Source organism: Okibacterium sp. HSC-33S16 (assembly GCF_024171565.1).
GTDB lineage: Bacteria > Actinomycetota > Actinomycetes > Actinomycetales > Microbacteriaceae > Mycetocola_A.
Map to the genome: position 1 here is coordinate 1 of NZ_JALJZZ010000007.1, position 57,527 is coordinate 57,527.

General features: G+C 65.0%; 51 protein-coding genes (1 of these 51 running past the window's edge). 22 read left to right on the top strand and 29 right to left on the bottom strand.

Annotation, left to right across the window (positions count from 1 at the left end; genetic code table 11):
* Positions 1–420 precede the first annotated feature (420 nt).
* The gene (locus L1277_RS14490; protein ID WP_253377419.1) at positions 421–1,434 is read right to left on the bottom strand and encodes a LacI family DNA-binding transcriptional regulator; all 1,014 of its coding nucleotides are present in this window, start codon (positions 1,432–1,434) and stop codon (positions 421–423) included.
* Between the two features lie 231 nt (positions 1,435–1,665).
* Between L1277_RS14490 and L1277_RS14495 the strand changes: the two genes are divergently transcribed.
* The 3 genes from L1277_RS14495 (at position 1,666) to rhaI (ending at position 4,721) form a co-directional block, all read left to right on the top strand.
* Positions 1,666–1,995: an L-rhamnose mutarotase gene (locus L1277_RS14495; RefSeq protein ID WP_253377421.1), complete on the top strand. Its 330-nt coding sequence runs from the start codon at positions 1,666–1,668 to the stop codon at positions 1,993–1,995.
* A gap of 89 nt (positions 1,996–2,084) precedes the next feature.
* Positions 2,085–3,404 carry an MFS transporter gene (locus L1277_RS14500; protein WP_253377423.1) on the top strand — a complete coding sequence of 440 codons (1,320 nt, stop codon included), beginning with the start codon at positions 2,085–2,087 and terminating at the stop codon, positions 3,402–3,404.
* Positions 3,405–3,554: 150 nt separating this feature from the next.
* A complete protein-coding gene (rhaI, locus tag L1277_RS14505) occupies positions 3,555–4,721 on the top strand; it encodes an L-rhamnose isomerase (protein WP_253377424.1) in 1,167 nt (388 codons plus the stop codon).
* Between the two features lie 69 nt (positions 4,722–4,790).
* Here rhaI and L1277_RS14510 read toward each other — a convergent pair whose 3' ends face one another.
* The 6 genes from L1277_RS14510 to L1277_RS14535 form a co-directional block, all read right to left on the bottom strand.
* A complete protein-coding gene (locus tag L1277_RS14510) occupies positions 4,791–5,369 on the bottom strand; it encodes a dienelactone hydrolase family protein (protein WP_253377425.1) in 579 nt (192 codons plus the stop codon).
* Between the two features lie 82 nt (positions 5,370–5,451).
* Positions 5,452–6,540, bottom strand: coding sequence for an ABC transporter permease (locus L1277_RS14515; protein WP_253377426.1), 1,089 nt, complete (start codon positions 6,538–6,540; stop codon positions 5,452–5,454).
* Positions 6,537–7,547, bottom strand: a complete 1,011-nt coding sequence (locus L1277_RS14520; RefSeq protein ID WP_253377427.1) for an ABC transporter permease — start codon at positions 7,545–7,547, stop codon at positions 6,537–6,539. Before L1277_RS14520 ends, L1277_RS14515 begins: the two co-directional genes overlap by 4 nt.
* The gene (locus L1277_RS14525) at positions 7,544–9,082 is read right to left on the bottom strand and encodes a sugar ABC transporter ATP-binding protein (RefSeq protein ID WP_253377428.1); all 1,539 of its coding nucleotides are present in this window, start codon (positions 9,080–9,082) and stop codon (positions 7,544–7,546) included. Before L1277_RS14525 ends, L1277_RS14520 begins: the two co-directional genes overlap by 4 nt.
* A 67-nt stretch (positions 9,083–9,149) precedes the next feature.
* Positions 9,150–10,187 carry an autoinducer 2 ABC transporter substrate-binding protein gene (locus L1277_RS14530; RefSeq protein WP_253377429.1) on the bottom strand — a complete coding sequence of 346 codons (1,038 nt, stop codon included), beginning with the start codon at positions 10,185–10,187 and terminating at the stop codon, positions 9,150–9,152.
* Between the two features lie 97 nt (positions 10,188–10,284).
* A complete protein-coding gene (locus L1277_RS14535; RefSeq protein ID WP_253377430.1) occupies positions 10,285–11,097 on the bottom strand; it encodes a DeoR/GlpR family DNA-binding transcription regulator in 813 nt (270 codons plus the stop codon).
* Positions 11,098–11,266: 169 nt separating this feature from the next.
* Here L1277_RS14535 and L1277_RS14540 point away from each other — a divergent pair, with 169 nt between their 5' ends.
* The 3 genes from L1277_RS14540 (at position 11,267) to L1277_RS14550 (ending at position 15,600) form a co-directional block, all read left to right on the top strand.
* Entirely contained in the window at positions 11,267–12,028 is a 762-nt protein-coding gene (locus tag L1277_RS14540; RefSeq protein WP_253377432.1) for a DeoR/GlpR family DNA-binding transcription regulator, read from the top strand.
* An 82-nt stretch (positions 12,029–12,110) separates the two neighbouring features.
* The gene (locus L1277_RS14545; protein WP_253377434.1) at positions 12,111–14,147 is read left to right on the top strand and encodes a bifunctional aldolase/short-chain dehydrogenase; all 2,037 of its coding nucleotides are present in this window, start codon (positions 12,111–12,113) and stop codon (positions 14,145–14,147) included.
* Positions 14,148–14,181: 34 nt separating this feature from the next.
* Entirely contained in the window at positions 14,182–15,600 is a 1,419-nt protein-coding gene (locus L1277_RS14550) for a rhamnulokinase family protein (RefSeq protein WP_308215111.1), read from the top strand.
* Between the two features lie 30 nt (positions 15,601–15,630).
* Here the strand turns inward: L1277_RS14550 and L1277_RS14555 are convergent, their stop codons facing one another.
* The gene (locus L1277_RS14555; protein WP_253377436.1) at positions 15,631–15,849 is read right to left on the bottom strand and encodes an SCO4848 family membrane protein; all 219 of its coding nucleotides are present in this window, start codon (positions 15,847–15,849) and stop codon (positions 15,631–15,633) included.
* A gap of 70 nt (positions 15,850–15,919) precedes the next feature.
* Between L1277_RS14555 and L1277_RS14560 the strand changes: the two genes are divergently transcribed.
* From L1277_RS14560 to L1277_RS14570, 3 genes are all read left to right on the top strand, one after another.
* The gene (locus tag L1277_RS14560) at positions 15,920–16,840 is read left to right on the top strand and encodes a 2-hydroxyacid dehydrogenase (RefSeq protein ID WP_253377438.1); all 921 of its coding nucleotides are present in this window, start codon (positions 15,920–15,922) and stop codon (positions 16,838–16,840) included.
* A 116-nt stretch (positions 16,841–16,956) separates the two neighbouring features.
* The gene (locus tag L1277_RS14565; RefSeq protein WP_308215113.1) at positions 16,957–17,685 is read left to right on the top strand and encodes an FCD domain-containing protein; all 729 of its coding nucleotides are present in this window, start codon (positions 16,957–16,959) and stop codon (positions 17,683–17,685) included.
* An 89-nt stretch (positions 17,686–17,774) separates the two neighbouring features.
* Positions 17,775–19,040, top strand: coding sequence for an alpha-hydroxy acid oxidase (locus L1277_RS14570; RefSeq protein ID WP_253377440.1), 1,266 nt, complete (start codon positions 17,775–17,777; stop codon positions 19,038–19,040).
* A gap of 84 nt (positions 19,041–19,124) precedes the next feature.
* Here L1277_RS14570 and L1277_RS14575 read toward each other — a convergent pair whose 3' ends face one another.
* The 4 genes from L1277_RS14575 to ddaH form a co-directional block, all read right to left on the bottom strand.
* Complete coding sequence (locus L1277_RS14575) at positions 19,125–19,862, bottom strand: polyprenol monophosphomannose synthase (RefSeq protein ID WP_253377442.1); 738 nt, start codon at positions 19,860–19,862, stop codon at positions 19,125–19,127.
* Between the two features lie 71 nt (positions 19,863–19,933).
* Positions 19,934–21,400, bottom strand: coding sequence for a peptide MFS transporter (locus tag L1277_RS14580; RefSeq protein ID WP_253377444.1), 1,467 nt, complete (start codon positions 21,398–21,400; stop codon positions 19,934–19,936).
* Positions 21,401–21,452: 52 nt separating this feature from the next.
* Positions 21,453–22,670 (bottom strand): ornithine--oxo-acid transaminase, encoded by a 1,218-nt coding sequence (rocD, locus tag L1277_RS14585; RefSeq protein WP_253377699.1) that lies wholly within the window; start codon positions 22,668–22,670, stop codon positions 21,453–21,455.
* A gap of 26 nt (positions 22,671–22,696) precedes the next feature.
* A complete protein-coding gene (gene ddaH, locus L1277_RS14590) occupies positions 22,697–23,560 on the bottom strand; it encodes a dimethylargininase (RefSeq protein ID WP_253377446.1) in 864 nt (287 codons plus the stop codon).
* Between the two features lie 183 nt (positions 23,561–23,743).
* Here ddaH and L1277_RS14595 point away from each other — a divergent pair, with 183 nt between their 5' ends.
* Positions 23,744–24,181, top strand: a complete 438-nt coding sequence (locus L1277_RS14595) for an Lrp/AsnC family transcriptional regulator (protein WP_253377448.1) — start codon at positions 23,744–23,746, stop codon at positions 24,179–24,181.
* A 359-nt stretch (positions 24,182–24,540) separates the two neighbouring features.
* Here the strand turns inward: L1277_RS14595 and L1277_RS14600 are convergent, their stop codons facing one another.
* Positions 24,541–24,705, bottom strand: coding sequence for a hypothetical protein (locus tag L1277_RS14600; protein WP_253377450.1), 165 nt, complete (start codon positions 24,703–24,705; stop codon positions 24,541–24,543).
* A gap of 131 nt (positions 24,706–24,836) precedes the next feature.
* On the opposite strand from L1277_RS14600, the gene L1277_RS14605 reads away from it, so the two are divergent.
* Entirely contained in the window at positions 24,837–25,175 is a 339-nt protein-coding gene (locus L1277_RS14605) for a cupin domain-containing protein (RefSeq protein WP_253377452.1), read from the top strand.
* Between the two features lie 37 nt (positions 25,176–25,212).
* Here L1277_RS14605 and L1277_RS14610 read toward each other — a convergent pair whose 3' ends face one another.
* Positions 25,213–26,046, bottom strand: a complete 834-nt coding sequence (locus L1277_RS14610) for an alpha/beta fold hydrolase (RefSeq protein ID WP_253377453.1) — start codon at positions 26,044–26,046, stop codon at positions 25,213–25,215.
* A 104-nt stretch (positions 26,047–26,150) separates the two neighbouring features.
* On the opposite strand from L1277_RS14610, the gene L1277_RS14615 reads away from it, so the two are divergent.
* Entirely contained in the window at positions 26,151–26,669 is a 519-nt protein-coding gene (locus tag L1277_RS14615; RefSeq protein ID WP_253377454.1) for a CGNR zinc finger domain-containing protein, read from the top strand.
* A 79-nt stretch (positions 26,670–26,748) separates the two neighbouring features.
* A complete protein-coding gene (locus L1277_RS14620) occupies positions 26,749–27,492 on the top strand; it encodes a GTP pyrophosphokinase family protein (protein ID WP_253377455.1) in 744 nt (247 codons plus the stop codon).
* 90 nt (positions 27,493–27,582) lie between these two features.
* On the opposite strand, the gene L1277_RS14625 is transcribed toward L1277_RS14620, so the two are convergent.
* Positions 27,583–28,470: a virginiamycin B lyase gene (locus tag L1277_RS14625; RefSeq protein WP_253377456.1), complete on the bottom strand. Its 888-nt coding sequence runs from the start codon at positions 28,468–28,470 to the stop codon at positions 27,583–27,585.
* Between the two features lie 115 nt (positions 28,471–28,585).
* Between L1277_RS14625 and L1277_RS14630 the strand changes: the two genes are divergently transcribed.
* Positions 28,586–28,954: a GntR family transcriptional regulator gene (locus L1277_RS14630; RefSeq protein WP_253377457.1), complete on the top strand. Its 369-nt coding sequence runs from the start codon at positions 28,586–28,588 to the stop codon at positions 28,952–28,954.
* A gap of 2 nt (positions 28,955–28,956) precedes the next feature.
* Here L1277_RS14630 and L1277_RS14635 read toward each other — a convergent pair whose 3' ends face one another.
* Both L1277_RS14635 and L1277_RS14640 read right to left on the bottom strand, forming a co-directional pair.
* Entirely contained in the window at positions 28,957–30,348 is a 1,392-nt protein-coding gene (locus L1277_RS14635) for an MFS transporter (RefSeq protein WP_253377459.1), read from the bottom strand.
* 69 nt (positions 30,349–30,417) lie between these two features.
* Complete coding sequence (locus L1277_RS14640; protein WP_253377460.1) at positions 30,418–34,095, bottom strand: bifunctional proline dehydrogenase/L-glutamate gamma-semialdehyde dehydrogenase; 3,678 nt, start codon at positions 34,093–34,095, stop codon at positions 30,418–30,420.
* Positions 34,096–34,248: 153 nt separating this feature from the next.
* On the opposite strand from L1277_RS14640, the gene L1277_RS14645 reads away from it, so the two are divergent.
* From L1277_RS14645 to L1277_RS14660, 4 genes are all read left to right on the top strand, one after another.
* Positions 34,249–35,160, top strand: coding sequence for a LysR substrate-binding domain-containing protein (locus L1277_RS14645; protein ID WP_253377461.1), 912 nt, complete (start codon positions 34,249–34,251; stop codon positions 35,158–35,160).
* Positions 35,161–35,252: 92 nt separating this feature from the next.
* Positions 35,253–36,926, top strand: a complete 1,674-nt coding sequence (locus L1277_RS14650; RefSeq protein ID WP_253377462.1) for an NAD(P)/FAD-dependent oxidoreductase — start codon at positions 35,253–35,255, stop codon at positions 36,924–36,926.
* Positions 36,927–37,644: 718 nt separating this feature from the next.
* Complete coding sequence (locus tag L1277_RS14655) at positions 37,645–39,672, top strand: sensor domain-containing diguanylate cyclase (RefSeq protein WP_253377463.1); 2,028 nt, start codon at positions 37,645–37,647, stop codon at positions 39,670–39,672.
* 133 nt (positions 39,673–39,805) lie between these two features.
* Positions 39,806–42,481, top strand: coding sequence for a CARDB domain-containing protein (locus L1277_RS14660; RefSeq protein WP_253377464.1), 2,676 nt, complete (start codon positions 39,806–39,808; stop codon positions 42,479–42,481).
* Positions 42,482–42,506: 25 nt separating this feature from the next.
* Here L1277_RS14660 and L1277_RS14665 read toward each other — a convergent pair whose 3' ends face one another.
* On the bottom strand, positions 42,507–43,454 hold the full coding sequence (locus tag L1277_RS14665) for a DNA-3-methyladenine glycosylase (RefSeq protein WP_253377465.1): 948 nt from the start codon (positions 43,452–43,454) through the stop codon (positions 42,507–42,509).
* A gap of 189 nt (positions 43,455–43,643) precedes the next feature.
* On the opposite strand from L1277_RS14665, the gene L1277_RS14670 reads away from it, so the two are divergent.
* Together L1277_RS14670 and L1277_RS14675 are read left to right on the top strand one after the other, a co-directional pair.
* On the top strand, positions 43,644–44,009 hold the full coding sequence (locus L1277_RS14670; protein WP_253377467.1) for an ATP-dependent DNA ligase: 366 nt from the start codon (positions 43,644–43,646) through the stop codon (positions 44,007–44,009).
* A gap of 71 nt (positions 44,010–44,080) precedes the next feature.
* Complete coding sequence (locus tag L1277_RS14675) at positions 44,081–45,460, top strand: FAD-binding oxidoreductase (protein ID WP_253377469.1); 1,380 nt, start codon at positions 44,081–44,083, stop codon at positions 45,458–45,460.
* Between the two features lie 79 nt (positions 45,461–45,539).
* Here the strand turns inward: L1277_RS14675 and L1277_RS14680 are convergent, their stop codons facing one another.
* From L1277_RS14680 to L1277_RS14725, 10 genes are all read right to left on the bottom strand, one after another.
* Positions 45,540–46,649, bottom strand: coding sequence for a bifunctional 2-methylcitrate synthase/citrate synthase (locus L1277_RS14680; RefSeq protein WP_253377470.1), 1,110 nt, complete (start codon positions 46,647–46,649; stop codon positions 45,540–45,542).
* 43 nt (positions 46,650–46,692) lie between these two features.
* Complete coding sequence (locus tag L1277_RS14685) at positions 46,693–47,214, bottom strand: hypothetical protein (RefSeq protein WP_253377471.1); 522 nt, start codon at positions 47,212–47,214, stop codon at positions 46,693–46,695.
* 4 nt (positions 47,215–47,218) lie between these two features.
* The gene (gene prpB / locus L1277_RS14690) at positions 47,219–48,118 is read right to left on the bottom strand and encodes a methylisocitrate lyase (RefSeq protein WP_253377472.1); all 900 of its coding nucleotides are present in this window, start codon (positions 48,116–48,118) and stop codon (positions 47,219–47,221) included.
* The gene (locus L1277_RS14695) at positions 48,119–49,642 is read right to left on the bottom strand and encodes an MmgE/PrpD family protein (protein WP_253377473.1); all 1,524 of its coding nucleotides are present in this window, start codon (positions 49,640–49,642) and stop codon (positions 48,119–48,121) included.
* Positions 49,639–50,307: a GntR family transcriptional regulator gene (locus L1277_RS14700; RefSeq protein WP_253377474.1), complete on the bottom strand. Its 669-nt coding sequence runs from the start codon at positions 50,305–50,307 to the stop codon at positions 49,639–49,641. The genes L1277_RS14695 and L1277_RS14700 overlap by 4 nt, the downstream gene beginning before the upstream one ends.
* Before the next feature lie 92 nt (positions 50,308–50,399).
* Positions 50,400–51,434, bottom strand: a complete 1,035-nt coding sequence (locus L1277_RS14705; protein WP_253377475.1) for an enoyl-CoA hydratase/isomerase family protein — start codon at positions 51,432–51,434, stop codon at positions 50,400–50,402.
* A gap of 56 nt (positions 51,435–51,490) precedes the next feature.
* Positions 51,491–52,318, bottom strand: a complete 828-nt coding sequence (locus tag L1277_RS14710) for an NAD(P)-dependent oxidoreductase (RefSeq protein ID WP_253377476.1) — start codon at positions 52,316–52,318, stop codon at positions 51,491–51,493.
* A 41-nt stretch (positions 52,319–52,359) separates the two neighbouring features.
* On the bottom strand, positions 52,360–53,133 hold the full coding sequence (locus L1277_RS14715; protein WP_253377477.1) for an enoyl-CoA hydratase/isomerase family protein: 774 nt from the start codon (positions 53,131–53,133) through the stop codon (positions 52,360–52,362).
* Between the two features lie 58 nt (positions 53,134–53,191).
* Positions 53,192–53,956, bottom strand: a complete 765-nt coding sequence (locus L1277_RS14720; RefSeq protein ID WP_253377478.1) for a 3-hydroxyacyl-CoA dehydrogenase — start codon at positions 53,954–53,956, stop codon at positions 53,192–53,194.
* Positions 53,957–54,094: 138 nt separating this feature from the next.
* On the bottom strand, positions 54,095–55,288 hold the full coding sequence (locus tag L1277_RS14725; RefSeq protein WP_253377479.1) for a thiolase family protein: 1,194 nt from the start codon (positions 55,286–55,288) through the stop codon (positions 54,095–54,097).
* 131 nt (positions 55,289–55,419) lie between these two features.
* On the opposite strand from L1277_RS14725, the gene L1277_RS14730 reads away from it, so the two are divergent.
* Entirely contained in the window at positions 55,420–55,986 is a 567-nt protein-coding gene (locus L1277_RS14730) for a dihydrofolate reductase family protein (protein ID WP_253377482.1), read from the top strand.
* 18 nt (positions 55,987–56,004) lie between these two features.
* On the opposite strand, the gene L1277_RS14735 is transcribed toward L1277_RS14730, so the two are convergent.
* Entirely contained in the window at positions 56,005–56,790 is a 786-nt protein-coding gene (locus L1277_RS14735; RefSeq protein WP_253377483.1) for an HpcH/HpaI aldolase/citrate lyase family protein, read from the bottom strand.
* Between the two features lie 147 nt (positions 56,791–56,937).
* On the opposite strand from L1277_RS14735, the gene L1277_RS14740 reads away from it, so the two are divergent.
* Positions 56,938–57,527 carry the 5' portion of a rhodanese-related sulfurtransferase gene (locus L1277_RS14740; protein WP_253377485.1) on the top strand. The gene runs 325 nt beyond the window's last position, so 590 of the gene's 915 nt are visible here — the first part of the coding sequence; it begins with the start codon at positions 56,938–56,940; its stop codon lies off the right edge, out of view.

Sequence of the window (57,527 nt, forward strand, 5' to 3'; positions counted from 1 at the left end):
TTTGGCATTTGACATTGTGCACGCTGTTGAGTTCTCAAGGATCGGATGCTCCCGCTTTTCACCCCTCAGGGCTGCTCCGCAGGGCAACTTCTCTAGCCTACCACATGAATCAGCTGTGTAAAACAGCCGGTTCCCGCGATATCCAGCTCAGCCGGACATCACAAAACGACCAAATTTCTTCGGTTGCTCGTGGGAGGGTTTATATCCTAAACCGAAAGAATGCAGACGCTCAAGAGCATCTATCTTTTGGTGAGGATTTGGTCCCGCATGAGGCCGGCGAGCGAAGCTCAGCCGCACCTTTGGGGTGACGTGTAGATACTTTACGTTTGAGAAGGATCTGCTCGCAAATCTAGCGTGCAGCCCGGGCGTGTCGTGCCCGAGGGGCGCGGAAAGTCGGGGATTTTGCGTGCGCGCGGCAGTTCAGGCCTTGGGCGCGGATGACTCACGAACAATGAGCTCGGGCTGGAACACCACGTGCTCTCGCGTGAAGTCCGCCGAGGCATCCGCTTCTTTCATGAGGAGATCGACCGCCGTCGACCCAATCAGGGAACTGGGCTGGCGAATGGACGTCAAGGGCACCACGGCAGCGGTGGCGAAATCGATGTCGTCGTAGCCAACGATTGCGATGTCTTCCGGCACCGACAGTGCGCCCAGCATGCTGAGCGCCTGGAGGAGCCCCATGGCTACAAGATCGTTCGCGGCGAACAGGCCGTCAGGCAGGTCCGTTGCATCCCGTTCACGGATACTCTCGCCGACCTTCCTCCCTTGAAGGACAGTGAGCCCGTCAGTCGCTATGTACTCGAGGGAGGCGTCAGCGATCTCCGCCACAGCCTTCTGTGCCCCGGCCAAGCGGTCAGCAACCTGCCGGAGCTCCTGGGGGCCGCCCACGAAAGCAAGTGTGCGCCGACCAGTCTCGAGGAGGTGCTGCGCGGCCAGGTAGCCACCCGCCACGTCATCAACAGCCACCGACGAGAAGCGGTCATCGGTGGTGGGCCGGTCGACCAGCACCGTGGGAATCCCTCGACGATGCAGCGCATCAAGCCGGCTGCTCGCATCTCCGACGGGAGAGATCAGCACGCCGTGAACACGCTGCTTCTCGAACAGATCGACATAGGCAGCTTCTCGGTCTTCGTTCTCGTCGCTATTGCCGAGCAAGACCGTGAGTCCGTCTTCGGCGGCTCGATCCTCAGCGCCTCGCGCGACGTCGGTGAAGAACGGGTTCGAGACGTCAAGCACGATCAGGCCAATGCTGAGACTCCGCCCGGCGCGCAGTTGTCGGGCAGCGTCGTTGCGGACGAAGCCAAGTTCTTCGATGGCTGCCCGTACTTTTGCGACGGTGCTCGGCGAAACTTTGTCGGGACGGTTGAGAACATTCGAGACGGTTCCGACCGAGACGCCGGCCCGTGTCGCGACGTCGCGAACACTCATGCCCATAACAAATCCTCCGTGATCGGTGATGCCAGCGTAGCGGCCAACTTTGTGCCGAGAGCATGCGAGCGTTCTCATCCACGACGGGCGCCGTGGTAGAAATGACGCAATTGAAACATTTCATTTAGTGGTTTGCGGTACACAACTGCCAGCCGTTTGTTTCCACGGAGCCTGCCGAGCACTACGGTCTCGCCCTAAGCGGAAACCCCGAATCATGACCAAAGGAGTTCATCGGCAATGGCCAACGACACTGGACGCGTCTGCTTCCTTATGCATCTCAAGCCAGAACGGGTCGAGGACTATCTCGCGGCTCACGAGACCGTCTGGCCCGAAATGCTCGAGGCATTGACTGCCTGTGGCTGGCGCAACTACTCCCTGTTTCTGCACAAAGAAGACGGTCTCGTCGTCGGGTACCTCGAAACCGATGACTTCGACCGCGCGCGGGCCGAAATGGACCGCACCGACGTCAACGCTCGTTGGCAAGCGACCATGGCGGGCTTCTTCGCCGAAGAGACGGCACCTGACCAGACGATGATGCAGCTCCAGGAGTACTTCCACCTGGCATAACTTTGCGCACCTCGCCCTCAGGCGACGCACCCCCACCCCCAGCACACGCCTTGCATTGCAGCGAGGTTGAGAACGGAGCGTTCCCACCGATGAGAATCGGAAGCAAAAACACCACTGGCTGGAAAGCCACCATTTCGGTCGCGATGTCGAACTACATCGAATCCGGGTCGATCATCGCCATCGCCACGAGCCTGGTGTTCTGGCAGGCCGAGTTCGGAATCGATGACGTGGGAGTCGGACTCCTCGCTGCCCTGAGCGCAAACGCGTTTGGTGCGGCCGTCGGTGCACTTCTCGGCGGTCCGCTATGCGACAAGTTCGGCCGCAAGTTCATCTACACCTACGACCTCATGCTGTACATGGTGGGTGTGCTGATCGCGGCGTTCGCCTGGAACTTCGGCTCACTGCTGCTCGCCTTCATTCTGACCGGCATCGCGGTGGGTGCCGGTGTTCCCGCGTCGTGGACCTACATCGCGGAAGAAGCACCTAAGAATGCTCGCGCCAAGCACGTCGGCACGGCCCAGCTCGCCTGGTCGGTCGGCCCGATGATCGGATTCCTTCTCGCCGTCGTCCTGTCGCCGCTCGGGCTTATGGGCAGCCGGATTATCTTCATCCACCTCTTCGTCGTCGCCTTCGTCACCTGGTGGATCCGGCAAGGCTTGTCCGAGTCGGGTATCTGGAAAGACACGAAGGCGATGCCCGTTGTGGTGGGACGCTCCGGTGGAATCCGCGGGCTCCTCAGTAGCAAGAAGAACCTGATCGCCATCGCCTTCCTCTTTGGCGTCTACGGACTGTGGAACACCGTCGCGGGACAGATGGGTATCTTCATGCCGCGCGTCTATGCGACAGCTGGCGTGGAAGACCCGATCAACCAGAACCTGCTCCAGGTACTTCTGTGGGGCTGCACCGTTCTCTCGACCTACTTCGGCTTCATGAAGTTCGGCGACCGAATGAGCCTTCGCAAGCTGTACATCATCGGCGGGCTGCTTGGAATCTTCTCCTGGGTGCTCCTGATCTTCGTCGAGGCAACCACACCGATTCTTGTCCTCTTCGCCGTCAGCTGGGGCATCGCGGCCGGTATCGGCGCGCAGGCTTTCTACAGTCTGTGGACAAGCGAGCTGTTCGCCACCCGCTACCGGGCCAGCGCTCAGGGCGTGCTCTTCTTCCTCGCACGTATGGCCGTCGGTATTCTCAGCTACTGGTTCCCGACCCTGCTCGTCGCGCACGGAGTGCCGTTCGTCGGCTGGATCATGCTGGGGCTCCTCGCAGCATCGCTCCTCATCGGTGCCATCTGGGCGCCGCGAACCCAGGGTCGCAGTCTTCAGGACATCGAGGAAGAACGGGAAGGGTCTACCGTCGCTGTGGCAGACGATGCTTCAACCGGGGAGTTCGTACCGAGCGCCGGTCGGTAGGCGCCAGACGGAATCGCCTCGAAAACCAGCTGCATAAAGGGGAGTACTGCACCGCAGTGCTCCCCTTTACCGCGCAATTCTGGTACTTTAATCTTGAAACGATTCATTCATTCGCCCGTCGCGAGTGAACTTCAGTAAGGACGAAGAACAATGACGATCGACTCCACAGTGCTTGCGACGCTCGAGAAGCAAGCGATCGAGCTACCTTCCTGGGCCTTCGGCAACTCCGGAACGCGATTCAAGGTGTTCGGCACCCCCGGCACTCCGCGCACGATTGAGGAAAAACTCTCAGACGCCGCCAAGGTCAACGAACTCACCGGCCTGGCGCCCAAGGTGGCGCTTCACATCCCGTGGGACAAGGTTGACGACTACGCCGCCCTCCGCGAGTACGCCGCGGAGCTCAACGTGACGCTCGGCACGGTGAACTCCAACACGTTCCAGGACGACGCCTACAAGTTCGGCTCCCTGACGCACACCGACGCCGCCGTCCGCCAGAAAGCCATCGATCACCACGTCGAGTGCATCGACATCATGGGCGCGACCGGGTCACAGGACCTGAAGATCTGGCTCGCCGATGGCACCAACTACCCTGGCCAGGGCGACATCCGCGGCCGCCAGGACCGCCTCGCTGAGTCACTCGAGAAGATCTACGCTCGGCTCGGTGACGACCAGCGCCTGGTGCTCGAGTACAAATTCTTCGAGCCTGCGTTCTATCACACCGACGTTCCCGACTGGGGAACCAGCTACGCCCAGGTCAGCGCTCTCGGTGACAAGGCACTGGTCTGCCTCGACACCGGCCACCACGCGCCAGGCACCAACATCGAGTTCATCGTCGCCCAGTTGCTTCGCCTCGGCAAACTCGGTTCGTTCGACTTCAACTCGCGTTTCTACGCCGACGACGACCTCATCGTCGGTGCGGCTGACCCGTTCCAGTTGTTCCGCATCCTCTACGAGGTCGTCCGCGGCGGCGGGCTCGACGACGACTCACCCGTCGCTTTCATGCTCGACCAGTGCCACAACGTCGAAGACAAGATCCCGGGCCAGATCCGCAGTGTGCTGAACGTGCAGGAGATGACGGCGCGGGCGCTGCTCGTCGACCGCGAGGCTTTGACCGCAGCGCAAAATGCGGGCGACGTGCTTGGGGCGAACGGCATCCTGATGGATGCCTTCTATACGGATGTCCGTGCGGACCTGGCAGCATGGCGAGAGTCTCGCGGTCTTCCGGCCGATCCACTGGCTGCATACGCAGCATCCGGTTACCAGGAAAAGATTGCGGCCGATCGCGTTGGCGGTCAGCAGGCGGGCTGGGGCGCGTAAGTTTCACCGACGGGGTGTCGGCGGTTCGGAGTATGTCCGACCGCCGCATCTCGTTCGTACGTCTGGGTGTTAGCCAAGTCGTGCGAGAAACTGGATCACCCGTCCGGTGAGGACGGCTGCCGAGTCAGGTTCGTACGAGGGCAGGCTGGAGTCGGCGAACAAATGTCCGTCGCCCGGATAGAGGAAGAGCTCGCCATCGTCGGCTTCGCTGATGAGCGCGCGAGCGGCGTCGATGTCGCCGGAGTCGACGAATTCAGGGTCAGCTTCGGTCGAGTGGATCTCGACGGGTACCCCGGCGGGCCAGGCCGAACCGAACTCCGAGACGGGCAGGCATCCGGAGAAGAACAGGGCGCCTCGCGCACCCGGTCTCGATTGTGCAAGCGATTGAGCAGGCATGACGCCAAGCGAGAAGCCCGCATAGACGAGCTCAGCCGGTAAGCCCGCGGCAACGGCTGCGCCCTGCTCGATGATGTTCGCGAAACCGATACTCCTCGCGTGGTCGACTCCCTCTTCAACCGTGGCGAATGTTCGGCCACGGAAAAGGTCGGGAACGTGCACGGTGTGACCGGCAGCGCGCAGTGTTTCGGCGAACTCGACGACGCCGGGCGTGAGGCCCTGGGCGTGATGAAACAAGAGGACCTCGGCCATGAATTGAACCCCTTCGTTGAGTGACGCAGTGCGCGGCTCTTCCGATTCTTGCCGAATACCTCACGAGGTCAAGGCTCCGGGGTCAGATACCGCCGTACTTCCGTTTGGTCAGGCCGTTGAGGAGCGACGCGAACACCAGCACGAGGCCGAGGGCGAGCAACTGAACCTGAACGCCGTCGTTACCGGGGAAGGCGAGCAGGATACCGGCGTTCAGCCACACGATGAGGATCGTGGCGAGCACCACACCGGACACCCGACCGATCCCGCCGGTGATGGCGACTCCGCCGAGAACGGCGATGGTGATGGCGGGGAGCGCCATGCCGTTTCCGCTGGTGCCGGCATCCGGTCGAGCAGATGCAAATTGCGCGACGGTGACAACCCCGACCAGGCCGGATATGACACCCGAGAGGACATACACGGCGAAGCGGTTGGGCCGCACGTTGATGCCGGCCCAGGACGCAGCGGTGTCATTCGTGCCGAGCGCGTAGATGCGCCGCCCGAATGTCGTCTTGTTGAGGAGCACCCAGACCACGATGACCACGGGGATAAGAAAGGTGAAGATTCCGAGCGGGACCAGCGGCAGGTAGGAGCCGATCACGGGAAGCTCGATGGCTTTCGCCGCCGAGTAAAACGACTGGATTTCCGTCGAGTTAACCGGTTTCTGGCCGCTCCAAACCAGCGCGATCGACCGGTACGCGTAGAAGGTCGCAAGAGTTGCAATGAGAGGGGGGAACCCGACAAACGCAACGAGTCCGCCATTGATCCCGCCGAGAACTCCGCCGAGCACGACCGCAAAGATCATGGCGACCGGCAGACTCCAGCCCCAGAGGCCATAGGACATTCCGAAGGCGATCCCGGTCACCGAGACCATCGAGCCGACCGAGAGGTCGATGCCGCCGCGGCCGGAGAGGATCACGCCCAGTTGCGCCAATCCGAGCATGGCGAGAGGGACCGCGTTGATGAGTGCGGCCGCGAGGTAATCGGAGTTGTACGAGCCACTCAACGCTCCTGCAGCGTCAAGCACCGTCATGACGGCCACAACGAGAACAATGAGCACAGCCAGGAGAACGACCCGTTGGGTGAGGAGGGCTTCAAGCGCACGGCCGACGATCGACCGCTTCTGCCCCTGAGATTTCACCCGGGGAACCGTTTGCGTCGTCAGGCCACTCATGCTCTGCTCCTCCGTGTTCGCTCGCGCAGCAGGTCGGTGCCGACCGCGATGATGATGAAGATGCCGACGAAGAGGTTGGCAAGCTGGGACGGCCAGCCGAGTTGCGTCACACCCGAGTTGACGGTCTGCACGAGTATCGCGCCGAGGAGTGTGCCGATGACCGACCCGCGTCCGCCGAGAATGGAGGTACCACCAATGACCACTGCGGCGATCACCGCCAGCTCGCGACCCGCTCCGACACCCTGGTCGAGTGTCGAGGTGCCGGACGCGATGAAGAAACAGGCACCGAGACCGACCAACGCACCGGTGACCGCGTACGCGAGAACAACGCGAGGTTGGACGCGGACCCCCGCGAGGCGCGCGGCGTTCGCGTTGCCTCCGATGGCAAACAGATGTCGTCCGCCCGCCGTATTGCGCAGGTACCACCAGGCGAGGACCACGATCACGAGGGTGATCGCGAAGCTGTGGGGAACGCCCAGCGTCCGGCCGGCTTCACCTCGACCGAAGACATCGAGGGTCGACGGAATTCCGTTGACGGTCGATGAGCCAAACACCCGCAGCGCGAAGAACTGGAAGATGTTTGCGGTTCCGAACGTGATGATGATGGCGTGAACCCGGCCGTAGGCGATGAGGGTGCCGTTGATCAGCCCGAGGACAACGCCGAGCAGCATGCTGACGGCCACCGCCACGATGAGAGGGACGTCGAAGTTCACCAACAGCTTGGCCGTCACCACAGCGCAGAGTGCAATGGCTCCGCCCACCGACACGTCAATTCCGGCCGTGATGATGATGAAGGTCATCCCGACACCGATCAGCGCAATCGGTGCCACCGATACCAGCAGGGGCTGAATCGAGGACGGGCTGAGAAACGACGGAGTGAAGATACCGAGCAGCACCCACAGCACCACGATGACACCAACCAGGACGAGTTCCTGGCCGGTGACCGGAGGCGGGAGGATACGTTTCGCGATCGGCGCAGCCGGCGACTCGCGGGTGACGGTGGTCATGGGTTTTCTCCGCTTTCGTGGGTTTCTCCAGCCGCAGCCGCAAGGATTTCGACCTGCGTGGCATCCGCTGTGAATTCATGGGCGATCTCACCGCTTCGCACCACGAGGATGCGGTCCGAGATTCGGAGGACCTCGCCGAGGTCGCTCGTCACCACAAGCACCGCGGTACCTTCGGAGGCGAGGTCGTCGATGATGCGATGAATCTCTTCCTTGGCGCCGACGTCGACGCCCTGTGTCGGTTCGACGAGGACGAGGAGTTGCGGGCGGTTGACCAGCTGACGCGCGAGGACGACCTTTTGGGCGTTACCTCCGGACATGGCGCTGATCGGCTGGCGCTCGCTCGGCGTCTTCACGGAGAGCCGGGAGATGAAGTCGCGGGCGATGTCACGTTCGATGCGGCGCTCGACCCAGCCGCGGATTCGCGACAACAACTGGAGCTCGCCGATGGTGATGTTGAAGGCGATGCTCTGAAACGAGAACGAGCCCTGAGCGGAGCGGTTGGCCGGGAGGAGGTGAATGCCGCGTTTCTTGGCGGACGACGGACGGTGGAACAGCGCCGGGGAACCGTGGATGAGCATTCGCCCGCCGGTGGGACGCTGCATTCCGTAGATCGTGCTCGCAATCTCACCCGCGCCGGACCCGATGAGCCCGTAGAGGCCAACGATTTCTCCGGCACGAACGCGAAAGCTCACGTCACTGAAAAAGCCCTGGAGAGTCAGCCCCTCGAGGTCGAGGACGACGTCGCCTCGGGTCGCTTCGACGTCGGTGCGCGACTCAGCGAGCGCGCCTCCCACCATGAGCTCGGCGATCTCCCGAACGGTGAGGTCGCCGATGGGCCGGGTCGCGATGGTCTCGCCGTCGCGCATGACGGTGACCACGTCGGCGATGCGGAACAGTTCATCGAGGCGGTGCGAGATGTAGATGACCGACACCCCCGTTGCCGTCAGCCGGTGAATGACGGCGAAGAGGACGTCGATCTCCGCATCGGTGAGGATGGCGGATGGTTCGTCGAGGATGAGCACGCGGGCCTCTCCGGCGAGCGCCTTCGCGATCGACACCTGTTGCTGTTGGGCAATGGACAGGGCGCCGACCGTGCGGGTGGCGATGTCGGTGTCGAGTCCGACGGTCTCAAGCAGGGAACTCATTTGCTCGGCCTGCCCTGCCCAGTCCACGCGCACGCCCTTGCGGAGTTCCCGCCCCACGAAGACGTTCTCAGCCACACTGAGTTCCGGGAAGAGTTGCGGCTCCTGATAGACGGTCTGGACTCCCAGCCCAATGGCATCCGTTGTTGAACCGATCGATACCGGCTCACCGTTGAACTGCAGGGAACCCGCGTCTGCCCGCTCTGCGCCGGCGAGGATCTTGATGAGGGTGGATTTGCCCGCACCGTTTTCCCCCACGAGCGCATGCACGGAACCGGGAGCAACGCTAAGGTCGGCGTTGCGGATGGCGCGCACACCCCCATAGGTTTTGACGATTCCCGTCAACACCACACGGGGGACGGCTGTCGCCTGTTCGGCTGCTGTGTTGGACATGGTTCTCCACTGCGATCGAGGGCAGATCCCGGAGGGCTCCGTCGGCGGAACCCTCCGGAATGGGCGATTAGTAGTCGAAGTCGTCGACGTTCTCGGTGGTGATCTTGAGCGGTGGACCGAGCAGGAGCACCTTCGAGTCAGCGTCGTACGTCACCTCGGGCAGGTCATCACTGACGTTGTTCGTCGCTTCGAGCTCGGTGCCCTCTGCGAGCTGGAGTCCGACCCAGGCGGTGAGGTAGCCCAGCGCTTCGACATCCCAGAGGATCGAAGCGCTCGAGGAACCGTCTTCAAGGTACGGCTTCATCGACTGCGGAGTTCCGAGTCCGACGGTAAACACCGTGCCAACCTTGCCGGCGTCAGACACCGCTTGGGCAACACCAGGCGCGCTCGACGTGCATTCACCGACGAGACCGGTGAGGTCGGGGTGCGCGTTCATCAGGTCGGTCGCCATGGAAGTCGCAGCCGCTTGGTCTTCTCCGGCATAGACGGTGTCAACGATCTCAGCGTCCGGGTACTTCTCCGCGGTGTATGCCTTCTGCACGTCGATCCACGCGTTGAGGTTCGCCGCGGTCTCGCCGCAGGAGACGATCGCGTACTTCCCTGAACCACCCATCGCTTCAAGCAACGCGTCGGTGAGGCCCTCGCCGATCCCGTCAACGGAGGCTTGGTTGACGAACACCTCACGCACCGAGTTGGGAGCGTCGGTGTCACTCGTAGCGACCTTGATCCCGGCGTCAGCAGCTTCCTGCAAGAGAGGCGCCATGGAGTCGGGGTCGTTGGGAGCAACGATGAGCGCGTCGACGCCCTGTTGGATGAAGGAGCGGACGATATCTGCCTGGGCGGCAGCATCGGCTGTGGTTGGACCTTGGTACAGCCACTCGATGCCGAGTTCCTCTGCCGCTGCCTTACCACCGGCGTTCATGGCCTCAAAGTAGGGGATGCCTTGCAGCTTGGGGACGAAAGCAACGCTGATCTGGTCGTCGCCGCCTCCGCCTCCGCCGCCGTCACTTCCTCCACCAGAGTCTCGGCTCGTGCACCCGGTAGTGGCGAGTGCCGCTGTCAGCGCGAGTGCGCCGAACACAAGTAACTTCTTCCTGATCAACACAGTGGTGCCTCTTTCTTCTCTGAATTGGGCAACAGTGCCCTGCGGGTCGCAACACTCTTGTCGCGAAGTCGATGCGGAGAACGACGGTGACGTGCGGTCATGCCGGCACCGCCTCGTTCGATGGGGTTGGTGTGCGGGATGGCACCGGCACAATATGGACGTCGACTCCTGAGCCTCTCCACGTTTCGGCAAACTCAGGACCGACCGCTTCATCGGTGTACAGCGCCGAGATCCGCTCGGGGCCAGCAAACGGGTGGAGGCCGAATCCGGTCGCCTTCGCCGCGGTGAACAGGCCAACCACCGAATCACAGGAGCGCGCCAACACTTTCTTCGCCTCGCCCTCTTCGCTGGACAACTCGAGCAAGCCCAGGCTGCGCGAGACGCTCGATGCGCCGAAGAACCCGACCTTCAGCCGGCCTCGCCCCTCAAGCACGTCGCTGAATGCGCCGACGACCGAGCGGGATGCACGACGCAACACTCCACCGGGAAGGATGACCGTGGCATCCGTTCGTTCCATCAACAGACCGGCGAGGTGGATGCCATTGGTCACGACGACCAGGCCGGTGCGACTTATCAGTTCGGTAGCGAGATAGTGCGTCGTCGTGGATGAGTCGAGCGCGATGACGTCTCCGTCGCGCACCAGGCTGGCTGCCGCAGCAGCGATGGCCCGTTTCGCCGCGGCATCGGATCGGAGCCGACTCTCGAATGCGCCCTCGTCACGGGGCGCGGTCGCGACGGCTCCGCCGCGAACCCGGCGCAACAGCGAACGCTGCTCGAGCAGGTCGAGGTCTTTTCGTACAGTGACCGGTGAGACACCGAAGCGTGTGGCGAGGTCGTTGACCGTGACACGGCCCTGCGACGTGAGCTCATCGAGGATGGCCTCCTCACGCACGAAGTCGTATCGACTCATCGCTTTCTCCGTTCGACCGCACTGACGAACTCTCACGTTTGATGTTGAAACATAGAGCCAATCGTCACTTCGCGTCAAGAAACGAAATCAAACTGTTGCTTTACGGTTGCGCGAGCGTGCTAATTGACCTGCGCGGTAGCATTTCCCCGAAGCGAGGAGCGCAGGGATCATGGCCACAACATCGACGGTTGACGCTGAATCACGTCGGGAGCGCCTGCTCGACATCCTCTCCGCCGACGGGATTATCCGTCTGGAGGCCGCCGCCGAGCGACTCGGCGTTTCGGCCATGACAGTGAGACGCGACCTCGCCGACCTGGAGGCGGAAGGGCAGCTTCGACGCGTGCGGGGCGGAGCGGTACCGTCGCTGAAACCGCGCTCGTTCGTTGACCGGATGTCCACAGGCGCGGAGGCGAAGCGGATCATCGCCGACAAGGCACTCGCCCTCATGCCGACATCGGGCGCCGTTGCCTTCGACGCATCCTCCACGGCTGGCACCGTTCTCTCGCGCATGGATGGCCTCGACCGGGACCTGACGATTGCGACCAACTCGTACGAGAACTTCCAGAGCGCCCGACGCGTCGGGGGCACCGCTGTGCTCATCGGCGGCGAAGCGGAGGAACGGACCGACAGCTTCGTCGGACTGCTCGCCTGCCAGGCCGCCGGCTCGTTGCACTACTCGCACTTCTTCACGTCGGCGGGTGCCGTAGACCCTGAACGAGGCAGCAGCGAAGTGACGCTCGCCGAAACGCAGGTGAAACTTGCCTTTGTGGACGCCGCCGACGAAACGGTGCTTCTCGTCGACTCGTCCAAGCTCGGCCAGCGAGCCCTCGCCCGGGCCCTCGAGTGGCAACGGATCAGCGTCCTGGTGACGGAACTGGATCCGGCTGACAGCCGCCTCGACCCGTACCGTGAGCTCGTCACTGTGGCGTAGGCGCGGCACGGATTCTTGACGGATTCCGCGGTCGGTGTTACTTTCTGTAAGAGTTAACACGAACGAACAACGGAGATTGCGCATGACGAACGAGACCGCAGCGGCACTGATCGCGCGAAGCAACCGGCTCGGCGCCGACCCGAAGAACACCAACTACGCTGGCGGCAACACGTCTGCCAAGGGAATCGAGACGGACCCGGTCACCGGTGAAGACGTCGAACTGCTCTGGGTCAAAGGCTCGGGCGGTGACCTCGGCACCCTCACCGAGAAGGGCCTCGCTGTTCTGCGGCTCGACCGCATGCGCGCCCTCCAGAACGTCTACCCGGGCGTCGACCGCGAAGACGACATGGTCGCGGCATTCGACTACACCCTCCACGGCAAGGGCGGCGCTGCCCCCTCGATCGACACGGCCATGCACGGACTCGTCGATGCCGCACACGTTGACCACCTGCACCCCGACTCCGGAATCGCGATCGCCACAGCCGCCGACGGCGAAGAACTGACGACGACGATCTTCGGCGACAAGGTGGTGTGGGTTCCGTGGCGCCGCCCCGGCTTCCAGCTCGGGCTCGATATCGCTGAAATAAAGGCGAAGAACCCGGAGGCAATCGGCTGCATCCTCGGCGGGCACGGCATCACCGCGTGGGGTGACACCAGCGAGGAGAGCGAGAAGAACTCCCTCTGGATCATTGACACCGCCGCTGAGTACATCGCCGCGCACTCGCGGCCCGAGCCGTTCGGTCCGGCACTCGACGGATACGCCGCCCTCCCTGAAGCGGAGCGCCGCGCCAAGGCCGCGGCCCTCGCGCCGACCCTGCGCGGACTGGCATCCACCGACAAACCACAGGTCGGTCACTTCACCGACGACGCTGTCGTCCTCGACTTCCTGGCTCGCGCCGAGCACCCGCGCCTCGCCGCACTGGGCACGAGCTGCCCTGACCACTTTTTGCGCACCAAGGTGAAGCCGCTTGTTGTCGACCTGCCGGCATCCGCTTCTGTGGAAGAGACGATCGAGCGACTCACGACGCTTCACGAGGAGTACCGCGCCGATTACTCCACTTACTACGAGCGCAACGCGACTGCCGACTCCCCCGCAATCCGAGGCGCAGACCCGCTCATCATTCTCGTCCCAGGTGTCGGCATGTTCAGCTACGGCGCAAACAAGCAGACCGCACGCGTCGCGAGTGAGTTCTACATCAACGCGATCAACGTCATGCGCGGCGCCGAGGGGCTGTCGACGTACGCGCCGATCGATGAGGCGGAGAAGTTCCGCATCGAGTACTGGGCACTCGAGGAAGCGAAGCTGCAGCGCATGCCCAAGCCCAAGCCGCTTGCCACCCGCATCGCACTGGTGACGGGTGCGGCCTCCGGCATCGGTAAAGCCATCGCGAAGCGCCTCGCCGCAGAGGGAGCGTGTGTCGTCATCGCCGACCTCTCCCTCGTGAAGGCACAGGACGCCGCCGCCGAGATTGGCAACACCGATGTGGCTGTCGGCATCGCCGCAGACGTCTCGAACGAGAAGGCCGTGCAGGCAGCGATCGACGCGGCTGTTCTCGCGTTCGGCGGGCTCGACCTCGTCGTGAACAACGCTGGCCTCTCGCTGTCGAAGTCGCTGCTGGAGACCACCGAAGCGGATTGGGACCTGCAACACAATGTGATGGCGAAGGGCTCGTTCCTCGTTTCCAAGGCCGCTGCTCGGGTGCTCATTGACCAGAAGCTCGGCGGCGACATCATTTACATCTCGTCGAAGAACTCGGTCTTCGCCGGACCGAACAACATTGCATACTCGGCCACCAAGGCTGACCAGGCGCACCAGGTGCGACTGCTTGCCGCCGAACTCGGCGAGTACGGCGTCAAGGTCAACGGCATCAACCCGGACGGCGTGGTGCGCGGCTCAGGCATCTTCGCCTCGGGCTGGGGCGCCAACCGGGCCAAGACCTACGGCATCGAGGAGGAGGACCTCGGCAAGTTCTACGCCCAGCGCACGATCCTCAAGCGTGAGGTTGTGCCCGAGAACGTCGCGAACGCCGTGTTTGTTCTCTGCACGAGCGACCTCTCGCACACGACCGGACTGCACATCCCGGTCGACGCCGGAGTTGCTGCGGCCTTCCTGCGATGAGTCGACCCGCTTCTCGAATCACCGGGGTCGCGGCGTGACCGGCACGGTTGCCGCCGTCGACCTCGGTGCAACCAGTGGCCGGGTCATGCTCGGCCACGTTGGTCCGAACGAGCTTCGGCTTGAGTTGGTGTCGCGCTTCCCGAACGGCCCGGTGGAGGTCAACGGCTCGTTGCACTGGAACCTCACGGGGCTCTACCAGTCCGTGCTGGCTGGCCTCACCGAAGCCGCCACTCGCGCTCCGGACCTCGCGAGCATCGGCATCGACTCGTGGGCCGTCGACTACGGGCTCCTCTCGGGTGGCGCGCTTGTCGGCGAGCCGTTCCACTATCGCGACAGCCGCACCGCCAAGGGCGTCGCGGCCGTGCACGCCCGGGTTCCGTTCGCCGAGCTCTATGCCCAGAACGGCCTGCAGTTCCTCGCGTTCAACTCGCTGTACCAGTTCGCGGCCGACGGCGACGCCCTGCACACCGCCGACTCTGCACTCCTGATTCCCGACCTACTGGCCTACTGGCTGACCGGCGCCCGCGTTACCGAGTCCACCAACGCGTCGACCACCGGCCTTCTCACCGTGACGGGTCAGTGGAATGAGTCACTCATGGCCCAACTGGACCTGCCGCGGGAGCTCTTCGCTCCGCTGGTTTCCCCCGGCGCTCCCATCGGCACACTGGTGCCGCAGGTCGCCGAGCACACCGGCCTGGCGCCGAGTACCCCCGTGACCGCCGTTGGCTCGCACGACACGGCATCCGCCGTCGTTGGGGTTCCGATGACGGCCCCGGACGCCGCATACATCTCCTGCGGAACCTGGGGGCTCGTCGGGCTCGAGCTCGATCGCCCGGTCCTCAGCGACGCCAGCCGCGACGCCAACTTCACCAACGAGGGCGGTGTCGACGGCCGAGTGCGGTTCCTGCACAACGTGATGGGCCTCTGGCTGCTCAGCGAATCCGTGCGCACGTGGGAACGCGAATCCGGCACAGCCATCGACCTGCCGACCCTTCTGGCCCAGGCCGCCGCCGTGACCGGTCCGGTTCCCGTCTTCGACGCCAACGACGCGCGCCTGATGGCTCCCGGCGACATGCCGGCCCGCATCGCCGAACTGTTGCGTGAATCGAACCAGCCGGTACCGCTCTCGCAGGCGGAATTCACCCGATCAATTCTTGACAGCCTTGCGGATGCCTTCGCACACGCCGTGCACACCGCGTCGCGCCTTGCAGGCACGAACGTTTCGGTCATCCACATCGTGGGTGGTGGGTCGTTGAACACCCTGCTCTGCCAGCTCACCGCTGACCGCGCCGGACTCCCCGTGCTGGCCGGACCGGTCGAAGCAACAGCGATCGGCAACGTGCTCGTGCAGGCCCGAGCGGTCGGACTCATCGACGGCGACCTCGAATCGCTGCGGGCGCTCGTGGCCGCTTCGTTCGAACCGGTGCGCTTCGAGCCCCGAACTCGGCGCTGAGCTGGCCCGCGCTGGGGTGATGAAGGCGAGTTAGCCGATGAGGGCCGCAACGGCCGCGATCGCGCTGGCCAGGGTGACTACTGCGGCGACAATGACGAGCACGACGTGCACGGTGAGGAATCTGGTGGCTCTGCCCGAGGCATCCCGCGCCCGAGGATCTTTCACGACCCGGCGATACAGCGGAGGCCAGACGATGAGGTTGAACACAACGTTGACGAGCAGGAGAGCGACGAGAAGCGGGGAGTCCATCCTCCGAATCTAACAGCGCGGCCGATGTCAACTCCCCGGGCGGCCCACCACCCTTCGCTAGGCTCGAATCATGACTGCCCCGCTGATCGTGAGTGTTCCCGGCAAGACCCTTCGCAACGCCATCGGCGAGATGGACGGTGTGGAATTCGTCGAGTGGGATTTTCGCGGACCGGCCCCGCGGTCGGAATTCGACATCGTCATCACCCCGTACATGGGAGCGACCGACAAGCTCGGCGCCCTGGCCGGGGTGACAACGAGGCTCGTACAGAGCCAATCGATCGGGTACGACGGAGTTGAGAATGCGCTGCCGGCGGGCACCGTGTTCGCCAATGCCAGTTCGGTGCACGAGACCTCAACCGCTGAGCTCACCCTCGCCCTGGTGCTCGCGGCGCAACGCGGGATTCCGGACTTCGTCCGGGCGGCGGCGGAGGGTCGCTGGGCGCCGGCCCGGCACCAAAGCCTCGCCGACCGCACGGTGCTGCTGCTCGGCTACGGCGGAGTGGGCAAGGCCATCGAAGAGCGATTGCTGCCATTCGAGGTGACCGTCGTGCGGGTGGCGACACATGCACGCAGCGATGAGCGCGGCGCGATCCACGGCATCGACGAGCTGCCTGACCTGCTGCCGAGCGCCGACATCGTGATTATCGGAGTTCCGCTCACCGACGCGACGGCTGGCCTCGTCGACGATGCGTTCCTCAACGCACTCCCCAACGGCGCCCTGGTCGTCAACATCGCGCGCGGTGCAGTGGCCGACACCGACGCCCTGTTACGCTCGGCGCAGTCGGGACGGTTGCGGTTCGCACTCGACGTCACCGACCCCGAGCCGCTGCCGGACGGACACCCGCTGTTCGCGCTGCCCAACGTGCTCATCAGCCCGCACGTCGGCGGAGCGTCCACCGCGATGATGCCCCGGATGGCGAAGCTCGCGCGGCGGCAGATCGAGCTCATGCAGCGCGGCGAGGAGCCCGTGAACGTGGTTCTGCGGACGTAGAGAGGCACCCGGTCCCTCCACGTCGCACGGCGCTCCCCTCTCGCGCCACGGCCAGCACTCGTGTAACGTATGTGGTCTGACCACAGTGGTCTGACCGCACCAGCGACGGGAGCAGCGTGACGGATGAGCCCCGCGCCTGGCGCGTCGTCCTCGATTTCATCGAGCGCGACCTGCTCGACGGCCGCCTGCGCCCCGGCGATCGGCTCCCCGGCGAACGCGCCCTCTCCGCCGAACTCGGCGTCGGCCGATCGAGCGTGCGCGAGGCATTGCGCGTGCTCGAGGTCCTCGGTCTCATCCGCACGGCATCGGGCTCCGGCCCGAACGCCGGCGCCATCATCGTGGCGCTGCCCGGCGGCGGCATGTCGGCGCTCATGCGACTCCAGGTCGCCGCGACCGGGTTCCCGGTTGCCGACATCGTCTCTACGCGACTCGTGCTCGAGACAGCCGTCGCGGCGGAACTCGCCGACGCGGACCCGCAGCCGAGCCTCGAGGCATCCGTCACCCTTCTGGATGTGATGGAGAGCCGCAGCCTCTCCGACGCGGAATTTCTCGCGCTCGACGCCGAATTTCACCTCTCGCTCGCCGAAGCGGCCGGCAATCAGGTGATCATGGCGACGATGGCCGGGCTGCGCAGCTCAATAGAGGGCTACGCACGCGCCGGCGCCGCCACCCTGCCGTCGTGGCCAGACACCCGCGCCAGGCTCAGGGCCGAGCACCGCGACATCGTCGCGTCGATCCGTTCCGGCGATGCCGCGAGCGCCCGCGCCACCGTGCACTCCCATATCTCGGCCTACTACGCCGAGACGAACCTGCCGACCTCCCGAGTTCCCGCGACGCCGCTGTAGGTACCGGATGCCGCTTGTGCGGCACACACACCCGTTGCGTCGCTTCCCCGCCCACGACACCGACACTGACACCGACAGAAAGAGATCCCATGGTCGCCAGACGAATCCCGAAGGTGCATGACCTCGCACCGCTCATGCAGTTCAAGAAGCCGGAGTTCAACGCACGCACCCGCCGGCTCGCCGCGGCGACGAGCATCAGCGACCTGAGGACCATCGCCAAGCGTGTCACCCCGAAGGCGCCGTTCGACTACACCGACGGCGCGGCCGAAGGCGAAATCTCGTTGGCGCGTGCCCGTCAGGCGTTCCAGGACATCGAATTTCACCCCTCCGTGCTCCGCGATGTCTCGAAGGTCGACACCACGCGACAGGTGCTCGGCAAGACCAGCGCCCTGCCGTTCGGTATCGCTCCGACCGGGTTCACGCGCATGATGCAGACCGAGGGCGAGCGCGCCGGCGCGACCGCTGCAGAGGCTGCCGGGATCCCGTTCACGCTGTCCACCATGGGCACCACGTCGATTGAGGACGTCGCAGCGGCCGCCCCCGGCGGGCGTAACTGGTTCCAGCTCTACATGTGGACGGACCGCGACCGGTCACTCGCCCTCGTCGACCGTGCACAGGCCGCCGGCTACGACACCCTGATGGTCACCGTCGACACCCCGGTTGGTGGCGCGCGCCTCCGCGACGTGAAGAACGGCTTCTCGATTCCGCCGGCGCTCACCCCGAAGACCGTTATCAACGCGCTGCCCCGCCCGGCCTGGTGGATCAACTTCCTCACCACCGAGCCCCTCGCGTTCGCGAGCCTCGACCGCTGGTCCGGCACCGTCGCCGCGCTCATCGACACCATGTTCGACCCGACCGTCGGGCCCGAGGAAGTCACCTTCATTCGCCAGCAGTGGAAGGGCAAGCTCGTCGTCAAGGGCATCCAGTCGGTCGCAGACGCGCGTCTCGCGGTCGAGCTCGGCGCCGACGCCATCGTGCTGTCGAACCACGGCGGACGCCAGCTCGACCGCGCGCCGATTCCCTTCCACCTGCTGCCCGCCGTTGTCCGTGAAGTCGGCAACGAGGTGGAGGTGCACCTCGACACCGGCATCATGAACGGTGCCGACATCGTGGCATCCGTCGCCCTCGGCGCCCGGTTCACGCTCATCGGTCGCGCCTATCTCTATGGCCTGATGGCCGGCGGCCGCCAGGGTGTCGACCGCACGATCGCGATCCTGTCCGAAGAGATTCGCCGCACCATGAAGCTCCTCGGTGTCGCGACACTCGACGAGCTCGAACCGCGCCACGTGACCCAGCTCGCCCGGCTCATGCCGCTGGCGCAGCCTGCGGCAGACGCGGTCGCCGCGGCGAAGTAACACGTCCAGCGCGGGAAGGGCCTGTCGTTCACTCGAGCGACAGGCCCTTTCCAGCCTGCCCAGGCGTCACCCAAGCGCGCCAGATTAGCGGACCAGCCGCCGCCGTAGCCGACCCGGCAGGGCGCCGATCCCCCACAGCGTGACGCGCAGCATCGCCTCCGCCACAATCCCGCCGGTCATCTTCGACTCGCCGCGTTCACGTTCGACAAAGGTGATCGGCACCTCAACGATCGCAAGCCCAGCCCGCTGAGCGTGAAACAGCATGTCGACCTGGAAGCCATAGCCCTGGCTGTGAACGTCTTCCAAACGGATGCTTCCCAGCGCGTGAGCAGTAAGCACCCGATATCCGCCGGTGACGTCGCGTTGGGGCAGCCCCAACACCAGTCGCGCGTACCCGCTGCCGCCCCGCGACAGCAGTTCGCGATACTTCGGCCAGTTTTCGACCCCACCGCCTGCGATCCAGCGGGATCCGAGAACGACGTCAGCACCGGCATCCGCTGCTCGCAAGAGGGAGGGGAGCTGCTCGGGCGCGTGCGATCCGTCCGCATCCATTTCGACGATGCGGTCGTACCCGCGAGCCAGCGCCCAGCGGAACGCCTCGCCATACGCCATACCGAGGCCGTTCTTGGCCGTGCGGTGACGGACGAAAACCCGGGGGTCGGATGCCGCAAGGCCGTCGGCGATCGCCCCGGTGCCATCGGGGGAGTTGTCGTCGACCACGAGCACGTCGACGTCGGGCGTTGCGGCCCGAACCCGGCCCACGATGTCCGCGATGTTCTCGCGTTCGTTGTACGTCGGAATGACGACAAGCGTTTCAGCCACGTGCGTCCTCCCGGGGCGGCGGGCGCCGCGCGACTTCCCAGCCTAATCCGTTCAGTCGAGCGGACCCTCGGTTAGCGCACTCCGCTCATGAGCTTCAGCACCGGTCGGGCGATCACCGCGAGAACGACGCCGATCACGATCGCGATGCCACCGAGCACCCCGAAGTAGAGCGACTCATCGACCGTGAGGTACCACTCGGCCAGAAGGCCCGAGACGGCCGAGCCGAGAGCGACCGAGAGGAAGAACAAGGCGACCATTTGGGTGCGGAACGCCTCGGGCGCGAGCTTCGTGGCAACCGACAGCCCCACCGGTGACAGCAACAGTTCGGCGATGGTGAAGACGAGCAGGATGCCGACGAGGGCGAGCAGCGGCGTTGAGTTGGCCGGGCCGCCCGCGAACGGCAGGAAGAGCAGGAACGCGAGTCCCATGATCGCTGTTCCTGCCGCGAACTTGAGCGCCGTGCTCGGCTGCTTACTGCCCCACTTCGTCCAAATCGCCGCGAAGACACCGGACAGGATGATGATGAACACCGGGTTGATGGACTGCACCCACGACACCGGCATTTCCCAGCCGAACAGGTCGCGGTTCAGCCGCTCGTCGGAGTAAATTGTGACCACCGTGAACTGCTGCTGGTACAGCGACCAGAATGCGGCACTCGCGATGAACAGCGGAATGAACGCGTACACCCGCTTCCGCTCCGTCGGTGAGACCTGCTTGCTCGTCAAAATGACAATGAAGTACAGAATTGCGGATGCCACGGTCAGGCCGATCACAATCGTGACGAGGTTCGTCGCCGTGATGACACCGACGAGCACGAGCACCACAATCACGACGACGGCGGCCACGGCGATGAGTGCGTAGATCAGCCAGCGCTTTCTCGGCAGCGGGTCGGGAACGTGGCTCGCGATGGCCGGCAGTCGCTTGCGGCCGAGCGAGTACTGGATGAGGCCAGCGGCCATTCCGACAGCGGCGAGGCCGAATCCAAAGTGGAAGCCGATGCTCTGTTGCAGGAGACCGGTGAGGATCGGACCGAAGAACGCACCGAGGTTGATGCCCAGGTAGAAGAGAGAGAACCCGGCGTCGCGTCGCGGATCTTCCTCGGCGTAGAGGGTTCCGACGACGCTCGTGGCGTTCGCCTTGAGCCCGCCCGAGCCGACGGCGACGAGGATGAGGCCAATCCCCACCCCGGCGATTCCGGGCACCAGGGCGAGCGCGAGGTGGCCAAGCATGATGACGATCGCGCTGTAGAACAGCACGCGCTCGCTGCCGAGCAACCGGTCGGCAATCCACGCTCCGAGGATCGTCGACAGGTAGACCCCTCCGCCGTATGCGCCGACGATTCCGGCTGCCGTGACCTGCGGAATCCCGAGCCCGCCCTCAGCCGCCGAGTAGTACAGGTAGATAAGGAGGATGCCTTGCATCCCATAGAACGAGAAGCGTTCCCACATCTCGACGCCAAACAGGTTGGCGAGCGAGCGGGGTTGTCCGAAAAAGCTGTGGTCTTCGCGTGCGGAGGCCGGAGTGGTGACCTGGCTCATACCTACGACGGTACTCTCCCCGGAGAGCCGAGCCCAAGGGGGTAGCGAACGGCTACGCTTCGCGGAGTTCCTCGAGCACGGCCTCGAGCTGGTCGACGGCCCAGTCGAGATCGGTCTCCTCCACGACGATCGGCGGCGCGAGTCGAATGGTCGACCCGTGGGTGTCTTTGGCGAGAACGCCGCGTTCCATCAGCCGCTCGCAGACCGTGCGCCCGGAGGCGAGAGCGGGGTCGATATCGATTCCCGCCCAGAGCCCTGCCCCGCGCACCTCGAGCACGCCGTGCCCGACGAGTTCGCCGAGTCGCGCGTGCAGTTGCGCGCCGAGCACACGTGCCCGTTTCTGGTATTCACCGCTCGCGAGCATCCGCACCACAGCGCGGCCGACCGCCGCGGCGAGCGGGTTACCGCCGAAGGTCGAGCCATGTTGGCCCGGCTGGAGCACGCCGAGGATGTCGCGGTTGCCGACGACCGCGGAGACCGGGACGATGCCGCCGCCGAGCGCCTTGCCGAGTAGGTAGAGGTCAGGAACGACGTCGACGAGGTCGCAGGCAAAGGTGGCACCGGTTCGGCCGAGGCCGGACTGGATTTCGTCGGCGATGAAAAGCACGTTGTTTCTCGTGCAGAGTTCGCGAACGGCCGGGAGGTAGCTGGCCGGTGGCACGACAATTCCGGACTCACCCTGAATCGGTTCGACGAGCACGGCGACCGTGTTCTCGTCGATCGCCGCGACGAGAGCGTCCGCGTCGCCGTAGGCAACGGTGCGGAATCCGGGTGTGTACGGGCCGAAGTCGGCACGGGCATCCTCGTCGTCGGAGAAGCTGATGATCGTCGTGGTTCGGCCGTGGAAGTTGCCGGCCATCACGATGATGTTGGCCTGCCCTGCAGCAACGCCCTTGACCCGGTACCCCCAGGCGCGAGCCACCTTGATCGCGGATTCGACCGCCTCGGCGCCGGTGTTCATCGGCAGGACCATCTCCTTGCCGGCGAGGTCGGCCAGCGCCTGCGCGAATGACCCAAGCTGGTCGTTATAGAACGCACGGCTGGTGAGGGTGACCCGGTCGAGCTGCTCCCGCGCGGCGCCGAGGAGCGTGGGGTGCGAGTGCCCGAAATTGACGGCCGAATAAGCGGCCAGGCAGTCGAGGTAACGCTTGCCATGCACGTCGGTCACCCATGCACCATCAGCGGATGCCACCACCACCTCGAGCGGGTGGTAGTTGTGGGCAACGAACTCTTCTTCGCTCGCAATGACGCGTCGCGCATCACTGGTCATGACGGTCAGTTCTTCATTCACGATGCTCATGATTTCCGCAGCTCCAGGGTGCAGCACTTCACGCCTCCGCCGCCGAGCAGCAGCTCGGAGAGGTCGACGCCGATGGGGTTGTAACCGCGCTCGCGCAGCTGGCGTTCGAAACCGACGGCGCGCTTCGCGATGACGACGTTGTAGCCGTCCGAGATTGAGTTCAGGCCGAGAATGGAGGCATCCTCTTCGCTGACGATAATGGCATCCGGGTATCGATCCTGAAGGATGAGGAGTGACTTCGCATCGAAAGCGCTGGGGAGGTACGCGATGTTGGCGTTCGCGTCGCCGGTCAGCGGATCCAGGACGGCGATGGCCGTGTCGAGGTGGTAGAAGCTCGGGTTGATGAGGTTGAGGGTGACGACCTCACGCCCGTACAGCTCGGCAACTTCGGCGTGGCTCTTCGACTCACTCCGGAACCCGGTTCCGGCCAGGATGGTGTCGCCGACGAGGAGGAAGTCGCCCTCGCCCTCGTTGATGTTCTCGGGAACCCGCACGTCGAAGCCGTGTGCGCGGAACCAATCCATGTATGCGGGGCCCTCGGGCATGCGTTCGGGGAAGGTGAAGCTTGCGCCGTATGCGATGTTGTCGATGACGAAGCCGCCGTTGGCCGAGTAGACCATGTCGGGCAGGCCCTCGACCGGGTCGATGAGCTCCACGTCATGGCCGAGCGAGACGAAGGTGTCGTAGAGAACCTGCCACTGGGCGAGGGCTTTGGCCGTGTCCGTCGGGTTCGCCGGCTCCATCCACGGGTTGATCTTGTACGAGACTGTGAAGTGCTCGGGGCGGCACATCAGGTAGCTGCGGGTCGTGGGGACGCGGCTGCCGGCCGGTGCCTGCGTCAGGGTGTCGATGTTCGTCATGCTGGTCTCCGTCAGGAAAGCGGCGGACGGTGTCCTGGTTGGCCAGCGGCTCGCAGATCGCGACCCGGCAGGCACGCCGTATGCCCAGTGTGGCACGCAGGGATGGGGAGGTGTTCGCACATCGGCGCATAATTCCTGCGTCGATTTCGCCCTGCACGCAAGATCCCGTCGTAGACTGCCGCCATGGACAATCTCGATCGCGGAATTATCGACCTGCTTCGGCAGAATGCGCGTGCCGGGTACGGCGACATCGGGCAGGAAGTCGGCCTGTCGGCCTCAGCGGTGAAACGCCGGGTCGATCGCCTCGTCGCCGATGGTGTGATTCGGAGCTTCACCATTCAGGTGGACCCGGCCGTCGATGGCCTGCACACCGAGGCGTATGTCGAGTTGTTCTGCCGCGGGACTGTCGCGCCCGATGAACTGCTGAAGATCCTGTCGGGCGTGCCCGAGGTCATCGACGCCGGAACGGTGACAGGAAGCGCCGACGCGATCGTACACATGCGTTCGCGGGACATCCCGAGCCTGGAGGCCGCGCTCGAGCGCGTGCGTCACGCCCCGCACGTCGACCACACCCGGAGTGCGATCGTGCTCTCCCGCCTGATCTCGCGCGCGATCGACTGAGCGGCTTCAGCGCACCGACTTGCGTGCCTGGGCTCTCGACCGCGCCCGGCCGCCCCTTGAGGATTCGACCGAGCCTGCGAGAGTGCCACTTGTAGGGGGGTGAGGGAGCACCACACCCTACACAAGTGGCGCTTTTGCGCGGCCCCTCACGTGGAGCACGAAATGAAAGCGCCACTTGTTGTGGGTATATCAGACGCGCACCGGCGACAACTGGCTCTATCGGGTGGGACCTGCTGAACGCGCCCCGGCCCAAACATCCGCTTAACGACGCAAGGCCACACCCGCGTGCTGCGATGGTGTGGCCTTGCGATGTTGTCGCACCCAGCCTCAGGGCTGGAGTGCGATGGGCGGACAGGGAACTAGATGCGCTTCTTGCCGGTAACGACGCGGAGCAGCCAAGCGATGATGGCCAGAACCAGGAGAACGACGCCGACCCACAGAAGGAAGTTGAGGGACTGCACGAAGCCACCCGTGACAAGAAGGATGATGGCGATGATTGCGACCACTACAAGGAGAATGTTCATGTCTGCGACCGTAACAGCGAGCCGGTATCGGCTGCAGGATAGGGCCAAACCCTTGACGCGTAACGCTCGTTGCTGGTAACGGGGTGTGAGTTGGGTGAGTTTTCACCGCAAAATGAGCTCAGGAGGGACACATGATCTCCGTCATTAAGTCCGCCGACCTCGTGACCGGCAGTGGTCGCACCGGCCGGTTCGAGGGCGTATCGCACGGTTCCGGGGTGTCGTTCTACCTCGTCGACAACGATCCGGGTCAGGGCCCCGGATTGCACCGCCACCCCTACACCGAGACCTGGGTGGTTCAGGCGGGCTCAGCCACGATCACCGTGGGCGATGAGTTCGTGGATGCCGTGATCGGCGACATCCTCACCGTTCCAGCACACACACCCCATAAGTTCGTGAACTCTGGCTCAGGCGTACTCCGCATGGTGTGCATTCACGCATCACCGAAGATGATTCAGGACGAGCTCGAATAGAGAAGCGGATGCCGTGGGTACGGCATCCGCTTCATAATTATTTCTGGACGAAGGTCAGGAGAATCTCGGTGACCTCGTCGGCGTGGGTCCAGAGCAGGCCGTGCGGGGCACCCTCAATCTCGACGTATTCGGCGTTCGGGAGGAGCTTGGTGAACTCACGGCCGGTGGAGTCGATGGGCAGGATGCGGTCGGCGGTGCCGTGCACGATGAGCGTCGGCACGGTGACCTTGGGGATGTCAGCACGGAAGTCGGTCAGCCAGCTCGGCACGACGGCGGAAGCCGCGAACCACGAGGCGGAGGTGGCAACGCTCCAGCTGCCGCGAACCGCAGCCTCGCTGATGCGAGACCCGAGGTTCTCGTCGAGGTTGTAGAAGTTGCTGAAGAAGTCGTCGTACCAGGCGTAGCGGTCACTCTTCGCGGCGGTCGAGATGTCGTCGAAGACACCCTGCGGGACACCAGCGGGGTTGTCGTCGGTCTGCAGCAGGAAGGGCTCGAGCGAGGCGAGGAACGCGGCCTTGGCGACACGCTCCGATCCGTAGGTGCCGAGGTAACGACCCACTTCGCCGGTGCCCATGGAGAACCCGACGAGGATGGCGTCGTGGAGGTCGAGGGTCTCGAGGATCGTGTTGAGGTCGGCGGCGAAGGTGTCGAAGTCGTACCCGGTGGTGGGCTGGTCGGACTGGCCGAAGCCGCGGCGGTCGTAGGTGATCACCCGGTAACCCGCTTCGAGGAGCGCGGCCGACTGCTTCTCCCAGGAATGACCATCGAGGGGGTACCCGTGGATCAGGACGACGGGCTGTCCTGTCCCGTGGTCTTCGTAGTACAGGTTGATGTCGGTGGAATTCTCGGTGCCTACTGCAATAAAGCTCATAATGACTCTCCGTCTTCTCTAACCGCCTCGCGGCGTTTATCTGGTTGTAACGACAGAGAACCACATCCTTTCCAACCTGTCAAGTCGTTTGATATGGTTAGGTCATGAACGATTCGGATACCGAGCCGAGCACGCCCGTGCTGCTCGATCTCGTCAACTCGCGCCTCACCCTTTCCGACGGCGTCTTCGACGAACTCGACACTGATCATCACGCGCGGGAGTGGTTGCGGGCCCGCGGCGGACGCGGAACCCCGGCGGAAATTGCGGGAGCACGTCGGGTGCGCGACGTGCTCGTGCCGTTCCTTCGCGGCGAAACGGGCTCCGACGTTCTCGCGCCGTGGCTCGCCGGCATGCGTAAATCCGCGTCGCTCGAGGAGGGCCGGCTCGTCTGGTCGCTCGACGTCGCCGACGAACTGGCCATCGGGGCACGGGCGATTGAGGAATGGAATGCGCTGCAGACCCCGACCGGATCTCGCATTCGGCCGTGCGCCAACCCCGAGTGCCAGCATTTTCTCGTCGACCACAGCAAGGCGAATTCCCGCAGGTGGCACTCGATGGAGTCGTGCGGAAACCGCATGAAGTCGCGTCGGCACTACGCGAAGAGCCGTGAACTCGCGAGCTGATCCTCCCGGGCGACGACCAGCAGCCGGGTGGCAGACTGAAGGGCGGCGAACAAACCGGCTGCCGGAAGGAGTCCCGCCCATGTCAGACGCCTCTGACCTCACAGGCCTGCGTACACTGACCGACGACTTCACACGATTCATGCTGTCGTACAAGTTCGGTATTGACGAGATGATGACGAAGATCAACATCCTCAAGGAAGAGTTCAATCACCGGCACGACTACAGCCCGATAGAGCATGTCAGCTCTCGGCTCAAGTCGCCACAGAGCATCCTGGCCAAGGCCGACCGGAAGGGGTGCGAGCTGACGCTGACAGGCATCCGTTCGACGCTTCATGACATCGCCGGCATTCGGGTGACCTGCAGTTTCATTTCTGACACCTACAAGATTTTCGACATGATCGCGGCGCAGCGAGACGTCACGGTGCTGCAGGTACGCGACTACATCCGGGAACCAAAGGAGAACGGCTACAAGAGCCTGCACATGATCGTCGAGGTGCCGGTCTTCATGTCGGATCACGTGGAGCAGGTGAAGGTAGAGATTCAGATCCGAACGATCGCGATGGACTTCTGGGCCAGCCTCGAGCACAAGATTTACTACAAGTACAACCGCGACGTACCCGAACGGCTCATCGATGAGCTGCGTGATGCCGCGCTCACCGCGAACCGGCTCGACGTCAAGATGGAGCGCCTACACGACGAGGTGATTGCGCTCAGCGACGTTGCGGGCGAAGACGACGGCGTGATGGATGCGCGCGACATTGGCCGGACCGGTGTGCCCGACGCGCTGTTGCGGATGCTTGCGGCAGCCCGGGTCGCTGAATAGCCGTGAGGTGTGGCAGTCGACCAGAAGGTGGCGCGCCCGCGAACGATGTGCGGTGGCAAGCGGCGATGCTGGCGCTCTCGACGGTAGAGCCTAGGGCCGCAGTTCGGCGAGGACCCCGGTCTCGAGCGCGATCCAGACGGTTCCATCCTGCGCGATCGCGAGCCCATGCGGCTCACTGTTCGGCGTGGGCAGGTCGGTGACCGCCAGCGTGCCATCTGCCGCAATAAAGCCGATCTGATTCGAACCCCACAGCGTGAACCAGCATCCGCCCTCCGGGTTGGCCACGATGGCGTGAGGCTTGCTGTCGCGGTCGGGCAGTTCAAACTCGGTGAGGTCACCGTTGCGATCGATGCGCCCGATCTTGCCAGCGGCGATCTCGGTGAACCAGGCGGCGCCATCCATCGTCACGGTGATGCCGACGGGACCGGCGCCATGCGTCGGGAGTTGCGTCAGGGCAACGGCGGAGTTACCGCCGCGGATGTAGCCGACGGCGTTCGCCGCGTTGAGTGTGAACCACACGCTCTCACCGGAGCAGGCGATCATCGACGGCGTACCGTGTTCGGCCCCCGCGGTGAACTCTGCCACCCGTCCAAGAATGTCGATGCGTCCGATGGAGTCGGTGGTCATCTCCGTGAACCAGACCTCGCCGGAATCGGCTGAGGCAATGCCGAACGGTCGAGCTCCCGCGGTGGGCACGGCGATCTCGGCGCGAACACCCTCGGGTCCGACCCGAACTATGCGGTTAAGCGCCGCGTCGGTCACCCAGACCGAGTCTTCGGTCGCCACGGCCGGGAGGGACGGCTCGGATCCGTCGCCGAGCGGAATGAGCGCGAAGCTTCCGTCCACATCGCGACGCACGACCGCTGAGCCGCGGATCAGTGTGACCCAGACCGCGCCGTCCTCGGTCACCGCGACACCGTACGGGGCGGCCTCCGCGTCAGAGATCCGGTGTTCGGTGAACTGCGTGGGCTCGGTCATGGATCCAGCCTAAGCGTCTGTGCGCACAGCGTCGGGCGCGCTTGCCTGAGCCGGATTGTATTGCTACATTGAGGTGCGGGTCCGGCCAACCGGGCCCGCGAAGAGCGAGGACACCATGCCGCACACCTTTCGACTCGACACCTCGTCGTCAACACCGCCGTTCGAGCAATTGCGAGTGCAAGTCATCGACGCGGTGCGCGACGGCGCCCTGGTTCCTGGCGACAAAATGCCGACGGTGCGCAACCTCGCCAGCGAACTTGGCATCGCCGCGAATACCGTGGCTCGCGCCTACCGCGAACTCGAGCGCGACGATGTCATCGAGACGCGGGGACGTAATGGTAGCTTCGTCTCGGCCGTCGGCGACCCGACCCACCAGAAGGCACAACTCGCTGCCGTAGCCTATGCCGACAAGGTGAAGTCGCTCGGCATTCCGGCCAAGGAAGCACTGGCCATTGTCTCTGCCGCACTCGGCGTGCGGGGCTGACCTCAGGCCGCAGGCACAGATGCCTCGGCTTGCACCGGGTTGCGGATGCCGATGAAGGACACGACACCACCGATGATCAAGGCGATGGCGGTCGCGACGACGGCGCGGTGGAAGCCCGGTAGATCGAGCACCGTGCCGAGAACGAGGCCAGCGCACGCCACAGCGACGAGACCGGCAACACGAGCGACCGCGTTGTTGATCGCCGAGCCGATTCCCGCCTGGCTCTCGTCGATGGCCCCGAGGATGGCGCTCGTGAGCGGAGCGACCGTGATCGAGAGGCCGATGCCGAAGAGCACCAGGCCCGGAAGCAACTGCGCCCAGTAGTTCACCTCGGCGCCGACCGCGAGCATGAGGAGAAAGCCGATGCCGCCGACGATGGGCCCAATCGTCATGAACAGTCGCGGTCCAATCCGCCCGGCCCACGCGCCGATCCGGCTCGACAACACGAGCATGACGAGCGTCGGCGGCAGAGTCGCAATGCCCGCCAGCGTCGCGGGCCACCCGGCCACCTGCTGCAGGTAGATGGCGATCACGAAGAAACCGAACCCAAGCGCACCGTAAATGAACACAGTTGCGATGTTTCCGGCCGAAAAGTTGCGGGAGCCAAAGAGCGAAAGCGGCATCATCGGATCGGTCGTCCGCCCCTCCCACCAGAGGAACGCCGCGAACGACACGACGCCGACCACGAGCGGCACCCAAACGACCGGGCTGGACCAGCCGAACCGCCCCTGCTCGATGAGCGCGAACACCGGCCCGCCGAGCCCGATCGCGCCGAGGACGGCACCGACCACGTCAACGCGGGGCCGCATTGTGCGCGCCGGCTGCTTCTCCATTCGCAGAAGCAGCCACAGCGTGACGGCGATCGGCAGCACATTGATGCCGAACACGAGGCGCCAACTGACCGTGTCAACGAGCAGCCCACCGATGAGGGGCCCGACGATCATCGCGGTTCCGGTCCACGCCGTCCAGGTGCCGATCGCCTTGGCCTGCGCTTGGCCGGTGAACGTCGAAATGATGAGGGCGAGCGAGCTCGGCACGAGCAATGCAGCGGTCGCACCCTGCAATGCACGCACCACGATGAGGAATTCGGCGCCCGGCGCGACGGCACACAGCAAGGAGGTCACTCCGAAGCCGACCAGACCACTGGCGAGAATGCGAACGCGGCCGAAGGCATCCGACAGAGAACCGGCGAGAAGAATGAACGCGCCGAGCGTCAGGAGATAGGCGTCGACCACCCACTGCTGCACCGGGAGGCCGCCGCCAAACTCGCGCGTGATGGCGGGAAGTGCGACGTTGATGATGGTGCCATCGAGAAAAGCCACAAACGACGCCAAAATAGCGACGACAAGGACGATGCGCTGGCTGGCGGAGTCACTGCGAGGGGCGGATGCCATTGCTCCAGTATGCGCCGGAGCGCACGACCGCGGGAGGGGTGCGATTCGCTCCCTCCCGCGGTCGGGTGCCTAAATGACGTCTTCACTCCACGGGTCAGGGTTTCCGAACCGGTGCGCGGTGATCGAGATCGCCTGCTCATGCAGGAACGGCAGCAACTCGATCCGGCCCGACTGTGTGACCGCAGCGGAGTAGATCGCGAGGTCGGGGTTACCCTCGGCCGCAATCGCGAGCTTCTGGTGCAGCGCATGCCGTGCCTCGGCACTTCCGACGAGCCGCACGCGACCGGCGTCGGCGTCCGGCTGCGTCGCCCGGGCGATCCACTCGTCGTCGGTCTCCACCGACACCGGAACGAGGAGGTCGCCCAGCACTCCGCGAATCGCGGAGGGGAGACCGGATGCCACGCTCAGCGTGAACCGGGACCGCGAACGTACCGCAGAAATCACCACGCGCAACACCTCGCCGAGGTCTGCGTCGGCGGTGGCGCGCACGGCAACCGGTACCGGGCGGTAGCGGAAGAGGTTGCGTTCGACACCGAGCGCCGAGGCGTCTTTCACCTCGCCGTACTCATTGCCCCAGGCGATGGCGTCGGAGAGGGCCGACCGGCGGAGCACGTCGAACTCTTCGTAGCCGAGCGACGGCTGCGCCGACTCGATGATGCGGGTCACCCGCGAGTCGAGGCCGCGCAGGTGCAGTGTCTTACTGCTCGAACCGGAGTCAGGCAGCCACGAGCCCAGGGTCAGCAGGTAGTTGGGGCCACCAGCCTTGGCGCCGGCACCGACGGATGAGCGCTTCCAGCCGCCAAACGGCTGGCGCTGCACAATCGCGCCGGTGATTCCGCGGTTGACGTAGAGGTTGCCCGCCTCGACGGTGGCGAGCCACTCCTCGAGGTCACCCGCGTCCTGGGTGTGCAGTCCGCTGGTCAGCCCGTAGTCGATGGCGTTGGTGTAGCGGATGGCCTCGGTGAGGTTCGCGGCGTGCATGACGCCGAGCACCGGACCGAAAAACTCGGTGAGGTGAAAGTACGAACCCGGTGCGACGTCGCCACGAATACCGGGCGACCAGAGCCGGCCGGTGTCGTCGAGCTGCCGTGGCTTGACGAGCCACTTTTCACCAACGCCGAGCTCGGTGAGCGCGTGCAGCAACTTGCCGTTTGCCGGTTCAATGATGGGGCCCATCTGGCTCGTGGGGTCATCGGGGTACCCGACGCGCAGCGAGGTTGCCGCGTCGATGAGCTGCCGGCGGAACCTGTCACTCTTCGCCACCGAACCGACGAGGATGACGAGGCTCGCGGCCGAGCACTTCTGCCCGGCGTGGCCGAACGCGCTCTTCACCACGTCGGCCGCGGCCAGGTCGAGGTCGGCGCTGGGCGTGACGATGATGGCGTTCTTCCCGCTGGTCTCGGCGAGCAGGGGAAGCTCGGGACGCCAGGAGCGGAACAGCTTCGCGGTCTCCCACGCGCCCGTGAGAATGACCCGGTCAACACTCGGGTGTGACACGAGCTGCTTGCCGAGCGCTCCCTCGTCGAGCGACACCAGGGTGAGCAGTTCCTGCGGGATTCCTGCCTCCCAGAGCGCTTCGACCAGAACGGCGGCCGAGCGACGCGCCTGGTGTGCCGGTTTGATGATGACGGCAGACCCTGCGGCGAGCGCGGCGAGCACTCCACCGGCCGGGATCGCGACGGGGAAGTTCCACGGCGGCGTGACCACCGTGAGTTGTGACGGCACGAAGCGGGCGCCGCGGATGGCATCCAGCTCGCGTGCCTTGGCGGCGTAGTAGTGGGCAAAGTCGATCGCTTCGCTCACCTCGGGGTCGGCCTCCGCGATGGTCTTTCCGGTTTCGGATGCCATCACCTCGATGAGCCGGTCCCGATTGGCGGCGAGCGCGAAGCCGGCGCGGTCGAGGAGTGCGGCGCGTTCGGCGGCTGGGGTGCTCCCCCAGGCTGCGCCCCGGGCGCGGACCCCTTCGATGATGAACTCGAGCGTTGCGGAGTCGGTCACCGTGCAGGCGTCGATGGTCGCCGTGCCGAGCTCGCTGCCCGGAACGCGGGCGAGGATCCGACGGGCCCAGGAGCGGTTCGCCGGGAGCGACGGGTCGGTGTCGCGGGTGTTGACGAACCCGGGGGCGCCAAGGTCGGTCGCCGGGATGGTGTTCAGGGTCGTGGTGTCGAACACCCGCACCGTGTCGAACGGCGACTCGGTCTTCGAGCCGCGGGCGAGGCCGAGCACCTGCTGAGTCATGCCCATCTCGTCCTCGTCGCCGATCGCCCTGGTGAACGACTGTGCCTGGGCGGCGGCGGATTTTCCGGGCGACAGGTCCTGGGCGGGCGCCAGCGTCCATTCGGTTTCGCGGTTTTGCGTGCGGCGAGGCGACGGAACGTCGTGAGCCGTGGCATCCAGAGCATTCGCACTGGCGAGAAAGCGCCGCTTCTCCCGCTCGAACAGAGCGGTGTTGCTGGTCAACTCGAAGACGGCGGACATGAAGTTCTCCTGCGACGCGTTCTCCTCGAGTCGGCGAATCAGGTAGGAGATCGCGACGTCGAACTCGCGCGGGTTCACGACCGGCGTGTAGAGCAGCAGGTTGCCGACGTCGCGCTTGACCGCATCGGCCTGCCCGGTGGCCATTCCGAGCAGCATCTCAAAGTCGACGCCGTCGGTCACGCCACGGTTCTGGGCGAGAAGCCAGGCAAAGGCCAGGTCGAACAGGTTGTGTCCGGCGACGCCGACGCGCACATTCCGGGTGCGCTCGGGGGTCAGCGCCCACATCAGCACGCGCTTGTAGTTGGTATCGGTGTCCTGCTTGACGTCGTACGGCGCGGTCGGCCAGTCGTGCATCCGTGCCTCGACACCCTCCATCGCGAGGTTCGCGCCCTTGACGAGTCGCACCTTGATGTTCGCTCCGCCCGCCGCAACACGCTGCGCGGCCCAGTCCTGGAGCGTCTGCATGGCCGAGAGCGCGTCGGGCAGGTAGGCCTGCAGCACGATACCGGCCTCAAGCCGGCGGAGCTTGTGCTGGTCAAGCACGCGCATGAAGACCGCGAGGGTGAGGTCGAGGTCGCGGTACTCCTCCATGTCGAGGTTGATGAATTTCGGTGAAGCGGATGCTGCCGCCAACTCATACAAGGGAGTCAACCGTTCGACAATCCGCTCGACGGCCTCGTCAAACGACCACATCGACAGTTGTGAGGCGATCGCCGATACCTTGATCGAGACATAGTCAACGTCGTCCCGGGCCAGCAGGTCGCGGGTACCCTCGTAGCGGTTGTGCGCCTCGTGCTCGCCGAGCACAGCCTCGCCCAGCAGGTTGAGGTTGAGCCGTGACCCACCCTCGCGGAGATGGGCGATGGCCGGGCCGAGCTTCTCCGGAGTGGCGTCGACAACGAGGTGACCGACCATGCTGCGCAGCACCCGACGGGCGATCGGAATCACGACGCCAGGGATGACCGGGCCGAGCACTCCACCCGCGGCGATCGCGGTCTTGAGATACCAGGGCAGGAACGCCGGCGTGAGCTTGGCGACCCGCTGCAGGTTATAGCCCGCGACGAAAAGGTCTTCGGGGCGCATGACGCCGTCGACGAACCCGACAGTGAAGGCGAGCCCGTTGGGATCCTTGAGCACCTCGGCGAGGCGCTCGGCGGCGGGATCAACGGGAGCACCGGCGCTCTCGGTCACCCACTTCTGGGCGAGGACGACGGCGTCTGCGGCGAGCTGGGTGGCGCTGAGTTCTGCGCCGGCCGAGGTGTGTGGCATGGTCACGAGACTATTCCCTCTGTGATGGGTCGAAAGTGAGGTGCACGCGGGTTGCGTCAACTCTCAGCTTCAGTGTGCAGCTTCCGCTCGATTCAGAAAAGCGAACGTTTCTTACCTATATTCATCAGGTTTCCTGACGGTTAGGCTGGGCGCATGCTCGACATGAGACGACTGCGGTTACTGCGCGAAGTGCAGCTGCGTGGAACCCTGGCCGGCGTCGCCGAGGCGCTCGCGTTCAGCCCCTCCTCGGTGTCGCAGCAGCTCGCCCAACTCGAGCGCGAGGCCGGGGTGAAACTCCTGCACAAGAGTGGTCGTCGGGTGCAGCTCACCCCGCAGGGCGAACTCCTCGCCACCCGCGCCGCCGAGTTGCTCGACGGCCTCGAGCGGGCCGAGGCCGAGCTCACCACGTCCCTCGACGCCGTGATCGGCACGGTGCGGCTCGCCGTGTTCCAGTCCGCCGCCCACGCGGTCATCCCCGAGGCACTCACTCTCCTTCGCGCGGAGCACCCCGAGCTCCGCGTCGAGATCGTCGAACGTGAGCCCGAGGCCGGTCTCTTCGACCTGGCCGCGCGCGACTTCGACCTCGTCCTGGCCGAACAGTACCCCGGCCACACCCGACCCCACCTGCCCGACCTCGATCGCGAGTTTCTCGCGAGCGACGCCCTCCGCCTGGCCGTACCCCCGACATCCGCTCTTCAATTTCTGACGGATGCCACGAAGCTCCCGTTCGTCATGGAACCCGAGGGCACCGTTGCGCGGCTGTGGGCAACGCAACTGTGTCGGGCGGCGGGGTTCGAGCCCGATGTGCGGTTCGAGACCGCTGACCTCATCGCGCACATTCGGCTCATCGAATCGGGCAACGCGGTGGGGATGTTGCCTGACCTCGTCTGGGCGGGGCGCGAGCCCGGTGTGCGGCTCGTCGACCTGCCGGGCACTCCGTCGCGGACGGTGTTCACCTCGGCGCGGCGAGTGAGTGCGGCGCGGCCGGCGGTGACCGCTGTGCGGGGTTCGCTCGCGCGGGCGACGGCGTTCCTCGAGCCGCCAACGGGACGGAGCACCCGGTAGTGTTGCGAGATGCTGAGTTTGCGTCCTCTGGCTGGTCCGCAACCCGGTAGATCCAGCAACTCGCGGCGAGGGGCGCATGGCAGAATCACGGCATGACGACAACGACGTACGACGCCATCATCGTTGGCGGAGGCCACAACGGGCTCACCGCCGCGGCCTACCTCGGAAAAGCCGGTAAGCGGGTGCTGTTGCTCGAGCGGCTGGAGACACTGGGCGGCGCTGCGGTGTCTGCGCAGGCGTTCGACGGCGTCGAGGCGTGGCTGTCGCGCTATTCGTACCTCGTGAGTTTGCTGCCGCAGCGCATCATCGACGACCTGAAGCTCGACATCACACTAGTTCGGCGCCGGTACTCCTCCTATACGCCTGACCCGCGTGACCCGCGCCGAGGATTACTCGTCGACAACGATGATGCGAGAGCCACTGCCGAGTCGTTCACACGCATTGGCGCTCCCGCCGACGAGTTCGAGTTGTTCTCCCTCTTCTACGAGCACTGCCGCCGACTCACCGAGGCACTGTGGCCGACCATGACCGCTCCGCTGCTCACCCGATCCGAGGCGAAGCGCCTCGTCACCGGGGCTGGCGGATCGAGCGAGTGGCAGGCGATGATCGAGCGCCCGATCGGCGAGGTGATTTCGACTCATCTTCAGAACGACCTGGTCCGTGGCGTGGTCTTCACCGACGGCCTCATCGGCACCTTCTCTCGCGCGGACGACGCTGACCTGCAACAAAACATCTGTTTCCTGTACCACCTGATCGGCGGTGGCACGGGTGACTGGGACGTGCCTGTTGGCGGCATGGGCGCCGTGTCGGCCGAGCTGACGCGAGCCGCGCGCAACGCCGGAGCGACTCTCCTGACGAGGGCCGAGGTGGTGGCTGTCGCCCCTTCCAGCTCCGTCCGCTATCGGGTGAACGGCACAGAGCACGAGGCGCACGCCGACTGGATCCTCTCCAATGTCGCGCCGGCCGTGCTCGACCGGCTCCTGGTTGCAGGCACCGAAGTGCGATACGGGCGCGAGCAGCTCGCGGCAGGCGAGCCATCGGCCGGGCCGTTCGAATCCCGCCCGTTCGGCATTGGCACGGCCGCAGCGGCCAACCCCAACACCTCCCGCGAGGGCGCCCAGGTCAAGGTGAACCTCCTCCTCAGCCGCCTGCCGAAGCTTCGGGATTCGAACGTCACCCCCGAAGCCGCTTTCGGCGGAACCTTCCACATCCACGAGTCCTGGTCCGAGCTCGACGCGGCCTACCTCGCCGCCGCTGCAGGCAGCATCCCGGACCCCCTGCCGTGCGAAATTTACTGCCACTCCCTCGCAGACCCGAGCATTCTCTCGCCCGAGCTGCGTGAGGCGGGGGCTCACACCCTCACGGTCTTCGGCCTGCACACCCCGGCACGCCTGGTCACCGCCGAGAATAACGACGAGATGCGCGAGCGCCTTCAGGCCGCTGTCCTGGCGTCGCTGAACTCCGTGCTCGCCGAGCCGATTGAAAATCTTCTGATGACGGATGCCACGGGGCGGCCCTGCATCGAAACCAAAACGACTTTGGACATTGAGCGGGCCGTCGGCATGCCCCTCGGCAACATTTTCCACGGCGGGCTCGATTGGCCGTTCGCGAAAGATGATGCTGTGCTCGACACTCCGGCTCAGCGCTGGGGAGTTGCGACCGCGCACCCTCGGGTGCTGGTGTGCGGGTCGGGGGCGCGCCGCGGTGGCGCGGTCTCGGGGATCGGTGGCCACAACGCCGCGATGGCGGTCCTCGAGAGCGAGTAGCCCGCCACGCGTGGTCGTTGGCGCGCTGGGAGTGGGCCGGCTTACCCGTGCTCGGGCAGGCGGGCCTGTGCTCGGCCAGTTTCGGCGGCACGTACCCGCACGCTCGGTCTCAATCGGCGATGCCGGTTTGCTCCGGCAGAAGTGGTCGAGCAAACCGGCTTGCTCCGTCACTTCGGGCGGGAGCCCACCTTACTCGGGCGGTATGGGTCAAGAAATCGGAAGAAACGCGACCACTACCGACCGAGCAATGCAGTCCGACCATTTGTGGCGGAGCAAGGTGCGCCACCCCTCCGTGCTCGGCCAGTTTCGGCGGGACGCACCCGCACGCTCGGCCGCAATCGGCGATGCCGGTTTGCTCCGGCAGAAGTGGTCGAGCAAACCGGCTTGCTCCGTCACTTCGGGCGGGAGCCCACTTTGCTCGGGCGATACCGGTCAAGAAATTCGAAGAAACGCGACCGCTACCGACCGAGCAATGCAGTCCGACCATTTGTGGCGGAGAACTATGCGCGCCAGCGTCGCGAGACCCTCGAGAATCTCGGCCCGTGGTACCTGTGCTGGGAGTGTTGGGCCAGACGTTCACGGGAGCGAGGCCGGGGTTGCGGCGGCGCAGGCGGTGAGTGCCTCGGGCAGGCACTCGACGTTTTCAAAGTCAACGAACCCCCTCGATGGATAGGGTGGGCGAGTGCTTCCGCATGCATCGGACCATGAGAAAGGGTCAATGAGCATCATCGCCAACACCGGTCTCCCCACAAACGGGCACGCCACTGTCAGCGCCGAAGAACTACTCCGTCTCGAGGAGTGCGTCCGCGAACCTATTCGCACTCCGGGGTCAATCCAGCCGTACGGCGCGTTGATCGCCTTGGACCCGCTCACGTTCACCGTGAAAATCGAGAGCGCGAACTGCAGCGATTTGCTGGGCATCGACGCCCCGCTTCTGGGGCGCTCGTTGGCCGAGATCGCCGGGGTGGAGTTCGATCGTGAGGTTCGGGCATCCGTCACCGACTCTCCGAGCGACGTCAACCCGCTGCACCTAAAGATCGGTGAGCGGGCTTTCGACGCCATCGTGCACAGTGTCGACGACTTCCTCATCGTCGAGTTCGAGCCGGAGCTTGCCGCCGGATCGCCACTGTCGACGTCGGCCCTCTACGCCCTGATTCACCGACTCACGCTCAGCACGACGGTCGACGCACTCCGGGCCGACGCGGCCGCCGGCCTTCGGAAACTCACCGGGTTCGACCGGGTGATGATCTACCACTTTCACCCCGACGGGCACGGCGAAATCGTCGCCGAGGCTCACGCGCCCGGCATGGAACCCTACAACGGCCTGCATTTTCCAGCGTCCGACATCCCGGCGCAGGCACGCGAGCTCTACCTCACCAAACTTTCGCGCGCGATCGTTAATACCTCGAAGGCGCCCGTCGACCTGCTTACCGACGCCGACGAACCTCCCGTCCCCCGCCGGGACCTCAGCAACGCCCAGTTGCGCAGTGTTTCGCCGCACCACCTGCAATTCATGAGCAACATGGGGCAGGAGTCCACTCTGTCTATGTCGATGGTGCGCAACGGCGAACTCGTCGGCATGATCACCTGCGCACACCGCGGCGTGCTGCGCATCCCGTTCCTGCTGCGTGGCGGACTGGAAGTCCTCGCCAATCAAATCGCGCTGCAGCTTAGCGCGCTTGATCGTGTCGAAGAGCTCACACGGCAGGTGGCAGTGCGAAATACACGAGCACAGCTGATGAGTCAGTTAGCTGCAACGGACAACATGGTTGAGTCCCTGTTGCGCGGCCGCGTGACACTGCAGCACGTGATCGAGGCGGACGGTGTAGCCATACGTCTGGGAGGCGCAAGCTCAGCCGTCGGCGACGTACCACCGAAGAGTGAGCGTGAACTCCTGATTCGTCACGCGGAGCGCACTTGGTCAGCTGAACCATTCGCGAGCGATGCTCTCGCGGTTGAATATCCCGAGCTCGCCGCCGTTGGCCGATCATCCGCCGGTGTGCTTGTGCTTCCCGTCGGTGGAAACGGCGACTACCTGGCCTTCTTTCGCAACGAGATTCTGCGCAGTGTCTCCTGGCTTGGCGACCAGACCAATGCCAACCGCAATACGGTGCTCTCCCCGCGCAACTCGTTTTCGTCGTGGACCGACAGTGTCACTGACACCGCCGAACCATGGGGCAATCTCATCTTCGAAGCCATCGAACTGGCACGTGACCTCGAAGGTGCTTTGCTTCGGAAGGCCGAGTCTGAGCTCGCGCGTCTCGCCATGCACGACGCTTTGACAGGACTGCCGAACCGCCGCAGCCTGCTCGGTCAGCTCGAGCGAGCACTCGACGGCGTGGACGACGCTCCGGTCAGTCTTCTTTTCATCGACCTCGACGGCTTCAAGGGCATTAACGATACCCACGGGCACGATGTGGGCGATTCGTTGCTTACCCTCGTCGGGCAACGCATCCTGTCCGCCATCCGCGCCGACGACGTGGTCGCCCGACTCGGCGGCGACGAATTCGTTGTACTCTGCGAGGGCACGGACGCCGCCGAAACCGAGGTCATCGCCTCCAGGGTACGTGCGTCGATCGCGGCGGACATCAGGATCGGAGAACTGCCGCTCGCAATCACCGCGTCCATCGGAACGGCCGTGGCCACGCGACAGATGCCGGCGTCTGAGGTGCTGTCGCGTGCCGATGTCAACATGTACCGCGCAAAGGCACGCCGGCCGAAAGCCGAATCACACAGCCACCCCTGATCCGTGCTGGCGATGGTCCGACCATCGATCTAACCCACTCTCGCTGAGGGCTACCGGGCGTCAACCGCTGAGCGTATCCTTGCGCTGCGCATTCTGCCCCGATCCAGCGCCATGAAGCATGGGAGACGGGACGATGGCCGACATCGAGTTGAAGATCGAACAGGAGACGCTCTTCGTCGGAGCGTATACGCCGGTGGTCGTCGGGATCGACCCAAATACCGGGTGGACGATGGACGACCTTCAGTTCTCTGTGGGGTCAGGCCTCGCCGGTGGTCTCATCTCCACCGCTCGGGAGCGTGAAGCGGATCTCGAACGTCCGACGGTCATGCTGCTTGCCGGTTTCGAGCCGGGCACCCACGTGGTCGAGGTGTCCGTCGGTGGATCGCTCGTCGGTGAGGCAAAGTTCGAGGTCGTCGGCACCTGGACAGACGAGAAAACAGGACCACCGTTGTGGTTCAGCGGGCGCCCCGACGCGGGTCTCGCAGGCGCGGCGTGGGGCGGCGGGCCGGTTGGGCCACAAAACGTGGGCATCTCACCGCAGCTCGGCACCCGGCGGATCGCCATCCTGCTGGTCGATACCTCGTCGGAGCGGTACACGACCGACGCGTCGACGTTGCAGGGCCACCGCGACCGTTGGATGAACGAGCTCATCACCGGTGTGACAGCGTCGGGGCAGACTCGCTCGACCCGGGCGTTCTATCAGGAAGTGTCGTACGGCGGACTCGACCTCAGCGCTCAGGTGTTCGGACCGGTCTCCCTCACTGACAACTGGGACACCTATTTCAACGCCGACGGGACCCCGAAAGGTAGCTATTTTCAAGCCGCCATCACGGCGGGTGACGGCCTCATCGACTACAGCCAGACCGACACTGTGTTGTGTGTGTCGCAGAGCGTGCTTGACGATGGTGGCGCGGTGACGAACTCGGCCTGGCCGTACGCGAGCATCGGCCGCTGGGGGCCGTATACGACATCGGACGGGAACCTCAATCTTGGAGTTGCTTCGATGCCGAACGACTGGGGCGTGATCGGGAATCGCGAGATTCACGAGACTTTCGCCCACGAGCTCGGTCACAACCTTGGGCTGGGTGATCAATACGCCCCCGCAGTGTCCGGACGGAATCCCGGTGGCTGGGAGATGATGCACGACGATGACTCCTTCCCGCATTTCAGCGTCGCCCATCGAATGATGTTGGGCTGGATTCAGCCAGCCTGGGTGCGCTCATTCAATTTCGCGACGGCTGGCGCCCCGCTTGACCAAACCGTAGAGCTGCATGCCATTGAACGCGGCGCGCCGCCAGCCGGCCGCTCGAGCGCCGTTGAGGTCCGCATCGGCGACGGGTTGAATTACTACTTCGAATACAGGAATGGCGAAGCACCACAGATCGGGGACCGCTCTCTTCCGAGCGACAACCGCGTTCTTGGGACGGACGTAGCCTCTCCTCCCTTCGTTGCACCATTTTCGCGTCCGGCCGTGCTGCTTCTGCCTGCCGACGGTGATGACGACGGCACGGTGCTCGACAATGGCGATTTTTACAAGGAACTCGACGCATCACCCTTCCCGGTCGAATTCCGGGCAGACGTTTCCGGGATCGACGGGACATCGGCTGACCTGCGCATCCGGTACGGAGCCAACGGCAGGCCGGATCCCTCGATCCGCCCTTGGCCAGCATCGCCGAGCAGGCCCTGGCAATCACCAGACATCGAGGTGCGCAACGCAAAGAATGCCGCGGATTCCTCCTGGGCAAACGTGCCGTGGGTGGGCAACCCAAACACTGTCGTCGCCAAGGTGAAGAACGGAGGCACGGTGCTCGCCCCGCAAGTTCGGGTGAACTTTTACGTGAAGGACTACACCGTCGGTGGTGCCCCCGAGGTCTTCCTGGGCTGGGACGTTCGCAACGTCGCGGCGGGCGCAACCGTCGAGTTCACAACAAATTGGGTGCCGCCCACATCCGGTCATTACTGTGTGGTGGTTCGTATCCCTCTCTACATTGACCCGAATGTGCCAACGATCGTGGAAATGACTGAGCTCAACAACACGGCACAGTCGAACTACGACAGGTTCAACACGGCAACCAGCTCACCATCGACCCGCGAACATACCAGGGTTGCAGTGGGCAATCCGTACGAGAAGGCCACGCGGGTATGGCTTATCGGCCAACAATCGAATCCCCTCTACCGGACGTACGTCGAGCACACCTGGCTCCTGTTGGAACCCGGCGAGGTTCAACAGGTTGCCGTCATGCTGGAGCACACCCTGGATCCGAAGCGACCAGACGTCATCCCAGAGGATGCACGACCGTTCGAACGGCAGATCGAAAAGTACCTGCGCTCTCCCAACAGCGTCGGCTTGCACGCGTACGCCGAAGATCCGACCGACGAGCCGCGCCACGCTTTGGAGTTGATGGGGGGCGCTGGCCTCATGGTGACGACCGGTCGTGGAACTAAGATCGACAACTTCGGCAACGATGGGCCGGTTATCTCGGGAAACGTCGTGACGACGGACGACGCACAGAGCGTCCCAGGAGGCATGGTGGTGGTCACGGTGACTGAAGCTCCGGATAAACCGGAACAGTTTGTCACGCTCAGTGCCGCTGTCCAAGACGGCGCTTTTCGCGTCCTGGTCTCAAACAGGCAGAAAATCTCACTACGCCGACAGGCAGCTGATATCGGCAAACTCGGTCCGATCGACCGGATGAAGAACCCCGAAAGATTCCGCCCGAGCGCACCGTGGTCGGTGATGCGCGTGGAGTACCTCGGAACGCCCGGTTTTGCTCCCTGTGAGGAAGACTGGACGAAGCGCCGCGATTGAGCGCCGGTTCAATTCCCCCATCTGGTCAATGCCAGCGGTGGTCCTGAATGGTGATCTTCGGTCCGCGACGAGGCTTCCGAATCCCACTGGCAAGAATGAGCCTCACCACCCGCTGCCGCTGCCCGGCCCACGGGGCGAGAAGCTCGAGCATGCCGTCGTCATCGACCGGTGAGCCGGTGAGCGCCATGCCGACGGTCGCCGCGAGGTGGTAATCGCCGACACTGACAGCATCCGGATTTCCATGAGCTCTCGACGTCACCTCCGCGGCGGTCCAGAGACCGATCCCAGGCAGGCTTTGCAGGCGAGCGGATGCCATCGCGGACTCTCGAAGAGCATCCTCACCCGTCACGATGGTGCGTTCTAAAGATTCGGCCACCCGGCTGGCGCGAACGGCCGTTTCGGAACGTTGAGGACCGACGCCCGCGCGATGCCACTCCCAGCTCGGGATGAGTCGCCAGGTCTCAGCCGCCGGCGCGACAACCATTCCCTCCGGTGCGGGCCCTGGCGCAGGTTCACCGTGCCGACGAACGAGAATCCGCCAGGCGCGCCATGCCTCCACAACAGTGACCTTTTGCTCGAGCACCGCCGGTACGAGCATCTCAAAGACCAACCGGTTTCGACTCAGCCGCAGGCCTGGGTTGCGGCGGCGGACGTCGGCGAGCATCGGGCTTGTACTGAGATCGAGGTCATCCCAGTTATCTTGAGCGCCGAGCAACTCAGGCACCCCGTCAAGCGCCCATTCGGCGCCAGCACCCCACGCGTCCGCAACGACACCGTCCGATCGCTGGTCGAGATGCAGCGTTGCCGGCCCCATCGGTGTGCGGAAGGTCAGCCACACGCCGGTCGCCGTTCGGCGGAAGCACGGACCGTCACCACCGCGGGAGAGCGGCGACAGGATTTTTACAACGGAGACCGGATGCGGCGGCGCGTATCGGGTGTGCAGCCCGGAGTCGGGGGCTGCGAGGGTGTCCATGCGCACCACATTACGTGACGAGCACCGACACGCCGCGGTCGACCAACCTTTCACCGTATCGGACAGTCCCGGTTGCGACGGAGGACTGGCGCCTTGTCGTTCTAACTCATAGCATCGACGATATAGCTGACACTCCCCCGGACCCTGGGAACGACAGTTTCGTGCAAACGATAATTCCAGGAGGAAGCTATGGGCACTCTGACGTACAACGGAAGCCGGTCCATCGAGTTCGATGACCGCGCTCTGGCGCACCTCCAGATCGTGATCGGGGCCAAGCTCCGGCGCAACGAGGCGTTCTACCTGTCCTGGTCGGGTGCGGACGACGGCCGGTCAACAATCTGGATTCACCCCACGCATTCACTCACATACGACTACCTCACCAACGACAAGCCCGCGCTCAACCGAGCCTGGATCGATCGACTCACCGAGTGCTCGTTCAGGCCCAGTGGCCTCGTCCTGCTTCCCGAGCCAGAGATCGATCCCGCGATGCTGCCGGATGGGGCGCCGGCAACGGATCGTGCAGCGCGAGAGCCCGTCGGCGCAGGAAGCCACTGATGCCCACTTCTTTCTGAGCTTTTCTCAGAGATGGCTGGTGGCGCGCGCGCCGGCCGCCGTAGAGTTCCGGCATGAGTTTTTCGAGCACCGATGTCACGAGCCTCCGCGCGGCCGCGACCGGCGATGTTTTCGCGCGCGGAGACAACGGGCTGGTCGACGCGGTCGCCGCCCAGAACACCCTGATCCTTCACAATCCAGATATCGCCGTTGTCGCCGCCGACGAGGCTGATGTTTCCCTGGCTGTGCGCTTCGCCGCCGAGCACCGTCTTTCCGTGACAGTGCAGTCAACCGGACACGGGGCGTGGAGACCGGTTTCCGAGGGACTCCTCCTCGTCACTGGGAAGCTCGACACGGTCTCCGTCGATGAGGACGAGCGAATTGCAACGATTGGTGCCGGTGCGCGATGGAGCGCCGTAATCGACGCTGCTGCTCCGTTTGGCCTGACGCCGATCACCGGTTCATCGCCCCACGTCGGTGCCGTTGGCTACACCCTCGGCGGTGGCCTGGGGCCGCTCGCCCGGAGCCATGGCTTCACAACGGACTGGGTGCATGGCTTCCGGGTCGTCATCGGCGATGGTTCGGTCGTGATTGCGACGACCTCAGAGAACCCCGACCTGTTCTGGGCGCTCCGCGGCGGAAAGGGTGGACTCGGGATCGTGACCGAGATGCGGTTGGAGCTGGTGCCGCTGCGCACGGTCTTTGGCGGCAGCCTGTTCTACGACACCCCGGACGTCGAAACCGCGCTCCGGGCGTGGGTCGACTGGACCGCCACGGCCCCGGACAACGTCACGACGTCGGTTGCCCTCTTGTCGATGCCGCCGATCGAGGAGATTCCCGAGCCATTCCGCGGCAGGTTCCTCCTGGCTTTGCGCTTCACCTATCCCGGCAACCCCGAGGACGGTGACCGACTCCTCCAACCACTGCGGCAGGCTGCCCCGGTCTACCTCAACGGCGTGACCGAGATTCCGACCACCGCGATGGGGTCGATCCATGCTGACCCCACAGAGGCCACACCCATCTGGGACCTGGGACTCCTGCTGAACCGGATCGACCAGGACTTCGTTACCGAGCTGCTCGCCAGTTTCGGCCCGGGAACAAACTCACCGTTCGTTGCGGTCGAGATTCGGCACCTCGGCGGAGCAACGCGGCACGACGTCGAGGGTGGCTCCGCCGTTGGCGGTCGCACCAGTGCGTTCACCCTCACCCTCATCGGGGTCGTTCCCCCATTGTTCGAGCGGATGGAAGCGATCGCCCACGATTTCCTCGATCGAACCGAGCGCTGGGTGTCTGCAGAGACGAACATCAACTTCTCGTCACATGTCGACACACCCGAGCACTTCGCGCAGGCCTGGCCGCCCGAAGTGTTCGACCGGCTCGCCAGGGTTCGCGCAACCTATGACCCGGAGGGCCTGTTCGCCTTCGGACCCGTGGAGGCTGTTCCACAGGCCTGACCGGCGTCGCGAGATGCTGACTTTGCGGGGATTGTCCGATCAGCAACCCTGCAAAGTCAGCAACTCGCGCTCCAAGGGACTAGAGGTGGCGTTCGTCGGGGCCGTTGTATGCAGAAAGCGGACGGATCAGCGCGTTCGACGCGGCCTGCTCTCTGATGTGCGCGGTCCAGCCGACGACCCGAGCCGCCACAAACAGTGGGGTGAACGTCAGGGTGTCAAAGCCCATGAGGTTATACGCGGGCCCGGACGGGTAGTCGAGGTTCGGCTTGATGTTCTTGCGCGACACCATGGCCTCTTCGAGAGCGGTGTACAGCTCGAGCATGTCGGGCCGGTCGTAGTGCTCCACGAGCTTCTCGAGCGACGCCTTCATGGTCGGCACGCGTGAGTCGCCGTTCTTGTACACGCGGTGCCCGAAGCCCATGATCTTGCGCTTCTCGGCGAGCGCCTGCTCAAGCCACCCCTCGGCTTTGTCGGCTGTGCCGATCTCGTCGAAGGTGTGCATGACGGCCTCATTGGCACCACCATGCAGTGCACCCTTGAGCGCGCCGATACCGCCGGCGACCGCGGAGTACAGGTCGCTGAGTGTCGAGGTGATGACCCGCGCCGTGAAGGTGGACGCGTTGAAGGAGTGCTCGGCGTAGAGAATCATCGACACGTTGAACGCGTCAACGACCACCTGGTCTGGCACCTCACCGAAGGTCATGTAGAGGAAGTTCGCCGAGTAGCCGAGGTCGTCACGCGGGGGAACCAGGTCTTCACCCCGGCGTCGACGCTGGTCGTAGGCCACGATGGCCGGGATCTGCGCGTACAGGCGTGCGGCCTTGTTGAGGCTCGATTCGTCGGTGGCCACGTCGGCGTCCGGGTCGGTCGCCCCGATCGCGGATACCGCCGTGCGGAGCACGTCCATGGGGTGTGCGGACACAGGGATGAGGTCGACAACGGCCTTCACGTTGTCGCCCAGGGCACGCTGGCCACGTTCGACGTCCTGAAATTCTTTCAGCGCAGCATCCGTCGGCAATTCACCGTGCCACAGCAAGTACGCCACCTGCTCAAAACTGCAGTTCGCGGCGAGTTCCTGCACCGGGTAGCCGCGGTACAGGAGCGAGTTGGTCTCCGGGTTGACCTTGGAAACGGCCGTGTAGTCAACAACGACTCCGGCGAGGCCTTTCTTAATGTCGGTATCGGTCATGCCGTGCTCCTTTGCGTGGGTGTGTGTGAAATTGTGAGAATCCTCAGGGGGCGACATCGAAATAAACGGATGCTGTTCCGCTTTCATCGCGGGAAAGGTCCAGCGTCCAGCACCCCGGCACGTCGAAGGTGAAACCGGTGCCCCACTCCTGTCCTGGGCGGTCATAGGTCGAACCGCCATGGTACTCGGGACCCCAGTCGAGTTGTCGAGATGTTCCGGTTGGATCGGTCAGTGTTGCACTGAGCTCGTCGCCCTCACCAGTAAATCGCCAGACCACCTTGATGCCGTCGTCACTGACCGCGAATGGGTACGGATCTGTTCCCATCACCAGGCCATACAGGGTGGCGCCGTCGTGACCGGTGCCCTGAATCTCCGGGAACGCCCCGGGCGCGACGGGTGACGCCGGGTCGCACCCGGGCCGACCGAGCGGCGCCGAGGATTCCGTCGTCGCTGCACGCGGGGTCGGGCTGGCGCTGCTCGTGCTCGCCACCGGACCGGCGGCCGTGCACCCGGTGAGCGCGAGAACCATCGTTCCCGCACCCACCGCGTACAGCGCCCGATTCATGCTGCTACCGTGCCACCGTGAAGTTGAACACCGAGGTGTCGAACGCGTTGTAGCCCTCATAGTCGACGAGTTCGTAGAGGTCGGCGCGGTGCTGCATCTCGCCGAGCTTCGAGGTGAGATGTCCTTCGTCGGTGAGCGTGTCGAGCGCACGCCCGGCAGCGCCCATCGCGATGCGCAACAGCGACACGGGCCAGATCACAATGTTGATGCCGACGTCGGCGAGCTGTGCGCTCGAGAAGAGCTCGCTCTTGCCGAACTCGGTCATGTTGGCGAGGATCGGCACGTCAACCGCGTTGCGAACGGCCTCAAACTCGCTGAGATCGCGCATTGCCTCGGGGAAGATCGCGTCCGCTCCCGCGTCCACCAGCTTTTTCGCCCGATCGATCGCCGCGTCAAGACCATCGACAGCACGGATGTCTGTACGCGCCATGATGAGGAAGTTGTCGTCGCGACGCGCATCGGCCGCCGATCGAATGCGTTTGAGCGCCGTCGACTCGTCAACCACCTGTTTTCCATCGAGGTGACCGCAGCGCTTCGGATTGATTTGGTCTTCGATGTGCATGCCGGCGAGCCCGGCGTCTTCGAGTTCCTGAATCGTTCGGGCCACGTTCATGGGCTCGCCGAAGCCCGTATCGGCGTCGACGAGGGCGGGCAGTTCGGTCATCCGCGCGATTTGCTTGGCGCGACCGGCCACCTCGGTCAGGGTGGTCAACCCGATGTCGGGCAAGCCGAGGTCGGCGCTGAGCACGGCGCCAGAGATGTACACACCGTCGAAGCCCTTCTGCTCGATCAGCCGGGCAGACAGTGGATTGAAGGCACCGGGAAAACGGAGCAGCTCGCCGGTGGCGAGGCGCTCACGGAAGATTCGGCGCTTCTCGTCGGCAGTGGTCTTGGCGTACAGCATTTAGAACAGTCCCTTCGGGGATTCGACCGCTGCGAGCACTCCGGCAGCGGCGGTAATGGTGAGCCCGCTGAGTTCGTCTGCAGTGAGTTCAGGCAGTCGTTCGACGGTGCTAAGGAAGCGCTCAATCTCTTCGGGCTCAAGGACCGGCTCGGCGAGGGTGCGGAACTTGCGGATGTAATCCTCGCGAGCAAACGGCCGCGCGCCGAGCGGGTGAGCGTCGGCCACCGCGATTTCGTCGACCACGGTGGAGCCGTCGCTCAGCGTGATCTCCACGCGACCGCCGAACGCCTTCTCGGCCGGGTCGAGCGAGTGGTACCGACGAGTCCACTCGGCGCCCTCCTCGGTCGTGACCTTGTGCCACAGCTCAACAGTGTCGGGGCGGGCGGCACGCTGCGGTGAGTATGAGTCGACGTGGTGCCAGCGACCGTCCTGCAGCGCAACGGTGAAGATGTACGGAATCGAGTGATCGAGAGTCTCACGCGACGCCGTTGGGTCGTACTTCTGGGGGTCGTTCGCGCCGGAGCCGATGACGTAGTGGGTGTGGTGCGAGGTGTGGAGGACGACCGACGCGATCGCACCGGCTTCGAGCAGCTCCGGGTGCTCCGTGTGCAGCTTGCGTGCGAGGTCAATCCACGCCTGCGCCTGGTACTCCGCCGAGTGCTCCTTCGTGTAGCTGTCGAGGATGGCGCGCTTGGCCTCGCCTGCCTCGGGCAGGGGAACCTCATACGACGCATCGGGGCCGTCAAGCAGCCAAGCGATGACGCCGTCCTCGCCCTCGTAGATCGGCTCGGGCGAGGTCTGCCCACGCATGGCTCGGTCAACCGCTTCGACCGCCATCTTGCCGGCGAAGGCCGGGGCGTGAGCCTTCCACGTGGAGATCTGGCCCTTGCGCGATTGGCGCGTCGCCGTCGTCGTGTGCAGTGCCTGGCCGATGGCCTGGAAGATGGTTTCGACGTCGAGCCCCAGCATCGTGCCGATACCTGCGGCGGCAGATGGACCGAGGTGCGCGACGTGGTCGATCTTGTGGGCGTGCAGGCTGATCGCCTTCACCAGGTCAATCTGGATCTCGTAGCCGGTGGCGATCCCGCGAACGAGGTCCTTGCCGGTTGCGCCGACGTGCTGTGCAACGGCGATGAGCGGCGGAATGTTGTCGCCCGGGTGCGAGTACTCGGCTGCCAGGAATGTGTCGTGGTAGTCCAGTTCACGAACGGCCACACCGTTGGCCCATGCCGCCCATTCGGGGCTGACGCGGCGAGCGGCTGGCGAACCAAACACCGTCGAGCCGCTCCCACCGGTGGTGACGGGGTGGGCGAGGGCCTGCGAACGCGCGGCGACAACGGGTCCGCGGGTGAGCGACGCGGCGGCGACCGCTGCGTTGTCGATGATGCGGTTGATGATCATGTCGGTGACCTCGCCAGTGACATCGACCGGGTCAGCCGCGACTTCGGCGAGCGCCCAGGCGAGCTGTCCTTCACGGGCCAGGTTCTCCTCGCTGCGGTGGACACGCAGGTGGTGGGTCTTCATAGTGTTCCTTTCGTCGAAGACGCGGGTGTGCCGGCGGACAGCGCGGCGGTGTCAAGCAAATTGGTGAGGCTCTTGCGGAGGTGGACGGCGGTCGCTTGCGCGGCAAGGAGCTCGTCGCGCTCGAGAATGGCCTCCACGATCAGCAGGTGCTCGCCAACGGATTCGGTGAGGCGTGCCGGATTGTCCTGGGCCAGCCGGCGCGCGCGCGCGAGGTGCCCGCGAAGGCTCCGGAGCGAGCTGAGCAAAAACGTGTTCTCCATCGCCGCGTCGATGGCGGCATCCAGCCGGGCCACAAGTGCGTAGTAGCCCGCCGTGTCACCGGCAACGGTGGTGCGTGCGCTCTCGAAATCGCCGCGCAGCGCTTCAAAGACGCGTGCGTTCCGGCGGCGAGCGGCGAGTCGGGCCGCCTGGGTCTCGAGCGCCTCGCGGAGCTCGAAGAGTTCGGCGAGGTTTGCGGCTGACACGTCGGTCACCACTCCGGCGCGACCACGCTGAGTGTCAACCAGCCCCTCCGCGGCGAGCCGGGTGATCGCTTCGCGGAGCGGAGTGCGGGAGATGCCGAGCCGTTCCGACTGCTCAGTCTCGCTGAGGATCGTGCCGGGCCTCAGGCGCCACGACAGAATGTCATCCTTCAGGACGTCGTAGGCCTTGTCGCTTGCTCGCACCCGGTCAGTATACGCACGATCGCCCGCCTCGGTATACAGGAACCCCGCTATCGAGCTGAACTTGCCTGATCAAGCGTGGCTTGGTATACCGGTCAGTGTCGGGGAGGCTGGTGCGACAGTGCGGACTCGGCGAGCGTGTCTGGCACGGCGTCGAGCGTCGACACCGCCCAGACCGGGGTGCGGTCCTTATCGACAACTTGCGCACGGATGCCCTCAGCGAGGTCAGGCTGCTCGGCCAGCCACGCTGAGGTGCGGTACTCCTGGGCCAGCGTGTCGCGGAGCGACCCCAGCTCGCGGGCCCGACGGATCGCGGCGAGCGCCACGGTCAGCGCGACGGGCGATAACGCCTCAAGCTCGGCAACGGCTCGAGCCGCCGCGTCGGCGGGCTCGGCGCGCAGGCGCTCGAGGATCTCGCGTACCGAGTCCGCTGAGAAGCAGCGGTCGATCCACTCTCGGTGCTGCAGGAGCTCGGACGGCGGCGGGGTTTCGTCGAAGAGCAGAACCACTTCGCCCGGGGAGCCGGGGTCGGCCCGCTCGCCGAGCGCCTGGATGAGGTGTGGAAGGCGATCTGCGGGAACGTAATAGTCCGCGAAGCCGCAGGCGATGGCATCCGCCCCGCTCATCGACGCTCCGGTGAGGCCCAGATAGGTGCCGAGTTCACCGGGCGCATGTGCGAGAAGCCAGGTACCACCAACGTCGGGGCTGAAGCCAATGCGGGTTTCGGGCATGGCCACGCGACTGGTCTCGGTGACGATGCGAATGCTGCCGTGCGCGGACACGCCGACTCCACCGCCCATGGTGATGCCGGTCATGAGGGCGACGTAGGGTTTCGAATACTCGTCGATGGTGGCGCAGAGCTCGTACTCCTCGCGCCAGAAGGACCGTGAGAGGTCGTTGCGGCCGCTGAGCGCGTGCTCCCGCAGCCCGCGAATGTCGCCACCGGCGCAGAGTCCGCGGTCGCCGGCTCCTTCGATCACGACCAGGGCCACCTCAGAGTCGGTGCGCCAGGTCTCGAGTGCATCTCGAACGCCGAGGATCATCTCGTGGGTGAGCGCATTGAGCACGCGCGGGCGGTTGAGCGTGATGCGGCCAACGCCGTCGGCCACGCTCGCCTCGAGGTCTGCCACCGAAGGTTCCCTTTCGTTTCTCCCAGTAGATCACCGCGGCACCACGCCGCCGCGCGCTAGAGGAAGATGTCGGGAAACAGGTCCTTCTCATCAACGCCGGGCGAGTACTGCGAGAAGTCGGTGACGCCCGCCGCGGTCAGCACGTCTTCGACGATGAGCGACTGGCCGGTGTACTCCCGCGCGGGTTTCGTCAGCACTTCATACGCCGCGTCCGCGTAGATCTCCGGCGTTCGACTCTTCGCGAGCAGCGCTTCGCCTCCGAGGATGTTGCCCACAGCGGCGGTCTTGATGGTCGTGCGCGGCCACAGCGTGTTGGCGGCGATGCCATCGCGGGCGAATTCGGCGGCAAAACCGAGGGTCGCCATCGACATGCCGTACTTCGCGAGCGTGTACCCGGTGTGCGCGCCGAGCCACTTCGGGTCAAGGTTGATTGGCGGGCTCAGCGAGAGAATGTGTGCATTCGGCGCTTCCTTGAGGTGTGGAATTGCAGCGCGGGACAGCATGAAGGTGCCGCGCATGTTGACATCCTGCATCAGGTCGAATCGCTTGGGTTCGAGCTCGAGGGTGCGGGCCAGGCTGATGACGCTCGCGTTGTTGATGACGATGTCGATGCCCCCGAACGTCTCGACCGTTTGGGCGACCGCGTTGGCGATCGCCGCGTCGTCGCGCACGTCACCCACGATCGGCAGCGCTTGTCCTCCCGCGTCACGGATCGCCTCGGCGGCCGTGTGGATCGTGCCCTCCAGCCGCGGATCCGGAGAGTCGGTCTTCGCGAGCAGCGTGATATTCGCGCCGTCCTGTGCCGCGCGCAGGGCGATGGCGAGGCCAATGCCTCGGCTGCCGCCCGACATGATCAGGGTCTTGCCGGCGAGAGTGTCAGTCATGAAAGTCCTTCGGTCGAGAAGCAGAACACGGTGAGCGGATGCTATCGGCGGGCTGAACGAGCGACGAACGCGGCGATCCGCGCCCGCGCCTCGTCGGTGGCGGCGGCCGCAGCTATGGTGCGGGCCTCGTCATCGAGAGAGGTCGCGAAGTCGCGCTCAGTACCGCCGCGGAGCAGGCGCTTGGCCTGCCCGAAGGCCGCTGTCGCGCCCGTCAACCAGACGTCCGCAACCGCGCGCGCACGGGCATCCGTTTCATCGGCGGTAACGACTTCGGTAACGAGCCCCCAGTCGAGAGCCTCGGCCGCGCTGAGCGAGCGGCCGCTCAGGGTGAGCTCGAGCGCCCGGCGCATGCCGATGGCCTCGGGAAGCAGGGTGGACACGCCACAGTCGGGGGTCAGACCGATGTCGGCGTACTTCGAGACGAACCGCGAGGAGTCGCTCGCAACGATGTAGTCGGCCACGAGCAGGAAGCCGAGTCCGCCGCCGGCAACGGCTCCGTTCACGGCGGCAACCATCGGCTTCGGCGTCGCCAGGAAGATCTGGTGCCCGGCGTGGATGATGTCGGCGAGCTCGCCAATCGTCGCCGCACTGTCGCCGTCCATCGCGCTCATCTCGGCAACGTCGCCGCCCGCGCAGAATGCCGGGCCTGCTGCGTCGAACAGCACGGCACCAATGTCGTCGCGCTCAGCGACCTGCTGCGCCAGCGACAGCCAGGTGCGGGCCGCGTCTTCATTGATCGCGTTGAGCCGGGTCGGGCGGTTGAGAGTGAGGTGGGCGAGGCCGTTGTCGACCGTGAAAAGAATGCTGTCGGTCATGCTGTTCCTTGAGGGATACTCGGGGCGGAAAAAAATGAGGCGAGCGGATGCGTCGGGCTTACTTCGGCGCCATCCGGATGGCACCGTCGAGGCGAATGGTTTCGCCGTTGAGATAGTCGTTTTCGGCGAGGTGCTGCACGAGCGCCGCGTATTCGTCGGGGCGGCCGAGGCGCGAGGGAAACGGCACCTGGGTGCCGAGGGAGTCCTGCGCCTCCTGCGGCAAACCCATCAGCATCGGGGTCTCCATGATGCCGGGCGCGATCGTGTTGACCCGAATGCCAAAACGGGCCAGTTCGCGGGCGATCGGCAGGGTCATGGCGTGTACGGCACCCTTGGAGGCGGCATAGGCCGGCTGGCCGATCTGCCCGTCGAACGCGGCGACCGAGGCGGTGTTGACGATCAGTCCACGGCCGCCGGACTCATCGGGTTCGTTCTCGGACATGACGGCCGCGGCGAGCCGCAGCACGTTGAAGGTGCCGACGAGGTTGACCGAGATGACCTTCTCGAAGCTCGCGAGCGGAAGGGTCCCGTCGCGACCGAGCACCTTGCCGGGAGTGGCGACACCCGCACAGTTCACGACGAGGCGGAGCGGCGCCAGCGCGACCGCCGCATCGACGGCTGCCGAAACCTGGTCTTCGTTCGACACGTCGGCGGGAACGAAACGGGCGTTGTCGCCCAGCAAGCTGGCGGCATCCGCCCCTGAAGAATTGGGCAGGTCGACAATCACGACCGAGACGCCTCGAGCGGCGAGGCGCGTGGCCGTGGCGTTGCCGAGGCCGGAGGCGCCACCGGTGATGAGGGCGGAGATTCCGTCGAGCTTCATTGCTTGATCCTTCCGAGAACGGGTCGGTTGCAGCCTAGGGGTGCCCGGCGACACGGTGCTGCGGGCTTGTGCCGCACGGTGCTGCGCGGCGTGGAGCGGGGCCGGGCCATTGTGCCGTCCCCACAACTTCCGCTCGCCTCAGAGCCGCTCGATGATCATGGCGTTGGCCATGCCGCCGCCCTCGCACATGGTTTGCAGGCCGTAGCGGCCGCCGCCGACCTGCAGCGCGTTGACCAGGGTCGCGAGGATGCGGGTACCCGATGCGCCGAGCGGGTGACCGAGAGCGATGGCCCCACCCCACGGGTTGAGTTTCGACACGTCGACGTCGAACTCGCGCTGCCAGGCCAGCGGCACCGAGGCGAACGCCTCATTGACTTCGAACACGTCGATGTCGTCGAGCGCGACGCCGGTGCGCTCGAGCACGCGGCGGGTGGCCGGAATCACGCCGGTGAGCATTTCGAGCGGGTCACTGCCGACGACAGCGAACCCGAGAAAGCGGGCGCGGGGGGTGAGGCCGAGCTCGGCGGCTTTCTCCTCACTCATGATGAGGGCCGCTGAGGCGCCGTCGGTGAGCGGAGACGAGTTGCCCGCCGTGATGTTCCAGCCGATCTCGGGGAAGCGCTCGGCAAACGCGTCGGTGCGGAAGGCGCTCGGCAGGGTGGCGAGCGCATCGGCCGTTGTGCCGCGGCGAACGGTCTCGTCGACGCCGAACGACGTGGTCGACCCGTCGAGTGCGGTCTGGACGATGGGCACCACCTCGGGTGCGAAGAGCCCGCGGTCGATGGCGGCCGTCGCACGGGTGTGTGACTGGGCGGCATAGGCGTCGAGTTCGGCGCGGCTGATTCCCCACCGCGCCGCGATCAATTCGGCCGAGATGCCCTGGTGCACGAGTCCATCGGGGTAGCGCGCGCTGAGCATCGGTCCCCAATAGTCCTCGCCGATCGTCGCGTAGCCGATGGGCTGTCGGCTCATCTGTTCGACACCGCATGCGATCACGATGTCGTTGGTGCCGGCGATCACCGACTGGGCAGCAAACTGCGCGGCCTGCTGGCTCGAGCCGCACTGCCGGTCAACGGTGGTGCCCGGCACACTCTCCGGGAACCCGGCGGCGAGCACCGCGTTGCGTGCGATGTTCGTCGATTGGCGACCGGCCTGGGTGACGCAGCCTGCGATCACGTCCTCGATCAGCGCCGGATTCAGCCCCACGCGCTCCACGAGTTGCTGCAGCGTCTGGGCGAGCAGGTCGACCGGGTGCATGCCGCTGAGCCCTCCGCCATGCTTCCCTCGCCCTGAGGCCGTGCGAACGACATCGACAATTACGGCGCGCGTCATGAGAACTCCTTCGTCAACTGCCTTCGAGCGTACGACGGATGCCTCCTGCCGGACTACCGCAGATCACCCCCTTTCCGAATTGTGTGCGTGGTGGCACCGTAAGGAAGTACGACGGATCAGGGGTGGGTCTCATGGGAAAGATCATCGTTCAGCAGCTCGTCACCCTCGACGGCTTTGCGGCCGACAGTGAGGGCGACGTCAGCTTTTTCGAGTCGGTCGAGGACTGGGCCGAGTCGGATCGCGACCAGCTCGCTTTCCTCAACTCGCTCTCGCTGATGGCGCTCGGAAGTCGCACCTACCGCATGTTCGCGGGCTACTGGCCGACCGAGCAGTCCGGTCGCGAGATCATCGCCGACACACTGAATGCGCTCGACAAGGTGGTGTTCTCCCGCTCGCTCGAGACCGCACCGTGGGGCACGTATTCCGAGGCGCGAGTGGTCGCGGGTGACGCGGCGACCACCCTCCGTGCGATCGCCCACGAGGCGCCGGGGGATGTTGTGGTCTGGGGCAGCCTGTCGCTCACCGACCAGCTCTTCTCCTCGGGTGGGGTCGACGAGATGCACTGGCGAGTGTGCCCCATAGCACTGGGCAGCGGCCGGAAAGCGCTGCCGGCCGGGTTCTCGACGGGTGCGATGCGCCTGCTCGGTAGTAAGGCGTATGACTCGGGTCTGCTGACGGTCGACTACGCCCTGATCTGACCCACCGCCATCAGGTTTCTAGTCATCGGCGGCCGCACCCGAAAACTCGGTGGACGCTGTGCTGGCCAGGAACGAGACGTCAGTGCCGATCAGCAGCAGTCGAACGCCACGCTGGCGGTACCGCTCAGCCTCTGCCGCGTCGGCGCAGTGGATTCCGGTCTGGCGCCCGGCCGCGTGTGCCGCCTCGAGAATGCGGGTCACCGCGTCCGCATGCTCCGGACTCCCCACAGTCGTCCCGAGACTGGAGGCAAGGTCCGCGGGCCCGACCATGATGAGGTCGATGCCGTCCACCGTTACGATTTCGTCCACCGCGTCGAGCCCCGCACTGGTCTCGATCATGGCGACCACGAGAAGGTCGTCGTTGGCCGATGCACGGTAGGTCGGCACGTCCAGGCCATACGCCGTCGCCCGGGCGGGGCCGATGCCCCGTGCACCCATCGGCGGGAAGCGGGTCGCGCGCACAATGGCCTCTGCCTCGCTCGCACTTTCGACGCGGGGCACAACCACGCCCGCAGCACCCGTATCGAGTGCTCGGCTCAGATCCAGTCCGATTCCCGGAACCCTGATCACAACGGATGCTCCGCGAAACTCGCCAGCGCGAACAAACTGTTCCAGAATCGGCAGGTCGAACGCCGCGTGCTCAGCGTCAGCCACGATGACGTCCGCTCCCGCGACGGCGAGGACCTCGGTGACGGTCGGGCTCGCGATGATCTGGAACGTACCAACGACCGCGCGCTCGGCGATGGTCGGCCGGAGGGCACGTGCGGATGCAGCGCGGGCTGACGGAAGAGAACCGTATGACATGGCAGTACCGCTTTCTGTTCGAGCGAAGTGAATGACCGATTCTACGAGGTCGAGCTCACAGCCGGGGTCACGCTGCCTCCGTCCCGCCACCGTCACCTGACTCGCCATCTCGGCCAACGGTCAGCGCGCCTCGGATAAAATCGGCGAATGGCCATCTCGAAGATCCTCCTCTACTACGTCTTCACACCCCTGGCCGACCCCGACGCCATTCGGCTGTGGCAGCGTGACCTCTGCGAGTCCCTCAACCTGCGCGGACGCATCCTCATCTCGAAGGACGGACTGAACGGCACCGTCGGCGGCGACCTCAACGCCGTCAAGAAGTACTTGCGCAAGACACGTGAGTACCCCGCGTTCAAGGACCTCGATGTGAAGTGGTCGGAGGGCACCGGGCTCGACGAGACCGGCGCGAGCCTGGACTTCCCGCGACTGGTCGTGAAGGTTCGCGATGAGATCGTCTCGTTCGGTGCGCCTGGCGAACTCGAGGTCACCGAGAATGGCGTTGTCGGCGGCGGTACCAAGCTGCAGCCGACCGAACTTCACGAACTCGTGGCCGAGCGTGGAGATGACGTCGTGTTCTTCGACGGGCGCAATGCCTTCGAAGCGGAGATCGGCCGATTCAAGAATGCCGTTGTTCCCGACGTGTCCAACACCCGCGAGTTCGTCGCGGAGCTGGAGAGTGGAAAATACGACCATCTGAAGGACAAGCCGGTCGTGACGTACTGCACCGGAGGCATCCG

Excerpts from the sequence above, each read along its gene's own strand:
- L1277_RS14595 (WP_253377448.1), top strand. The coding sequence starts at position 23,744 with ATGGACAATCTCGATCGCGGAATTATCGACCTGCTTCGGCAGAATGCG.
- L1277_RS14640 (WP_253377460.1), bottom strand. The coding sequence starts at position 34,095 with ATGCCACACACCTCGGCCGGCGCAGAACTCAGCGCCACCCAGCTCGCC.
- L1277_RS14570 (WP_253377440.1), top strand. The coding sequence starts at position 17,775 with ATGGTCGCCAGACGAATCCCGAAGGTGCATGACCTCGCACCGCTCATG.
- L1277_RS14510 (WP_253377425.1), bottom strand. The coding sequence starts at position 5,369 with ATGGCCGAGGTCCTCTTGTTTCATCACGCCCAGGGCCTCACGCCCGGC.
- L1277_RS14660 (WP_253377464.1), top strand. The coding sequence starts at position 39,806 with ATGGCCGACATCGAGTTGAAGATCGAACAGGAGACGCTCTTCGTCGGA.
- L1277_RS14695 (WP_253377473.1), bottom strand. The coding sequence starts at position 49,642 with ATGAAGACCCACCACCTGCGTGTCCACCGCAGCGAGGAGAACCTGGCC.
- L1277_RS14600 (WP_253377450.1), bottom strand. The coding sequence starts at position 24,705 with ATGAACATTCTCCTTGTAGTGGTCGCAATCATCGCCATCATCCTTCTT.
- L1277_RS14665 (WP_253377465.1), bottom strand. The coding sequence starts at position 43,454 with ATGGACACCCTCGCAGCCCCCGACTCCGGGCTGCACACCCGATACGCG.
- L1277_RS14650 (WP_253377462.1), top strand. The coding sequence starts at position 35,253 with ATGACGACAACGACGTACGACGCCATCATCGTTGGCGGAGGCCACAAC.
- L1277_RS14720 (WP_253377478.1), bottom strand. The coding sequence starts at position 53,956 with ATGAAGCTCGACGGAATCTCCGCCCTCATCACCGGTGGCGCCTCCGGC.
- L1277_RS14495 (WP_253377421.1), top strand. The coding sequence starts at position 1,666 with ATGGCCAACGACACTGGACGCGTCTGCTTCCTTATGCATCTCAAGCCA.
- L1277_RS14620 (WP_253377455.1), top strand. The coding sequence starts at position 26,749 with ATGTCAGACGCCTCTGACCTCACAGGCCTGCGTACACTGACCGACGAC.
- L1277_RS14610 (WP_253377453.1), bottom strand. The coding sequence starts at position 26,046 with ATGAGCTTTATTGCAGTAGGCACCGAGAATTCCACCGACATCAACCTG.
- L1277_RS14630 (WP_253377457.1), top strand. The coding sequence starts at position 28,586 with ATGCCGCACACCTTTCGACTCGACACCTCGTCGTCAACACCGCCGTTC.
- L1277_RS14605 (WP_253377452.1), top strand. The coding sequence starts at position 24,837 with ATGATCTCCGTCATTAAGTCCGCCGACCTCGTGACCGGCAGTGGTCGC.
- L1277_RS14500 (WP_253377423.1), top strand. The coding sequence starts at position 2,085 with ATGAGAATCGGAAGCAAAAACACCACTGGCTGGAAAGCCACCATTTCG.
- L1277_RS14555 (WP_253377436.1), bottom strand. The coding sequence starts at position 15,849 with ATGGACTCCCCGCTTCTCGTCGCTCTCCTGCTCGTCAACGTTGTGTTC.
- L1277_RS14545 (WP_253377434.1), top strand. The coding sequence starts at position 12,111 with ATGACGAACGAGACCGCAGCGGCACTGATCGCGCGAAGCAACCGGCTC.
- L1277_RS14625 (WP_253377456.1), bottom strand. The coding sequence starts at position 28,470 with ATGACCGAGCCCACGCAGTTCACCGAACACCGGATCTCTGACGCGGAG.
- prpB (WP_253377472.1), bottom strand. The coding sequence starts at position 48,118 with ATGCTGTACGCCAAGACCACTGCCGACGAGAAGCGCCGAATCTTCCGT.
- L1277_RS14560 (WP_253377438.1), top strand. The coding sequence starts at position 15,920 with ATGACTGCCCCGCTGATCGTGAGTGTTCCCGGCAAGACCCTTCGCAAC.
- L1277_RS14615 (WP_253377454.1), top strand. The coding sequence starts at position 26,151 with ATGAACGATTCGGATACCGAGCCGAGCACGCCCGTGCTGCTCGATCTC.
- L1277_RS14525 (WP_253377428.1), bottom strand. The coding sequence starts at position 9,082 with ATGTCCAACACAGCAGCCGAACAGGCGACAGCCGTCCCCCGTGTGGTG.
- L1277_RS14710 (WP_253377476.1), bottom strand. The coding sequence starts at position 52,318 with ATGACTGACACTCTCGCCGGCAAGACCCTGATCATGTCGGGCGGCAGC.
- L1277_RS14730 (WP_253377482.1), top strand. The coding sequence starts at position 55,420 with ATGGGAAAGATCATCGTTCAGCAGCTCGTCACCCTCGACGGCTTTGCG.
- L1277_RS14735 (WP_253377483.1), bottom strand. The coding sequence starts at position 56,790 with ATGTCATACGGTTCTCTTCCGTCAGCCCGCGCTGCATCCGCACGTGCC.
- ddaH (WP_253377446.1), bottom strand. The coding sequence starts at position 23,560 with ATGACGAACATCGACACCCTGACGCAGGCACCGGCCGGCAGCCGCGTC.
- L1277_RS14540 (WP_253377432.1), top strand. The coding sequence starts at position 11,267 with ATGGCCACAACATCGACGGTTGACGCTGAATCACGTCGGGAGCGCCTG.
- L1277_RS14520 (WP_253377427.1), bottom strand. The coding sequence starts at position 7,547 with ATGACCACCGTCACCCGCGAGTCGCCGGCTGCGCCGATCGCGAAACGT.
- L1277_RS14715 (WP_253377477.1), bottom strand. The coding sequence starts at position 53,133 with ATGACCGACAGCATTCTTTTCACGGTCGACAACGGCCTCGCCCACCTC.
- L1277_RS14725 (WP_253377479.1), bottom strand. The coding sequence starts at position 55,288 with ATGACGCGCGCCGTAATTGTCGATGTCGTTCGCACGGCCTCAGGGCGA.
- L1277_RS14515 (WP_253377426.1), bottom strand. The coding sequence starts at position 6,540 with ATGAGTGGCCTGACGACGCAAACGGTTCCCCGGGTGAAATCTCAGGGG.
- L1277_RS14535 (WP_253377430.1), bottom strand. The coding sequence starts at position 11,097 with ATGAGTCGATACGACTTCGTGCGTGAGGAGGCCATCCTCGATGAGCTC.
- L1277_RS14675 (WP_253377469.1), top strand. The coding sequence starts at position 44,081 with ATGAGTTTTTCGAGCACCGATGTCACGAGCCTCCGCGCGGCCGCGACC.
- L1277_RS14490 (WP_253377419.1), bottom strand. The coding sequence starts at position 1,434 with ATGGGCATGAGTGTTCGCGACGTCGCGACACGGGCCGGCGTCTCGGTC.
- L1277_RS14685 (WP_253377471.1), bottom strand. The coding sequence starts at position 47,214 with ATGAATCGGGCGCTGTACGCGGTGGGTGCGGGAACGATGGTTCTCGCG.
- rhaI (WP_253377424.1), top strand. The coding sequence starts at position 3,555 with ATGACGATCGACTCCACAGTGCTTGCGACGCTCGAGAAGCAAGCGATC.
- rocD (WP_253377699.1), bottom strand. The coding sequence starts at position 22,670 with ATGACCAGTGATGCGCGACGCGTCATTGCGAGCGAAGAAGAGTTCGTT.
- L1277_RS14635 (WP_253377459.1), bottom strand. The coding sequence starts at position 30,348 with ATGGCATCCGCCCCTCGCAGTGACTCCGCCAGCCAGCGCATCGTCCTT.
- L1277_RS14670 (WP_253377467.1), top strand. The coding sequence starts at position 43,644 with ATGGGCACTCTGACGTACAACGGAAGCCGGTCCATCGAGTTCGATGAC.
- L1277_RS14580 (WP_253377444.1), bottom strand. The coding sequence starts at position 21,400 with ATGAGCCAGGTCACCACTCCGGCCTCCGCACGCGAAGACCACAGCTTT.
- L1277_RS14655 (WP_253377463.1), top strand. The coding sequence starts at position 37,645 with ATGAGCATCATCGCCAACACCGGTCTCCCCACAAACGGGCACGCCACT.
- L1277_RS14680 (WP_253377470.1), bottom strand. The coding sequence starts at position 46,649 with ATGACCGATACCGACATTAAGAAAGGCCTCGCCGGAGTCGTTGTTGAC.
- L1277_RS14645 (WP_253377461.1), top strand. The coding sequence starts at position 34,249 with ATGCTCGACATGAGACGACTGCGGTTACTGCGCGAAGTGCAGCTGCGT.